52 protein-coding genes and 1 pseudogene (1 of these 53 running past the window's edge) are annotated in these 57,671 nt (G+C 64.6%); 10 read left to right on the forward strand and 43 right to left on the reverse strand.

Annotated features, from left to right (window positions below; all coding sequences use genetic code 11):
- The first annotated feature begins 262 nt into the window (after positions 1-262).
- A complete protein-coding gene (locus EWV37_RS15595) occupies positions 263-451 on the forward strand; it encodes a sialidase family protein (RefSeq protein ID WP_202976211.1) in 189 nt (62 codons plus the stop codon).
- 36 nt (positions 452-487) lie between these two features.
- Here EWV37_RS15595 and EWV37_RS15710 read toward each other — a convergent pair.
- The 7 genes and pseudogenes from EWV37_RS15710 to hisS all read right to left on the reverse strand — a co-directional run bounded on the left by EWV37_RS15710 (position 488) and on the right by hisS (position 9,288).
- A pseudogene (locus EWV37_RS15710) lies at positions 488-1,417 on the reverse strand (DUF4862 family protein).
- Positions 1,418-1,531: 114 nt separating this feature from the next.
- The gene (locus EWV37_RS11075; RefSeq protein ID WP_380097148.1) at positions 1,532-3,016 is read right to left on the reverse strand and encodes a replication-associated recombination protein A; all 1,485 of its coding nucleotides are present in this window, start codon (positions 3,014-3,016) and stop codon (positions 1,532-1,534) included.
- Positions 3,017-3,232: 216 nt separating this feature from the next.
- Positions 3,233-3,685 carry a D-aminoacyl-tRNA deacylase gene (dtd, locus tag EWV37_RS11080; protein WP_129701617.1) on the reverse strand — a complete coding sequence of 151 codons (453 nt, stop codon included), beginning with the start codon at positions 3,683-3,685 and terminating at the stop codon, positions 3,233-3,235.
- A 119-nt stretch (positions 3,686-3,804) separates the two neighbouring features.
- A complete protein-coding gene (locus tag EWV37_RS11085; protein ID WP_165189402.1) occupies positions 3,805-4,686 on the reverse strand; it encodes a class II glutamine amidotransferase in 882 nt (293 codons plus the stop codon).
- Between the two features lie 46 nt (positions 4,687-4,732).
- Positions 4,733-5,926 carry an MFS transporter gene (locus EWV37_RS11090; protein ID WP_274543006.1) on the reverse strand — a complete coding sequence of 398 codons (1,194 nt, stop codon included), beginning with the start codon at positions 5,924-5,926 and terminating at the stop codon, positions 4,733-4,735.
- A gap of 56 nt (positions 5,927-5,982) precedes the next feature.
- Positions 5,983-7,821 (reverse strand): aspartate--tRNA ligase, encoded by a 1,839-nt coding sequence (aspS, locus tag EWV37_RS11095; protein ID WP_129701621.1) that lies wholly within the window; start codon positions 7,819-7,821, stop codon positions 5,983-5,985.
- A 111-nt stretch (positions 7,822-7,932) separates the two neighbouring features.
- Complete coding sequence (hisS, locus tag EWV37_RS11100; protein WP_129701622.1) at positions 7,933-9,288, reverse strand: histidine--tRNA ligase; 1,356 nt, start codon at positions 9,286-9,288, stop codon at positions 7,933-7,935.
- A gap of 218 nt (positions 9,289-9,506) precedes the next feature.
- Between hisS and EWV37_RS11105 the strand changes: the two genes are divergently transcribed.
- Both EWV37_RS11105 and EWV37_RS11110 read left to right on the forward strand, forming a co-directional pair.
- A complete protein-coding gene (locus EWV37_RS11105; RefSeq protein WP_315276627.1) occupies positions 9,507-11,081 on the forward strand; it encodes a DUF349 domain-containing protein in 1,575 nt (524 codons plus the stop codon).
- Positions 11,082-11,183: 102 nt separating this feature from the next.
- Entirely contained in the window at positions 11,184-11,834 is a 651-nt protein-coding gene (locus EWV37_RS11110) for a hypothetical protein (protein ID WP_129701624.1), read from the forward strand.
- On the opposite strand, the gene EWV37_RS11115 is transcribed toward EWV37_RS11110, so the two are convergent.
- The 13 genes from EWV37_RS11115 to EWV37_RS11175 form a co-directional block, all read right to left on the reverse strand.
- Positions 11,813-14,224 (reverse strand): RelA/SpoT family protein, encoded by a 2,412-nt coding sequence (locus EWV37_RS11115; protein WP_095798043.1) that lies wholly within the window; start codon positions 14,222-14,224, stop codon positions 11,813-11,815. The two genes, EWV37_RS11110 and EWV37_RS11115, sit on opposite strands and share 22 nt — an antisense overlap.
- A gap of 133 nt (positions 14,225-14,357) precedes the next feature.
- Positions 14,358-15,404 (reverse strand): protein translocase subunit SecF, encoded by a 1,047-nt coding sequence (secF, locus tag EWV37_RS11120; protein WP_129701626.1) that lies wholly within the window; start codon positions 15,402-15,404, stop codon positions 14,358-14,360.
- Positions 15,401-17,245 carry a protein translocase subunit SecD gene (gene secD, locus EWV37_RS11125; protein ID WP_129701628.1) on the reverse strand — a complete coding sequence of 615 codons (1,845 nt, stop codon included), beginning with the start codon at positions 17,243-17,245 and terminating at the stop codon, positions 15,401-15,403. The genes secF and secD overlap by 4 nt, the downstream gene beginning before the upstream one ends.
- A gap of 106 nt (positions 17,246-17,351) precedes the next feature.
- Complete coding sequence (locus EWV37_RS11130; RefSeq protein WP_238663222.1) at positions 17,352-17,891, reverse strand: preprotein translocase subunit YajC; 540 nt, start codon at positions 17,889-17,891, stop codon at positions 17,352-17,354.
- 228 nt (positions 17,892-18,119) lie between these two features.
- Positions 18,120-19,226, reverse strand: coding sequence for a Holliday junction branch migration DNA helicase RuvB (gene ruvB, locus EWV37_RS11135; protein WP_095798046.1), 1,107 nt, complete (start codon positions 19,224-19,226; stop codon positions 18,120-18,122).
- Complete coding sequence (gene ruvA, locus EWV37_RS11140; RefSeq protein WP_095798047.1) at positions 19,226-19,870, reverse strand: Holliday junction branch migration protein RuvA; 645 nt, start codon at positions 19,868-19,870, stop codon at positions 19,226-19,228. The genes ruvB and ruvA overlap by 1 nt, the downstream gene beginning before the upstream one ends.
- Positions 19,871-20,078: 208 nt before the next feature.
- The gene (gene ruvC / locus EWV37_RS11145; RefSeq protein ID WP_129701630.1) at positions 20,079-20,750 is read right to left on the reverse strand and encodes a crossover junction endodeoxyribonuclease RuvC; all 672 of its coding nucleotides are present in this window, start codon (positions 20,748-20,750) and stop codon (positions 20,079-20,081) included.
- A gap of 7 nt (positions 20,751-20,757) precedes the next feature.
- On the reverse strand, positions 20,758-21,519 hold the full coding sequence (locus EWV37_RS11150) for a YebC/PmpR family DNA-binding transcriptional regulator (RefSeq protein WP_095798049.1): 762 nt from the start codon (positions 21,517-21,519) through the stop codon (positions 20,758-20,760).
- Positions 21,520-21,626: 107 nt separating this feature from the next.
- Positions 21,627-22,358 (reverse strand): type 1 glutamine amidotransferase, encoded by a 732-nt coding sequence (locus EWV37_RS11155; RefSeq protein ID WP_095798050.1) that lies wholly within the window; start codon positions 22,356-22,358, stop codon positions 21,627-21,629.
- Positions 22,359-22,368: 10 nt separating this feature from the next.
- Complete coding sequence (locus EWV37_RS11160) at positions 22,369-23,682, reverse strand: Mur ligase family protein (RefSeq protein WP_095798051.1); 1,314 nt, start codon at positions 23,680-23,682, stop codon at positions 22,369-22,371.
- Positions 23,683-23,744: 62 nt separating this feature from the next.
- Positions 23,745-24,326: an HIT family protein gene (locus EWV37_RS11165; protein ID WP_238663223.1), complete on the reverse strand. Its 582-nt coding sequence runs from the start codon at positions 24,324-24,326 to the stop codon at positions 23,745-23,747.
- The gene (gene thrS, locus EWV37_RS11170) at positions 24,323-26,407 is read right to left on the reverse strand and encodes a threonine--tRNA ligase (protein WP_095798052.1); all 2,085 of its coding nucleotides are present in this window, start codon (positions 26,405-26,407) and stop codon (positions 24,323-24,325) included. The genes EWV37_RS11165 and thrS overlap by 4 nt, the downstream gene beginning before the upstream one ends.
- A 220-nt stretch (positions 26,408-26,627) precedes the next feature.
- A complete protein-coding gene (locus EWV37_RS11175; protein WP_095798053.1) occupies positions 26,628-27,611 on the reverse strand; it encodes a DUF2382 domain-containing protein in 984 nt (327 codons plus the stop codon).
- 348 nt (positions 27,612-27,959) lie between these two features.
- On the opposite strand from EWV37_RS11175, the gene EWV37_RS11180 reads away from it, so the two are divergent.
- The 3 genes from EWV37_RS11180 to EWV37_RS11190 all read left to right on the forward strand — a co-directional run bounded on the left by EWV37_RS11180 (position 27,960) and on the right by EWV37_RS11190 (position 30,055).
- Positions 27,960-28,457: an NfeD family protein gene (locus EWV37_RS11180; protein WP_095798054.1), complete on the forward strand. Its 498-nt coding sequence runs from the start codon at positions 27,960-27,962 to the stop codon at positions 28,455-28,457.
- Between the two features lie 50 nt (positions 28,458-28,507).
- A complete protein-coding gene (locus EWV37_RS11185) occupies positions 28,508-29,614 on the forward strand; it encodes an SPFH domain-containing protein (protein ID WP_129701632.1) in 1,107 nt (368 codons plus the stop codon).
- A gap of 105 nt (positions 29,615-29,719) precedes the next feature.
- Positions 29,720-30,055 (forward strand): RNA polymerase-binding protein RbpA, encoded by a 336-nt coding sequence (locus tag EWV37_RS11190; protein WP_129701634.1) that lies wholly within the window; start codon positions 29,720-29,722, stop codon positions 30,053-30,055.
- 133 nt (positions 30,056-30,188) lie between these two features.
- Here the strand turns inward: EWV37_RS11190 and EWV37_RS11195 are convergent, their stop codons facing one another.
- From EWV37_RS11195 to EWV37_RS11265, 15 genes are all read right to left on the reverse strand, one after another.
- A complete protein-coding gene (locus EWV37_RS11195) occupies positions 30,189-30,929 on the reverse strand; it encodes a polyprenol monophosphomannose synthase (protein WP_129701636.1) in 741 nt (246 codons plus the stop codon).
- Positions 30,930-31,119: 190 nt separating this feature from the next.
- Positions 31,120-32,223, reverse strand: coding sequence for an amidohydrolase family protein (locus tag EWV37_RS11200; RefSeq protein ID WP_238663224.1), 1,104 nt, complete (start codon positions 32,221-32,223; stop codon positions 31,120-31,122).
- A gap of 28 nt (positions 32,224-32,251) precedes the next feature.
- Entirely contained in the window at positions 32,252-35,077 is a 2,826-nt protein-coding gene (locus tag EWV37_RS11205; protein ID WP_129701638.1) for a DEAD/DEAH box helicase, read from the reverse strand.
- 59 nt (positions 35,078-35,136) lie between these two features.
- Entirely contained in the window at positions 35,137-35,931 is a 795-nt protein-coding gene (tatC, locus tag EWV37_RS11210) for a twin-arginine translocase subunit TatC (protein ID WP_380098541.1), read from the reverse strand.
- Positions 35,932-36,130: 199 nt separating this feature from the next.
- A complete protein-coding gene (gene tatA, locus EWV37_RS11215; protein WP_095798060.1) occupies positions 36,131-36,469 on the reverse strand; it encodes a Sec-independent protein translocase subunit TatA in 339 nt (112 codons plus the stop codon).
- Positions 36,453-36,833 (reverse strand): hypothetical protein, encoded by a 381-nt coding sequence (locus EWV37_RS11220; protein ID WP_095798061.1) that lies wholly within the window; start codon positions 36,831-36,833, stop codon positions 36,453-36,455. The genes tatA and EWV37_RS11220 overlap by 17 nt, the downstream gene beginning before the upstream one ends.
- 29 nt (positions 36,834-36,862) lie before the next feature.
- Positions 36,863-38,983: a WYL domain-containing transcriptional regulator gene (locus tag EWV37_RS11225; protein ID WP_095798062.1), complete on the reverse strand. Its 2,121-nt coding sequence runs from the start codon at positions 38,981-38,983 to the stop codon at positions 36,863-36,865.
- Positions 38,984-39,379, reverse strand: a complete 396-nt coding sequence (locus EWV37_RS11230; RefSeq protein ID WP_095798116.1) for an FKBP-type peptidyl-prolyl cis-trans isomerase — start codon at positions 39,377-39,379, stop codon at positions 38,984-38,986.
- Positions 39,380-39,435: 56 nt separating this feature from the next.
- Entirely contained in the window at positions 39,436-40,449 is a 1,014-nt protein-coding gene (locus tag EWV37_RS11235; protein ID WP_129701642.1) for an FKBP-type peptidyl-prolyl cis-trans isomerase, read from the reverse strand.
- Positions 40,450-40,570: 121 nt separating this feature from the next.
- Entirely contained in the window at positions 40,571-41,989 is a 1,419-nt protein-coding gene (pafA, locus tag EWV37_RS11240; RefSeq protein ID WP_129701644.1) for a Pup--protein ligase, read from the reverse strand.
- Between the two features lie 4 nt (positions 41,990-41,993).
- The gene (locus EWV37_RS11245) at positions 41,994-42,203 is read right to left on the reverse strand and encodes a ubiquitin-like protein Pup (RefSeq protein WP_016996385.1); all 210 of its coding nucleotides are present in this window, start codon (positions 42,201-42,203) and stop codon (positions 41,994-41,996) included.
- 40 nt (positions 42,204-42,243) lie between these two features.
- Positions 42,244-43,917 (reverse strand): depupylase/deamidase Dop, encoded by a 1,674-nt coding sequence (gene dop / locus EWV37_RS11250; protein ID WP_165189405.1) that lies wholly within the window; start codon positions 43,915-43,917, stop codon positions 42,244-42,246.
- The gene (gene arc / locus EWV37_RS11255; protein WP_129701646.1) at positions 43,914-45,611 is read right to left on the reverse strand and encodes a proteasome ATPase; all 1,698 of its coding nucleotides are present in this window, start codon (positions 45,609-45,611) and stop codon (positions 43,914-43,916) included. The genes dop and arc overlap by 4 nt, the downstream gene beginning before the upstream one ends.
- A complete protein-coding gene (locus EWV37_RS11260; RefSeq protein ID WP_095798067.1) occupies positions 45,604-46,704 on the reverse strand; it encodes a tRNA (adenine-N1)-methyltransferase in 1,101 nt (366 codons plus the stop codon). Before EWV37_RS11260 ends, arc begins: the two co-directional genes overlap by 8 nt.
- Before the next feature lie 104 nt (positions 46,705-46,808).
- Positions 46,809-47,948 carry a site-2 protease family protein gene (locus EWV37_RS11265; protein WP_095798068.1) on the reverse strand — a complete coding sequence of 380 codons (1,140 nt, stop codon included), beginning with the start codon at positions 47,946-47,948 and terminating at the stop codon, positions 46,809-46,811.
- Positions 47,949-48,084: 136 nt separating this feature from the next.
- Between EWV37_RS11265 and EWV37_RS11270 the strand changes: the two genes are divergently transcribed.
- Positions 48,085-48,981, forward strand: coding sequence for a PAC2 family protein (locus EWV37_RS11270; RefSeq protein ID WP_095798069.1), 897 nt, complete (start codon positions 48,085-48,087; stop codon positions 48,979-48,981).
- A 112-nt stretch (positions 48,982-49,093) separates the two neighbouring features.
- Here the strand turns inward: EWV37_RS11270 and mshC are convergent, their stop codons facing one another.
- From mshC to EWV37_RS11285, 3 genes are all read right to left on the reverse strand, one after another.
- On the reverse strand, positions 49,094-50,401 hold the full coding sequence (mshC, locus tag EWV37_RS11275; protein ID WP_095798070.1) for a cysteine--1-D-myo-inosityl 2-amino-2-deoxy-alpha-D-glucopyranoside ligase: 1,308 nt from the start codon (positions 50,399-50,401) through the stop codon (positions 49,094-49,096).
- 88 nt (positions 50,402-50,489) lie between these two features.
- On the reverse strand, positions 50,490-51,323 hold the full coding sequence (locus EWV37_RS11280; protein WP_095798071.1) for an undecaprenyl-diphosphate phosphatase: 834 nt from the start codon (positions 51,321-51,323) through the stop codon (positions 50,490-50,492).
- A 114-nt stretch (positions 51,324-51,437) separates the two neighbouring features.
- Positions 51,438-51,794 carry a primosomal protein gene (locus EWV37_RS11285; RefSeq protein ID WP_129701648.1) on the reverse strand — a complete coding sequence of 119 codons (357 nt, stop codon included), beginning with the start codon at positions 51,792-51,794 and terminating at the stop codon, positions 51,438-51,440.
- Positions 51,795-51,833: 39 nt separating this feature from the next.
- Here EWV37_RS11285 and EWV37_RS11290 point away from each other — a divergent pair, with 39 nt between their 5' ends.
- Positions 51,834-52,079: a DUF5703 family protein gene (locus tag EWV37_RS11290; protein WP_095798073.1), complete on the forward strand. Its 246-nt coding sequence runs from the start codon at positions 51,834-51,836 to the stop codon at positions 52,077-52,079.
- A gap of 60 nt (positions 52,080-52,139) precedes the next feature.
- Here EWV37_RS11290 and EWV37_RS11295 read toward each other — a convergent pair whose 3' ends face one another.
- Genes EWV37_RS11295 through EWV37_RS11305 form a run of 3 tightly spaced genes read right to left on the reverse strand, consistent with a single transcriptional unit; the run spans position 52,140 to position 55,607 of the window.
- Positions 52,140-53,318: an acyl-CoA dehydrogenase family protein gene (locus EWV37_RS11295; protein ID WP_380097173.1), complete on the reverse strand. Its 1,179-nt coding sequence runs from the start codon at positions 53,316-53,318 to the stop codon at positions 52,140-52,142.
- Between the two features lie 36 nt (positions 53,319-53,354).
- Entirely contained in the window at positions 53,355-54,269 is a 915-nt protein-coding gene (locus tag EWV37_RS11300) for a polysaccharide lyase family protein (RefSeq protein WP_129701650.1), read from the reverse strand.
- Positions 54,270-54,278: 9 nt separating this feature from the next.
- Positions 54,279-55,607, reverse strand: coding sequence for a M20/M25/M40 family metallo-hydrolase (locus tag EWV37_RS11305; protein WP_129701652.1), 1,329 nt, complete (start codon positions 55,605-55,607; stop codon positions 54,279-54,281).
- Positions 55,608-55,848: 241 nt separating this feature from the next.
- Here EWV37_RS11305 and EWV37_RS11310 point away from each other — a divergent pair, with 241 nt between their 5' ends.
- Both EWV37_RS11310 and EWV37_RS11315 read left to right on the forward strand, forming a co-directional pair.
- Positions 55,849-56,154: a hypothetical protein gene (locus tag EWV37_RS11310; protein ID WP_129701654.1), complete on the forward strand. Its 306-nt coding sequence runs from the start codon at positions 55,849-55,851 to the stop codon at positions 56,152-56,154.
- A 96-nt stretch (positions 56,155-56,250) separates the two neighbouring features.
- Positions 56,251-56,757: a GNAT family N-acetyltransferase gene (locus EWV37_RS11315; RefSeq protein ID WP_238663225.1), complete on the forward strand. Its 507-nt coding sequence runs from the start codon at positions 56,251-56,253 to the stop codon at positions 56,755-56,757.
- A gap of 9 nt (positions 56,758-56,766) precedes the next feature.
- On the opposite strand, the gene EWV37_RS11320 is transcribed toward EWV37_RS11315, so the two are convergent.
- Positions 56,767-57,210: a pyridoxamine 5'-phosphate oxidase family protein gene (locus EWV37_RS11320; RefSeq protein ID WP_095798078.1), complete on the reverse strand. Its 444-nt coding sequence runs from the start codon at positions 57,208-57,210 to the stop codon at positions 56,767-56,769.
- A 92-nt stretch (positions 57,211-57,302) separates the two neighbouring features.
- Positions 57,303-57,671, reverse strand: partial view of an SOS response-associated peptidase gene (locus EWV37_RS11325; protein ID WP_129701656.1) — the 3' portion only. 444 nt of this gene lie beyond the right edge of the window; only the last 369 of its 813 coding nucleotides appear in the window; the start codon falls outside the window, past its right edge; its stop codon occupies positions 57,303-57,305.

The raw sequence follows: 57,671 nt of genomic DNA on the forward strand, positions 1-57,671 counted from the left end.
ATCGAGACGATGCGCCGAGTCGCCCGCGGCTTCCGGAACTTCGACAACTACCGCCTACGCGCCCTGCTCGCCGCCGGCGGACACCGGCCGTGGCGCAAGACCCCTACCCATGCTCATCTGTGAAGGGCCGGATTACGTCGCTCAAATAGCCGAAATTTTTTCGCAACCAAATGCGATCCGGGTCTCATACGACGGCCGGGAGGCAGTCGTCTTCGCCAATGCGTCCCAGATGCTGCCGTTTCGGGGCCGCGGAGTCCTCAGAATGTCCTTCGATGACGGCACCACGTGGGCGCACAACCGGGTGCTGAATCCCCGCCACCATGTGTATCAGTCAATGGCCCAGCTTCCCGACGGCCGATTGGCCGTCTTGTGGGAGCGGGAGTGGCAGGGGCTCTTTCTGAGTGTGCTTCCGTTGACGTGGCTCACGAGCTCACGCAGTACGGACGGCTGACACGCACTGGACTCCCATTTCGCGGTGGCCCACCGGTCAAGACTCCAGTAAACGAGTCACGTTCCGGATGATGTCCACACGACGCTGGATCGAGCTGCCGGTTGGCACTTGCACTTTTGCCCCCGTATAGGTGCACGCGCCACCGGCAGCTTCCAGACACTGCTCGACCGCCGACTCATCCATGAGAGACGTGGGTTCGTCACCCGTGAGGGGCAAATGCGCATCGGCCCACGGGGCCCCGTAACCATTACTCTCTCGACCCGCGCCGGAGAACATCAATCCCTCAAGAATTCCTTCCGATACCAATTGTCGGACATGTTCCACCGGACGATCAGAATTTTGAGCTTCAACCGCAGATCGTCCCCAGTTAATTGTCACGCCCATCCCCAATGACGCGGCAACGGGAATTTCATCGCCCAGGGAAAGAAACCGCTTTTCACCTTTGATTGTTGGATCATAGGCGTCACAGTGTTCCAAAACCAGTCGAGTCGACCATTCGTAAGTGTTGGGCTGCTCCGATAAGAGCATCTCAAGTGATCGCCCAAGTTGCGCTGGATCCGCTTTCATGGACGGAGCTTAATGGACGTGGATGACCTCCACTGACTTCTCACCCGTCAGCTGATTGAGTTCCTCGGCGCATTGCCGGGCCGCACGGGTGTAGTCCATTGCGGCGCGGCGCGCATTTTCGTCGGGAGATGCTAGGCCGAAAACACCACTGGCGCCTACCCTCTCCATGGTGCCGGGTATGAGCGTGATGACTGATCGGGTGAAGCGCCTTTTCATCTGCCGGGCCAACCATTCAATTGGGTCCACAAATCCGTCCCGGAACGGAATCTCTAGTGCCGTGGCCTTTCCATGTCGTGCGAGCAGGTCATAAAACATTTCCTGGTTCTTCTGATCCGATGGAATGGCCGCGTAAGCACCCACCACAATGGGGCGAAGGATCTCTTGATTCATGCGAGTCATAAATTAATTGTGCATATAAAATCGACAATTACCAGCCTTTTAAGCTGGGCCTTCAAGTGCCTACCGCTTCTTCCCTGTGCTCAAGGATTCTCTGTATTCATCTGAAGTTGAAGGCTATTCATCACGGACCATGCCGCGCAGGATCTCTACTCGGTGTGCAAGTTGTTTCTCGTGACCGTACGGCGTGGGCCGGTAGTAGTCTCGGCCCACCAGCTCGTCCGGCGGGTACTGCTGCGAGGCCACGGCATTGGGCTGGTCGTGGGCGTACAGGTAGCCGTCCCCGTGTCCCAGGGTGGCCGCACCCTTGTAGTGGCCGTCCCTGAGATGCATCGGAACCGGCCCGGCCTTGCCCGCGCGAACATCCGCGATGGCCTCATTGATGGCCATGTATGAGGCATTGGACTTGGGCGATGTAGCCAAATGCGTGACCGCCTGAGCCAGCGGGATACGCCCTTCGGGCATGCCGATCAGCTGCACCGCTTGTGCCGCTGCGACCGCGGTTTGCAGCGCTGTCGGGTCCGCCATGCCGATGTCCTCGGAAGCAGAAATGATCAGTCGCCGGGCGATGAATCGTGGGTCCTCCCCCGCTTCGATCATGCGCGCCAGGTAGTGCATGGCAGCATCCACATCTGAGCCACGGATGGATTTGATGAACGCGCTGATCACGTCATAGTGCTGATCGCCCTGCTTGTCGTACCGCACGGCAGCGCGATTGAGCGCTTCCTCCGCGTGCTCCAGGGTGATGGTCACGGGGCCGACGGCGCTCGGTCCCGAGTCTTCGTTGGTCACCGCGCCTTCCTTGGCGTCCCCGCTGTCGAGGGGCGCCCCACCGCCATCGGACTCCCCTTCGGCAGCTGCGGCATTTCGGGTGTGAGAGAAGGCCACTCCCGCGGAGGCGTCCAACGATGTCAGTGCCTTGCGAGCGTCACCGCCGGCCATGTCGAGCAGGTGGTTCCTGGCGTCGTCGTCGAGTGTGACCTCACCGTTGAGGCCGCGCCGGTCGGTCACGGCGCGATCGAGCAGTTCGTGGATGTCGGAGCGTTCAAGTGGCTGCAAGGTGAGCATCAACGAGCGGGACAACAGCGGTGAGATCACCGAGAAGGACGGATTCTCCGTAGTCGCGGCCACCAGAATGACCCAGCCGTTCTCGACTCCGGGAAGCAGCGCGTCCTGCTGGGCCTTGGTGAAACGATGGATCTCGTCCAGGAACAGCACGGTGCTGCGCCCGTGCAGATCGCGGTCGGTGAGCGCTTCGTCCATGACTCGGCGGACGTCCTTGACGCCTGCTGTGATCGCCGACAGTTCCACGAACTTGGTCCCGTGGCCGCGCGCAATGACGTGCGCGATGGTGGTTTTTCCGGTTCCCGGCGGTCCCCACAAGATGATGGAGTTCGGACCGGCCGGACCCGCATCAGTTCCGGCCAATACGCGCAACGGTGATCCGGCACGCAAAAGATGTTTCTGTCCAACCACTTCGTCCAGCGTGCGCGGGCGCATCCGCACGGCCAAAGGCGCTCGACCACGGCCACGGGTTGGCGCAGGATCGTCTTCCCGGTCGGGCTCGTCCGGGTCGGGCAGGTCAAACAGCGGATTGCTCACAGCACCGACCCTAACGGGAGGTTCCGACATGCATCCGTACGGAAGGTAGAAGTGTCATGTGAGGAAACTGCAGCGGTACGGCCTGGGGTGAGGAACGTGCACATCCGCGGCTACTTTTACGCTTTTCCCTCCCCCGGGGCCGCCAAGCTTCATTTTCCTCACCTGAGACTGCGCCACACGCCCGCTCCTTCAGAGGCATGCGTGAAGGCTCAGGGTTCACTGCCTCCGCGGGCGGTCCAGCTCGTCGGAGTCGACGATGATGGTGACGGGCCCGTCATTGATCAGCTCGACCTGCATATGAGCGCCGAAGACACCGGTGCCAACGTCCAAACCGGCCCCACGCAAGGATTCCACGAACTGATCGAAGATCGGCTCGCTGACGTCCCCGGGCGCCGCCGCTGACCACGAAGGCCGCCGTCCCTTCCGCACATCCGCGTACAGGGTGAACTGGCTGACGGCCAGCACGGGTGCGGACAGGTCCACACACGACTTCTCCCCCGGAAGGATCCGGAGCGTCGCGATTTTCTCAGCGAGTTTCTTAGCGGTCTCCGGGGTGTCCTCGTGAGTCACACCCACCAGTGCCAGCAGTCCAGGTCCGGTGATCTCCCCGGTCACCGAACCCTCAACCGTGACGGACGCCTTGGACACCGTTTGCAACACAATCCTCATGGGCTCAGTTCATCACACCCGGTAGACCAGCATGGATGCGGAGTCGTGCCACATCCTGGCATCAGTAGGACCCCTCTCGCGAGAGCGCGGCGCGACACGCGAGAGCGATGTCCTCGGCCTCAATCTGCACCCTGCGCCGTTGCCGCGTGACCGAGCTCGTCGTGACCGATCTGGCGCCGCGGCCGGCCCAAGCCCAGGTCGAGCAGCTGGAAGGCGTCACCCGGACCAGCGTGCAGCGCCCAACCCGGTGAGATCATCGCCCATTGAGCATCGTCCGTCATGCGTTCGCTGGCCACTACGGTGACCGTATTGATCGTGGGATCCAGACCGGCCACGGCCCAGTACCTTGAGGTGAAACGTACTGGTGACTGACCCGTCGGCGCCGGGTGTGAACCCGTTCCGGCGGGCCCGCTGAGGTACCACAGCGGATTCGTGTCCGGGTAACGCACCGCCCACACCTCCTGCGGTGTCGCCAGGACACAATTCAGGCAGTACAGCGACACGTTCTGCGCCAACCACGTCAGACATGCACGGAGCGCCTGAACAACATCGCCCGAGAATTCCCGCAAATATGAGGTCAGCAGCGCGAAGTAGCGCTCGCTGTCGGTGGTGCCAAGAACCAAAGAGGTCGCGTCACGCCGGGCCAGCTCCCGATCCAGCACATTGAGAGACCGAATCACCCCGTTGTGCGCGAACATACGCCCTTCCTGTTCGAACGGGTGCGTGTTGGCTACGCTCAGCTCGCCCTCGGTCGCGAATCTCACGTGGGCCACAAAGCTCGTACCGGTCAGGGCCTGCGCGGCTATCGCAAATTCGGGATCGAGGTAGGCGGCGAGTGCTGATCTGACGAGATGCGGCTTGCCGTTCGGATCGAAGGTGCCGATCCCGGCGCCGTCGGGCTGCCGTCGACTCTGCTCGGACAGTGAATCGGAGGCGTTCAACAGCCAGAACGAGCAGGTTTGCGGCTGCGCTCCGGTGTGGAGCCCGAACAGTCTGCACACGGCAACCTCCCCGGAGGTGATTCGCGCGGTGAGCGTGTTCTCGAGCCTACTCCTGCACCGTGCGGTCGGTCGCCACGCCATCCTCCAGAAAACGACGGCGCCCGGTCAGCAGCACACCCGCGGTCAAGGCGATCAGCATGAGCCACAGGTAACTGAACGAGGTCCACCATGAGCCACCCCATGTGAACAGCAGACCGAAGATCAGCGGTCCCACGCACCCGGCCAGGTATCCCACGCCCTGGCCGAATCCCGACAGTGCACCCGCCCCGGCCGTGCTGCGCGTGCGCGCGTTGATGAGCGTCAGGGCCAGCGGGAAGGAGGCCTGCGCCAGTCCGAAGATCGTGATCCACACCCACACGGCATCCAGCGGCCCCCATTGCGTGGTCGGCCACAACAACAGCCCCAGGTAGCCCAGCGCGTACAGAGCCACGGCCGTGAGCCCCAGACCGGTGGTCCGGGAAAGGCGACGCACCAACAGCGGCACCACCAGGCTCACTGGAATCCCCAAAATTGCGTAATAGGCGAGCATGAGCCCAGCCTGATGCTCGGAGAATCCGTAGCTCGTGATCACGCGCGGCAACCAGGTGAACATTGAAAACGTGTTGGACGAGGTTCCCACGAACAGCAGCACCAGCCCCCAGCCGATCGGCGATCGCCACGGCCTCACCGTGGCCTGTGCCGGATCCGGCGCGACCGACGACGCCGCTCGCGCACCCTCCCGACGCACGCTCACCCACATGAGCAACCACGGGATCAAAGCTGCCAGCGAGAAAACCGCCCAGGACCCGACCGAGAAACGCCACCCGGCGGCGTCGGCGAGGGGCACCGCGAAGAACGGGGCGGCCGCGGTGGACAGCCCCAGGAGCATCGAATAGATCGCGGTGAGCGGGGCAATGTGCTCGCGGAAGTACTTCTTGATGATGGGTGGCAGGGTCACGTTGCCGATGCCCAGCCCAATCATAATCAACAGTGAGAAGGCCAGAAAGGGACCGGACGAGGAACTGGCCGCGCGGGCAATCAGCCCCGCGGCCGCGAGTGCGCTGGCAATCGCCAATAACGCCTCCAAGCTGATCCGACGCATGGCGGCCGCAGTCAAGAAACCTGTGAGAGCGAAGCCGAGGGTCGGCAGCATGGCCAGCAAACCGGTGGAGGCCGCGTCCAAGGCAACGTCCTCGCGCACTCGATCCAGCACGGGTGACACCCCTGACACGGCGAGCCGTAAGGAGAAGGCGGACAGCACAATGCCGGCCAGGGCAATCAAACCCCGGCCGGCAAAGTTACTGTGACGCGTGCGTGCTACTTGGAATCGTCCTTTACGCCGGCCTGAGCCTGATCGGTCTCGGCCTTGTCCGCAGCCTTATCGGCCTTCTGGCCCTTGGGCTCGGGCTTGGCGTCCACGCCGGCTTCCTTGCGCTGCTGCGCGGTGATGGGCGCGGGAGCGGCGGTCAGCGGGTCGTAGCCGTTACCGGTCTTGGGGAACGCAATGACGTCGCGAATGGAATCGGTGCCGGCCAGCAGGGCCACCACGCGGTCCCAGCCGAAAGCGATTCCACCGTGCGGGGGCGCGCCGAACTGGAAGGCGTCCAGCAGGAAGCCGAACTTCTCCTGGGCCTCTTCCTGCGACAAACCCATCACGCGGAACACGCGGTCCTGCACGTCGCGGCGGTGGATACGGATGGAACCGCCACCGATCTCGTTGCCGTTGCACACGATGTCGTACGCGTAGGCCAGGGCGTCACCGGGGTTGGTGTCGAAGGTATCGAGGAACTCGGGCTTGGGCGAGGTGAACGCGTGGTGCACCGCGGTCCAGGCGCCGGAGCCCACGGCCACGTCACCGGATTCCACGGCGTCAGCGGCGGGTTCGAACAGCGGGGCGTCCACGATCCAGACGAAGGCCCAGGCCTCGTCGTCGATCAGGCCGGTGCGGTGACCGATCTCGACACGCGCGGCACCGAGCAGTGCGCGGGAGGGCTTGGCCTCGCCGGCGGCGAAGAAGACGCAGTCGCCTTCCTTGGCACCCACGGCCTCGGCCAGTCCGGCCTTCTCCTCGTCGGAGATGTTCTTGGCCACGGGACCGGTGATCTCGCCATCTTCCTTGAACAGCATGTACGCCAGGCCCCGTGCGCCGCGCTGCTTGGCCCATTCCTGCCAGGCATCGAGCTGGCGGCGCGGCTGGGAGGCACCACCGGGCATGACCACGGCACCCACGTAGGGAGCCTGGAAGACGCGGAACGGGGTGTCCTTGAAGTACTCGGTCAGGTCGGTGAGCTTGAGATCGAAGCGCAGGTCCGGCTTGTCCGTGCCGTAGTCGGCCATGGCCTGCGCGTAGGTCATGCGCTGGATGGGCGTGGGGATGTCCACGTCGATCAGCGACCACAGGGCCTTCACGATCGACTCACCCAGGGCGATGATGTCGTCCTCTTCCACGAAGGAAGCCTCGACGTCCAGCTGGGTGAACTCGGGCTGGCGGTCCGCGCGGAAGTCCTCGTCGCGGTAGCAGCGGGCGATCTGGAAGTATTTTTCGATGCCGCCCACCTGCAGCAGCTGCTTGAACAACTGCGGGGACTGCGGCAGCGCGTACCACGAGCCCGGCGAGAGACGGGCCGGAACCACGAAGTCACGGGCACCCTCGGGGGTGGAACGGGTCAGCGTGGGGGTCTCGACCTCCAGGAAACCCTGGTCGTGAAGCAGGTTGCGGGCCACGCGGTTGACCTCGGAGCGCAAGCGCATGATGCGGGCGGGCTCGGGGCGGCGCAGGTCCAGGTAGCGGTACTTGAGGCGCGCTTCCTCACCGACCTCCACGTGCTCGTCGATCTGGAAGGGCAGCGCGGCGGAGGTGTTGAGCACGGTCAGTTCGTCGACCATGACCTCGACCTCACCGGAAGGCAGGTTGGGGTTCTCGTTGCCCTCGGGGCGGCGCTCGACCTTGCCGGTGACCTGTAGGACGAATTCGTTGCGGAGCTGGTGGAACTCTGCTTCGTCGCGCACCACGATCTGTGCCACACCGGAAGCGTCGCGCAGATCCACGAACGCCACGCCACCGTGGTCACGACGGCGGTCGACCCAACCGGCCAGCGTGACCGTTTCGCCGATGTTCTGGGCGCTCAATGATCCGAGTTCGTGCGTTCGCAGCAAGAAATATCCACCTTTTCATGTCTGGGGTGTTGGCTCGACCGGTGCGTTCGCCAGCCGGTGGGCTGGGCGCGGCTCGGTGGCCAGGTCAGTCTGGTTGAAAGTCTACAAGTCTCAGGCGGTCTCGGGCGCCTCGACCGTGGGGTGCAGGTCCTCGTGCGGGGGCTGCCAAGCCGTGGGATCCGCGGTGACCTGCTCGCCGGAGCGGATGTCCTTGACCTCGTGGGTCACGGTGCCGTCCTCCTGAACGGTCGAGAACCACACGAACGGAATGCCGCGGCGTTCGGCGTAGCGGATCTGCTTGCCGAACTTCTGGGGCGACGCCGCCACTTCGGTCGCGATGCCACGGGCACGCAGTTGCCCGGCCACGTCCTGGGCGGCGGACCAGGACTCGTCGTCGTTGAGGGCCACGAGCACGGCGGAGGGCACGGCGCGCGAGGCCTTGGCCATGTTCTGGGACAGAATGCGGGTGACCAGGCGGGTCACGCCGATGGAGAGACCCACACCCGGGAAGTTCTTCTTGCCCGTGGTCGCCAGAGATTCGTAGCGCCCGCCCGAGCACACCGAGCCCAGTTGTTCGTGGCCCACGAGCACGGTTTCGTACACGGTGCCGGTGTAGTAATCGAGGCCTCGGGCGATGGAGAGGTCCGCGTTGACCTTGCCGGGAGCGCGACGGGCGGCCTCGCCCACGACCTCCGCGAGCTCGGTCAAGCCCTCCTCGAGCAGGTCGTTGCTCACGCCCAGTGCGCGCACCTGCTTCACGAAGGACGTGTCCTCGGTGCGGATGCTCGCAAGATCCAGGGCCGACGCCGCCTGCTCGGCGGTTGCTCCCACGTTCGCCTGCAGATTGGCGATCACGGCGTCACGGCCGATCTTCTCGAGCTTGTCGATCTCGCGCAGCACGGCGGGGGCGTCGTCCAGGCCGATGCCGCGGTAGAACCCCTCGGCGAGCTTGCGGTTGTTCACGCGCAGCACGAACGGCGGGATGGGCAGCCGTGACAGTGCTTCGATCATGACCAGGGCCAGTTCCACGTCGTAGCGGAAGGCCAGGGTGCCGTCACCCACCACGTCGATATCGGCCTGGGTGAACTCGCGGGCGCGACCCTCCTGCGGACGCTCACCGCGCCACACCTTCTGGATCTGGTAACGGCGGAACGGGAACGTCAGGTAGCCGTTGTTCTCCACCACGTAGCGGGCGAACGGAACCGTGAGGTCGAAGTGCAGTGCGAGCGCGCCCTCCTTGGGCGACTTCTCGTCCTCGTCCTGCTGCAGCCGGGACACGCCGTAGACCTCTTTGTCGATCTCGCCCTTGCGCAGCAATTGTTCGACCGTCTCTACGGCACGGGTCTCGATGGACGAGAAGCCGTGGAGCTCAAAGGTGCGCCGCAGTTCGTCCAGGACGTGTTGCTCCACGATCCGCTCTTCCGGAAGCCATTCGGGGAAACCGGACAGGGAGGTGGTGCGGGCCATGGGTGAGTTCTCCTTGGTGCGAATGCGGGGTCCCGGCGCGCGATCCTGGACCTGGTCATAGAAAGGCCCCGAGCGGCGTCGTGGTGTGTGCTGCCATTCTAGGACGCCGCGGTCGATAGGATGGCCGTATCGATGACCGATTCCACGCGTCGTGTGACGAATGCCCGCTTTTGTGGGGCTCGTAGCGCGGTCGTGGACGTGGAGAGAGAGTTATAGCGGTGACAGAACGTCCTGAATCCGACGACCGGCCCCAGACCCCCGAGTCGGCCCCCGTGCCAACTCCCCCGGCGAAACCTGCCAAGCCTGCTGCCCCGGCCGCAGCACCCACGCCGACGCCGCCCGCTGCAGCGCCGTCGAAACCCGCCACCCCTGCAACGCCCGCGAACGTCGTCCCCCAGGCCACCGAGGGTGCCGTGCCCGCGCCTGCCGGCCCGGCGCCGTCGGCACCCGTGGTCGCTCCCGCTCAGCCGGCCCAGTCAGCGCCGACCCAGACCGCGCCGGCCCAGGAAGCGGCCAAGCCCGCCCTGGCCACTCCGGAATCCGTGGCGCGTGCCAAGCAGCACGGCCGCGCGGACGAGAACGGCACTGTGTACGTGACCGTGGACGGTGAGGAACACGAGTGCGGCCAGTTCCCGAACGCGACCGAGGACGAGGCGATCGCCTACTTCGCGCGCAAGTTCGACGATGCCGAGGCCCAGGTTGACCTGCTCGAGCAGCGTCTCGCGGCCAAGGCTCCGACCACGGACATGCGCAAAACGGTGGAACACGTGCGTGAGCAGGTCGCCGCCCGCGGAATGGTGGGCGATCTGGCCGGACTTTCCACGCGACTCGATGCCCTAGATGTCGCCATTGGCGAGGCCGAGACCCGTGAAAAGGAAGAGCAGCAGAAGGCCAAGGCCGAGCAGCTGGCTCACCGCACGGCCATCGTGGAGGCCGCGGAAAAGGTTGCCGGTCAGGACCCTGAGAAGACCCAGTGGAAGCACTCGTCGGAGCGCATGGGCGAACTCTTCGATCAGTGGAAGGCGCACCAGCGTTCGGGCGTGCGGCTGTCCAAGTCTGATGAGGAATCCCTGTGGAAGCGCTTCCGCAAGGCCCGCACAACGTTCGACCGGCACCGCAAGGCGTTCTTCTCCAAGCTGGACGAGACCAACGCCAAGGCCAAGCGGGCCAAGGAAGCGCTGATCGCTGAGGCCGAGTCCCTGTCGAATTCGACAGATTGGGGCCCCACCGCCTCCAAGTACCGCGACCTCATGGATCGTTGGAAGGCCTCGCCCCGGGCGTCCCGCAAGGACGACGACGCCCTGTGGTCGCGGTTCCGCGCGGCCCAGGATGTGTTCTTCGACGCCCGCAAGGCCGCCAATGAACAGATCGATCAGGAGTTCGAGGCGAACCTGGTGGTCAAGGAGGAGCTGCTCGCAGAGGCCAAGAAGATCCTTCCCGTCAAGAATTTGGATCAGGCGAAGAAAGAGCTCGCAGCCGTACAGGCTCGTTGGGAGGAAGCCGGTAAGGTCCCGCGTGCCCACATGCGTCGCGTGGAGAACGAACTGCGCGCCGTCGAGGACGCCGTCAAGAAGGCCGAGGACGACCAGTGGCGCCGCACGGATCCCGAGACCAAGGCACGCTCCAACTCCATGTTGACTCAGCTCGAGAACAAGATTGCGGATCAGAAGACCGCCATCGAGGCCGCCCGTGCCTCCGGCAACGAGAAGAAGGCCGCCACCCTCGAGAAGGATCTGGCCACGAGCGAGCAGTGGTTGGCCACGCTGCAGGCTTCGGCTTCAGAGTTGAACTGATGTGAGCTGAGCGCACTGCACAGCGAACGGGGACCGTTCCGGTTGTCCACAACCGGGGCGGTCCCCGTTTTCTTTCCCGCCGGCATCGGTTCAGATGGGGTCATGACACCGCCGCAGCCGCAACCCACCGACTCCGTTCACTCGCTACCGCCCCGAAGCGGTGCGAAGCTGACACCGGTCTTGCGACCCGGGCACCCGTTCAGCGGTCCTGAGCTCTCCGCGATGGTTTCGGACGGGATTCTCAACCGAATCCTGCTCGACGCCCACGTACCCGTGGGAACTGCGCTCACTCGAGTCAGCAAGTTGCATGTCCTACGCGCGGTGATTCCCGCCCATTTGCAACGTCGCGGGGTGCTCGGACGGCTCGGCGCCGCATGGTTCTACGATTGCGCGGAAGTACCTGAACCCCTGCCCATCCTCGTCGCCAAGGACGCGCGAACCACCACGACACTCCCCCGCGGGTTCAGCCTGCATCAGACCGCGTTCAATCCCTTCGACCGGGTCGTTCACGAGGATCTGGCGGTGACCAGTCCGCTGCGCACCGCGGTTGATGTGGCGCTTCACGTGCCCGGTTCCGAGGGCACCGGGGCCCTGCACTGGCTCATGGCCTCCCCGCACCTGCACTGCCCACCCGAATTGGTCCTGGCCGCACTCGAGGCCGTCGGCAAGAAACCGGGCCGCCGCCAGGCTCTGGCCAGGGTGCGGAAAGTGGGCCGAGCCGTGGAACGCGGTTACGAAGCCACCGGACGTTGACCCGAGGTGCGGTAGACGTCGTACACGCCATCGATCCGGCGGACCTGGTTAAGCACGTGGTCCAGGTAGCGGGTGTCTCCCATTTCGAAGGCGAAACGGGAGATCGCCAATCGTGACCGCGAGGTGTGCACCTGCGCGGACAGGATATTCACGTGGTTCTCGGACAGTACGCGGGTCACATCGAGCAACAGGGAGTGTCGGTCGAGGGCCTCCACCTGGATCTCCACGAGGAACAGCGAGGACTGCGTGGGCGCCCAACTGACTTCCTTGACCCGCGGATCATCTGAGGACAGCAGGGACTTCATGTTGTTGCAGTCCTTGCGGTGCACGGAAATGCCGGCACCACGGGTCACGAAGCCCACGATCTCGTCCGGCGGAACCGGGGTGCAGCAACGTGCCAGTTTCACGTACACGTCCGACATGCCCTGGACCACCACACCCGAATCGGACACCGTGGCCCGGGCCGGAGCGGTGACCTTGGTGGTCTCGGCGAAGTCCTCCTCGGTGCCCTCCGCGCCACCGTGGTGCTCGATGAGCTTCTCGACGACCTGCTGAGCGTTGACCGCGTCGTTTCCGAGCGCCTCGTACAGCGCGGCGACGTCAGACCGGTTGAAGTCCTGTGCGACCGATACGAGAGACTCGTGCGTCACCGTGCGCTGCAGCGGCAAGTGGTGCTTGCGCAGCGCCTTGGTGAGCAGGTCCTTCCCGCGCTCAATGGCTTCCTCGCGGCGTTCCTTCGAATGCCACTGGCGGATCTTGGTGCGCGCCCGCGGCGAACCCACGAACTTGAGCCAGTCCTGCGACGGCGATGCCGACTCGGACTTGGACGTCAGGATCTCCACACGATCACCGTGCTGGAGTTTGGAGGACAGCGGCACCAATTTGCCGTTGACCCGGGCGCCGATCGTGTGGTTACCCACCTCAGTGTGCACGGCGTAGGCGAAGTCCACCGGGGTGGACCCGGTGGGCAGCGCCATGACCTCACCCTTGGGCGTAAAGACGTACACCTCGGCCGTGTTGATCTGGTACCGCAACGAATCCAAGAAGTCCGAGGAGTCCTTGGCTTCTTCCTGCCACGAGACCAACGAGCTGAGCCAGTTGAGCTCGCCTTCCTTGGCCTTGGGTGTGGCGGAATTGGCCTGGTTGACCTGGTTCTTGTACTTCCAGTGAGCGGCCACACCGTACTCGGCACGGTGGTGCATCTCGTGGGTGCGGATCTGGATCTCCACCGGCCGCCCGTTGGGACCGATCACCGTGGTGTGCAGCGACTGGTACATGTTGAACTTGGGCATCGCGATGTAGTCCTTGAAGCGGCCCGGCAACGGGCTCCACTTCGCGTGCAGCACACCGAGGGCGGCATAGCACTCACGCACCGAGTTCACGAGCACGCGCGCGGCTTGCAGATCATGGATCTCGTCGAAATCCTTACCCCGCACGATCATCTTCTGGTAAATCGAGTAATAGTGCTTGGGCCGACCGGTGATCGTGGCGTCGATGCCGGACTTGTCCAGCTCCGCCGCGATCAGACCGCGGATCGTGGCTAGGTTGCGTTCGCGCTCCGGCGTGCGCTCCCCCACCATGCGAACGATCTCGTCGTAGACCTTGGGGTACAGCGCGGAGAAGGAGAGATCCTCGAGTTCCCATTTGATGGTGTTCATACCCAGTCGGTGGGCCAACGGGGCGAAAATCTCAAGGGTTTCGCGGGCCTTCTTGGACGACGACGAGGATGAGACGAACCGCCACGTGCGTGCGTTGTGCAGCCGGTCGGCCAACTTGATGACCAGCACACGAATGTCCTTGGCCATGGCCACGATCATCTTGCGAACCGTCTCTGCCTGGGCGTTCTCGCCGTAGTGGATCTTGTCGAGTTTGGTCACTCCGTCCACGAGCGTGGCGACCTCTTCACCGAAGTCCTTAGTGAGCTGTTCGAGCGAGTAGTCGGTGTCCTCCACGGTGTCGTGCAGGAGCCCAGCGACAAGGGTGGCGCCGGTCATGCCCAGCTCCGCGAGAATCGTGGTCACGGCCACCGGGTGGGTGATGTAGGGGTCACCGGACTTGCGCTTCTGCCCTTCGTGGTACGAGTCCGCTACGGCAAAAGCGCGTTGCAGGACGTCCAGATCTTCGTCAGGGTGCGTCGCACTCACCGTGCGTAACAGTGGCACCAGAACGGGCGATCGGGGCACCGATTCACCGGAGAGCACGGACAGTGTCGAGCGGGTGCGTTCGCTGCGACCGGGGAACACCGCGCGTCCGAAGACCGGACGGGAGGCGGGCAACACAAAATGGGTTCCCGCTGTCTCGATTCTCGAATTGGCAGGCAGCGCCGGGGGGTCCTGTGGGTTGGGCGGCACGGAATTCTTTGCACTCTGAGCGTCTGACTCTGTCGTCATGGGTCCACAGCCTCCTCACGGATCACCGCTGGCCGGGACGGGATCTCTGCGCCCGGTGCGCTAAGTAGCCAAGTCTAATAGCACGCCCCCGCACCTTACGGTACGGGGGCGAGTGTAACGGAGGTGCGGCGCGTTATTCGCGCGGCCCGGCCTGGACCGGATCCGCGGTCACCGGAGCGCCGTCGGTCTGGCGGGCGTCCAGAACCTTGCGTTCCTGGTCACGCACGGCCGGTTCGAGTCCGCGCAGCCAGGAGTACAGGGGCGCGGCCACGAACATGGTGGCGATCGTACCCACGATGATGCCCACGAACAGCGACAACGACAGGTCCTTCAGCGTTCCCGCGCCGAGCAGATAGGCACCGATGAACAGAATGGCACCCACGGGCAGGATTCCCACGATGGAGGTGTTGATCGAACGGACCAAGGTCTGGTTGACCGCCAGGTTGATCTGTTCCGAGAACGTCCGTTTGGCCCGCTCTTCCGGTGCCGCGCCGCTCAACAACCCCTTGGTGTTCTCACGCACCTTGTCGAAGACCACCACGGAGTCGTACAGCGAGTAGGACAGCACGGTCAGGAAGCCGATCACGGCGGACGGGGTGACCTCGAAATCAACCAGCGAATACACGCCGGCGGTGATCACGATCGTGGCCATCATCGCGGCAACCGCCGACACGGACATTTTCCACGTGCGGAAGTAGAGCGCCATGAGCACCGTGGCCAGCAGGACGAAGATCAACAGCCCCCACAGGGCCTGTTGGGTCACTCCCTGCCCCCATGTGGGGCCCACGAAGTTCGAGGTCACCTGGTCGTCCGAGGCGCCGTACGCCTCTTGCAGGGAGTCCTTGACGGCCAGAGTCTGGTCGTCGTCGAGCTGTTCGGTCTGCACGCGCACCGTGCCGGGCGCAATGTTGGTCACGGTCACGCCGCTGGCGTCAGAGGATTCCGCCACGGCCTGCTCGCCGGTCTGGACATCCGTGTTCTCGATACCGGACACCGTGAATTCCGAGCCGCCCGTGAAATCAATGCCCAGATTGAAGCCGCCCTTGACCACCGGGATCAGCAGGGACAGCACTACGAGTGCCACGGTCAAAGAGAGCCACAACCGGCGCTTCTCAACGAACGGGTAGGACTTACGACCGCTGTGCAGGTCGTTACCGAAGCGTGCGAGTCGGTTGCTCATCGGGTGCTCCCCTCGGTCTGTTCGGTCTGGTCCACCGCGCTGGAACCGCCGGATACGTCTGCTCCGTCCGCGGCGCCGTCGCCCGGGGTTTCGGCGGCCTTCTGACGACGACGCCGCTCGGCGATCGTGAGTCCGTCGCTGTCCTCGGGGCTACGAACGCGTCCCGCGCCGCGGTAGAACGGCACGGCGTCGAGCGCTTCGGGATCGAGACCCGAGTTCTTGGCACCCCCGCCGAAGTACTTGGTGCGAGTCAGCAGCACCATGACCGGGTGGGTGAACAGGAAGACCACGAGCAAGTCGGCGATCGCCGTCAGGCCCAGGGTGAATGCGAATCCTCGCACGTTGCCCACGGCCACGAAGTACAGCACGACTGCCGCAAGGAGGTTCACGGCCTTGGCGGCGAGCACAGTTTGCCGCGCGCGTTTCCAGCCGTGATCCACCGCGGCGGGGATGCTTCTGCCCGCGCGGATCTCGTCCCTGATGCGTTCGAAGTACACGATGAACGAGTCGGCGGTCTGGCCGATGGCCACGATCAGACCGGCCACACCGGCCAGTGACAGGCGATAGTTGGCGCTCCACCCCAGCAGGGTGATAGCGAAGTAGGTGATCAGGCCCGCCACCAACAGGGACGAGATGGTCACCAGACCCAGCCAGCGGTACTGGAACATCGAGTACACACACACCAGCGCCAGCCCCACCAGGCCCGCGATGATGCCCATGCGCAGCTGGTTGCTACCGAGAGTCGCAGAGATCTGCTGCTCGGACTCGATGCTGAAGCTCACGGGAAGGGCACCGTACTTGAGCTGCTCGGAGAGGAAGCGCGCGTCCTCCTCCGTGAAGGAACCGGTGATCTGGGCGCTGCCGTCGTTGATCACGGCGTTCATGGAGGGCGCCGAAATCACGGTGCCATCCAGGAGGATGGCGAACTGGGACCGGGGGTCGCCCTGCTGTGCCTGACCGATCTGGTACAGGCGCTCGGAGAGTTCCTTGAACGTCTCGGTTCCCTCTGAGTTGAACTGCAGGTTCACGGCGTATTGCCCCGTGGACATGCCCTGCTGATTGTTCGCCATTCCGTAGGAGGCGTCGTCGATGTCCGTACCGGGGATCTCGAGCGGGCCCAGGATGTACTTGGCGTTGTTGGCCGGATCGCAGGCCACGACGGCCTTCTCGGGGTCCTGTGCCTTGCGCTCTTCCTGGGGTCGCTGCGCGGCGCAGTCCAGGGACTCGAACTCCTTGACAAGTTCCGGGGTGACCCAGTTTGGATCCGAGGAGTCGGTGGGCTCTGCATCCGGTTCCGGAATATCTTCGACCGGGGTGCGTTGTTCCTCGGGCGTGGGTGTGCCCTCAGCGGTGGTGATCACGGGGCGGAACGCCATCTGCGCCGAAGTCTGAATCAGATCACGGGTCTCGGAGGAAGGAACACCGGGCATGGACACCACGATGTTCGAACCCGACTGGGTGCTGATCTCGGCCTCCGAGACACCGGTACCGTCCACGCGCTGGCGGATGATCTCCACAGCCTGGTCCAGCTGTTCCTGCGTGATCTCCTGACCGTCCTGGGCCTCCTGGAGCTCCGGGGACAGCACCATTTGCGTGCCGCCCTCTAGATCCAAGGCCAGCTTGGGATCCCACCCGGTCCGATCGGTGGTGACACCGTAAATCAGGATGCCCGCCAGGGCGATGGTCAGCACGGCGAGTGCCACGAGTCCGCGCTTGGCCGTGCTCACGGCCGCCTGGGATCCCGAGCGCACCGTACGAGGCGCACGGGACGCCGCTTTCGAGGGGGATGTTTTCGACTCATCGGCGCCCGAACGGCCCGAGGTGTCCTTGTCTGATGCCATGTCTGTCCTTCAACAACGCACGGTGAGCGCGGCCAGCCAACTCGCCGCACCGGGTCAGGTCATGAGAAACGGGCCGATGCTCTCGGCCCGTGTCTCATGCACTTCTTTAGTTGGTGTCGTTATCGCGGCGGTTGTCACGCCAGGTTCCGCGCGAGGAATCATCACCCGACAGGTTCTCACCGGTTGCCGTGTCACCGGGGACATTGTCACCGGGCAGATCGTGCTCGCGGTCACCGATGGATTCCCGTGCACCACCTGCAGCCGTGGAGCCCTCTCCATCCACTGCACCGTCTTGAGCAATAGCCGCATTCTGGGCGGCGTTCTCGGTGGTGGGTTCATCGAGGATGGTCGTCACGGTCTGAGTGTGCACGGTGACCGAAGTTCCCGGAGCCACTTCCAGCACGGCCTTGTTCTCATCACGGTCGATCGACAGGACGGTTCCGTAGAGACCGAAGCTCGTCATGACGCGGGTACCGGGCTCCATGGTCGCCTGCTTGGCTTTGATCTGAGCCTGGGCCTTCTTCTGGCGGCGCATGGGCAGCCACAGCAGCAACACCATGACCACGAGCATGACGGGCAAGAACCATGCGGTTCCGCCGCCGCCTGACTGCTGGGCCTGTGCAAGAAGTTGGGCGGAGAGAATCACGGAGTTCCGTTCTGTAGACGATGCTGACGTCTGCGGTGACCAGCGCGGCCACGAGTGCACGCGGGAGTCATCACAGGGATCCGCTCAAGTGTAGGGGATGTAGCTGGCCACGCGCTGAACAGCGACGCCGGGGCCATAACGGCACCGTGGCGTACGTCGGATTGACTTGGCCGTTCCTGGCCGGGCACGGCCGGGGACCCCTGTGGCCTTGCTCCCCGGGGCACCCGCTCAAAATGCCGTGGGCTGCTCTTCTTCGGGCGGATCCGTGGCCAACGCGGTCCGCAGTGCGGGGTCCTTGAAGGCCGCGTGATCGGGCACGTTGAGCCCCAGGTGCTCCCACGCCGCGGCCATGGCAATGCGACCGCGAGGGGTGCGTCCCAACAATCCCTCGCGCACGAGGAATGGTTCGGCGACCGTCTCGACCGTCTCGGTTTCCTCGCCCACGGCAATGGCCAAGGTGGAAAGCCCAACCGGGCCCCCGTTGAACTTGGTGACCAGGGCGGAGAGGACATTGCGGTCCAGTCGGTCCAGTCCCCTGACGTCCACTTCGTACATGTCCAGCGCAGCGCCGGCGGTGCGGGCATCGATCCTGTGCACCCCGTGCACCAGGGCCCAGTCCCGGACGCGTCGCAACAGTCGGTTGGCAATTCGTGGAGTACCGCGCGAACGTGAGGCCACTTCGTAGAACCCCTCAGAGGTCATGTTCAGGTCCAACAGACCTGCCGATCGGCGCAGGACGAGTTCGAGCTCGGGAACCGAGTAGAACTCCAGGTGGCCGGTGAAGCCGAAGCGATCACGCAGCGGTCCGGGCAACAGGCCCGCGCGCGTGGTGGCACCCACCAGGGTGAAGGGAGGTAGGTCCAGCGGGATGGACGTGGCACCGGCACCCTTGCCGACCACGATGTCCACGCGGAAGTCCTCCATGGCCATGTAGAGCATTTCCTCGGCCGGGCGGGACATGCGGTGGATCTCGTCCAGGAACAGCACTTCACCATGGGTCAACGAGGACAGAATGGCCGCCAGGTCACCGGCGTGTTGAATCGCAGGACCGGACGAGATCCGCAGGGGTACGTCAAGTTCCTGGGCAATGATCATGGCCAGCGTGGTCTTACCCAGGCCGGGAGGGCCCGAAAGCAGCACGTGGTCCGCGGTGCGTCCGCGCAGTTTGGAGGCTTCCAGGACGAGTGAGAGCTGAGCACGCACCCGCTTCTGCCCCACGAAATCGTCGAGGGTACCCGGGCGCAGACTCGCTTCGAGCTGCTGATCGTCCAGATCGCCCTCGGCGCCGACCAGTCGTTGCTCCCCCTGCACAGAACCGCGTTCTTCGAATGCCATCAGGACCGTCCTCGGCTACGCGCGTGACTCGTGCCCTTGGCCGTACCCAGCCAGGACAACACGGCGCGCAGGACCTCTGCCACGTTGCCGGAATCCGCAAGCTCCGGTTGAGTCTCCAGGGCGTCGTCGATGCCACGGGTGGCGTCCTTTTCGCTCCATCCCAGACCCGTGAGCGCGTCCATGACCTGTTCGCGCCACACCTGCATCTGCGGCTGCGCGGCCGGACTCTCCTTGGGTTCCGGAAGCACGAGCTTGTCGGCCAGTTCCAGCACGATGCGACGGGCGGATTTGGGGCCGATTCCCGGCACGGCGGTGAAGGCCTTGTCGTCTCCGGTGGCAATGGCGCGCCGGGTCTCGTCCGGTCCGAGCACGGAGACCGCGGCCAAAGCGGTGCGCGGTCCCACGCCGGAGACACCGAGCATCACGGTGAAGACTTCCTTCTCGTCCGCCCCTGCGAAGCCGAACAGCAAGGGGGCCTCGTCCTTGCGGGCAATGTAGGCAGTGTGAAGGTGCACCGTGGATCCCGTGCGCAGACCCGCCAGGGTATGCGGGCTGGCCTGGACCTCGATCCCGAATCCCGAGACTTCGACCACCGCCTGGGTGGCACCCACGAAGCGCACCTCACCGGTCACCGATGCAATCACTGGGCGGCTCCCGTCACGCGGGGTGACCCCGCCATAGATTCGAACACGTATACGAACTGCAACACGGCATCACTCTAACAACTCCCCCGGACATGCACAGCGCGCACCCTCCCATGGACGGCGCGCAGCGGTCGACCGGGCGGTGTCACTGGCCGAACGGGCCGTGTCATCGCTCGAACGCTCTGCGCCAACCCTGGAACCGCCAGGTTCAACGGCGCGGCAGTCGGACGGTCCTGGGAGCCTTCGGTTGACGAGAGGCCGCTTCGGCTTGTTTCCACGCCTGCTGCGCGGGAGTGAGCCCGGAGGCTCGCACGGATGAGGGCTGAGAACCAGAGTGTGTAGAGGTCTTGGCCGCCGCGTTCATGCCCGACATGCCGCCGCGCCAGCCGTGGCACACGGCCAAGGCGAGGGCGTCGGCGGCGTCGGCGGGGCGCGGTGGTGCGTCCAGCCGCAGGATCCGGACCACCATGCGGTTGACGGACTCCTTGTCCGCGCCACCGTCTCCCGTGACCGCGGCCTTGACCTCGGACGGGGTGTGCCACGCGACCGGGATCTGCCGCCGTGCGGCCGCCGCAATGACCACGCCGGTCGCTTGGGCGGTTCCCACCACAGTGGGCGCATTGTTCTGGGCGAACACGCGCTCTACCGCCACGACGTCCGGTGAGAACCGGTCCATGAGTGTCTCGGCCGCGTCCATGATGGCCAGCACACGGTGTTCGAGGGCCTCGTGTGCCTTGGTGCCGTTGACCTCCACGTGCACGAACGTTCCGGTGCGATTGGCAGCCATGTCCACGACCGCGAAGCCACAACGGGTCAGCCCCGGGTCCACCGCAAGAATGCGCTGTCCCGGGGCCGGTCCGCCGTCAGAACTGTGTGCCACGGAGTGCTCAGTCCTCGTCCTCGAGTTCCGCCAGCACGGATTCGGGGATGTTCGCGTTCGAGTAGACGTTCTGCACGTCGTCGAGTTCTTCGACGGCGTCCGCAAGCTTGAGGAACTTCTTGGCGCCTTCGGCATCCAGGTCCACCTTCATGGTGGGGCGGAACTGGGGATCGTCGTTGTTGTAGTCCAGTCCGGACTCCTCCAACGCCTTACGGATCTCGGGAAGGTCGGTGGCCTCACTGACGACCTCGAAGACCTCGGACTCCTCGATGACCTCGTCCGCGCCGGCATCGAGTACGGCCATCAGGACGTCATCCTCGGTCAGACCGTCGGTCTTGGTCACCTCGGCCACGCCCTTGCGCTCGAAGAGGTAGGCCACGGAACCGGAGTCCGCCATGGTGCCGCCGTGGCGGGTCACGGCCACACGCACCTCGGAGGCCGCGCGGTTCTTGTTGTCCGTCAGACATTCGATGTACAGCGCGGTGCCCTGGGGGCCGCGGGCTTCGTAGAGGATCTCCGAGTAATCGATGGTTTCGCCGGTCAGGCCGGCGCCACGCTTGATCGCGCGATCGATGTTGTCATTGGGCACGGAGTTCTTCTTGGCCTTGGACACGGCCAGGTCCAGTGCCGGGTTACCGGCGGTGTCCGCGCCACCCATGCGGGCGGCAACCTCAATGCCCTTGATGTACTTGGCGAAAGCTTTGGCGCGCTTGGCGTCGATCGCGGCCTTCTTGTGCTTGGTCGTGGCCCATTTGGAGTGACCTGACATCGAGTTCCTCCTAGAAAGTCTGTGCGCCCGGCCTCACAGCGCCGGGTCTACGATTTGTCAATTATTTTAGCGATTCGTCAGGGCGCCTCGAAGGCTGCCCCGCGTCGCTAACGGGGTCTCGTCTGGGCGACGCCGCGCGCGTGTTCCGCATACGTGTCGTCCAGAGACGCCTCCGGGAAGCGGTCCCCGCGCGTTTCCACCGCGGTCCGCAACAGGAAATCGGCCACGGCAGGGTTCTTGGGCAGCAACGATCCGTGCAGGTAACTGCCCAGCACGTTGTGCGTGCGCGCGCCCTCGGTACCGTCCTCCCCGTTGTTACCGGCCCCGCTGACCACGGTTGCCATCGCTGCCTGGTCCGGTCCCAGCGTGGTCAGTCCGGAGTGGTTCTCGTAGCCGATGATCGTGCCGAATTCCGGGGACTCCGTCACGATATTGCCGATCAAACGCTCCGGTCCACCGACCGTTTCCAGATCGAACATCTCAATGCCCCTCAGGGTCTCTCCCCCGCCGGTTCGGAACTCCCGGCCGAACAACTGGTAGAGCCCGCAGATGACCAACATGGGCGTACCCGCCGACGCCGCCTCGTGCAGTTTGGGAGCCACGCGAGCGAGATCCTCGGCCACTCGGAACTGGCCCGAGTCCTGACCACCGCCACCCACGAAGAGGTCTGCGTAGTCGGGCCACGGGTCACCCGGGTTGTAGTCGTGCACCCGTACCTCGTAGCCGTAGCGCTCGGCCCTGCGTTTGAGGGTCAGCGTGTTGCCCCAGTCCCCGTAGATGTTCATGTCCCGCGGATACAGCTGGACGATGTCCAGGGAACCCACTTTTTCCTGATTCATGATCGGCTCCTCAGATCGTGTCCACGTGGGTCATGCCGCCCAGGATCTTCCGCAGCGACAGCATGGCGGTGTAGGTGCAGAAGATGCGCATGGGCCGGTCCCCCGCCCCTGCAATGAATTGCTTCAGTGCGGACTCGAGGTCCGTGTCCACGGATCCGACCTCCACCAGGTCGTAGTCCAGCCGTAGCGCCATGTCCCACGCACGCACACCCGAGACAATGTCCACGCCTCCGGCACGCAGACTGTCGAAATCGACGTCCCACAACCACGACACGTCCCGACCGTCCGCGTAGGCGTCGTTGATCGCGATCATGGTCGCGTAGTCGTCGGCCGAGGCCGACGCCAGCGACAACCGGAATCCGGCGGGGTTCTTCACGAGCAACAACTGGAGGGGCTTGCCCTCCACCGTCACGGTTTCGCCTCGACCGAAGGCAGGTGTTACACGGGACAGTTCGTCCACCAGCGACGCCACGTCCGCACTGTCGCCGAGCACTTGCAAGGCCAAGGCGAGGGCCGCCGCGGCGTTGTACTGGTTGTACACACCGTAGAGATCGATCGTGGCCGTGTGCTCCTGGCCGTGCACGTCCAGATCCACACTGTTGGCTTTGACGGCGTTGAGCACCACGTCAGCGGCCGGTCGGGCCACGGATGGTTGCGCTGAATCCAGCTCGACATTCTCGGTCTGGCGCAGCACGTCACGCATGTCGTCGTCGGAGGGGAACATGGGCCGCAGCGCGTCCGACAGGCCGAACCATTCAACGGTGGCGTCAGCGGCGACGTCGTCCGCGAGACTGGCGATGCGCGGGTCCTCGCGGTTGAGGACCACGGTACCGGTGGTCGCCTTGGCGACCTGGCTGAGCATGCGGCGGGTCGTGTCGATCTCACCGAAACGGTCGAGCTGATCGCGCATCACGTTGAGTAGTAGCGCGTAGCGGGGCTTGACCTGCTTGACGAAGTGCACGGCGTGCGCCTCATCGAGTTCCAGCACCGCGACGTCCGCGTCGAGGCGGCCGAACGCATTCATCTCGGCCAACAACGACGCCGCGACGCCCCGGACGAAATTCGATCCCGTGCGGTTCGTGAACACGCGCAGCCCCTGCGAACGCAGCAACTGCACGGCCATTTTGGTGGTTGTCGTTTTGCCGTTGGTGCCGCTGATGACCACCACGCCGTGGGGCAGCTTGGCGAGTTCTTCCGCGACGAAGGCCGGGTGCAGCTTTTCCATGACCAGGCCGGGGAAGGCGGACCCGCCCCCACGCAGGCTCGAGGCCCAGCGAACTCCCTGGCCGAGTAGACGTACGAGTGGTCGAGACATGGATTCCATCCTAGTGACAGGTGTACCGCCGCACGCGGCCACTCGAAAGCGACGCTCGCGCGCGGGGAGGTTCAGGAACGGGGCCAGGCAGCGGCGATGTCGTCGCGGTTGGCACCCAGGGTCTGAATCAGGGGCTTGGTCTGGGCAATCACCGGCATGAAATTGGCGTCCCCGTCCCAGCGCGGCACCACGTGCTGGTGCAGGTGCGCGGACAATGAGCCGCCCGCGGCCGAACCCAGATTCAGTCCCACGTTGAACGCGGCCGGCTGAGCCACCTCACGAATGGTGGCGACCGCCGTGCGGGTCAACACGTTCAGCTCCCACAACTCGTCGTCCGTGAGTTCGGTGATGTCCGCGACGTGACGATACGGACACACGAGCAAGTGACCGGGATTGTACGGGAACAGGTTGAGCACCACGAAACAGTGCTCACCGCGGTGCACGATCAATGCGTCATCGTCCGTACGGTCCGGACCGGTGCAGAACGGGCAACCCGGAGTTTCCTTGATCGAGGGGTCCTCACCGCGCACGTACGCGAGCCGGTGGGGTGTCCACAATCGTTGGAAACTATCCGGTACACCGGGCAGCTCGAACTCGTCCTGAGCCACCCAGTGTTGATTCTCGTTCTTGGTCTCCGCGTTGTCGTCCGTCACGACTGCTCCGCAACGATTTCCGTGACCTCCACGTTCGACGGCGCCGAAGGGTCCTCGTTCACGCGGTCGCGCACGTGCCGCACGATCATCTCCACGGCATCGTCCACGGGCACCGCGTTGTACTGCGATCCGTCGCGGTAGCGGAAGGAGACGGCACCGGCGTCGGCGTCGTCGCCGCCGGCGATGACCACGAACGGGATCTTGTCCTTGGAGGCCGTGCGAATCTTCTTGGGGAAGCGGTCCGAAGACGTATCCACCTCCACCCGAATGCCCTGGACCCGCAGCTTGGCCGCGAATTCGTCCAGGTAGTCGTTGAACGCCTCGGCCACCGGAATGGCGCGCACCTGAACCGGGGCCAGCCATGCCGGGAACGCTCCGGCGTAGTGCTCGGTCAGTACGCCCATGAAGCGTTCCACGGAACCGAACAGGGCGCGGTGGATCATCACGGGACGCTGACGCGTGCCGTCCGCGGCCTGGTATTCGAGGTCGAAGCGCTCGGGCAGGTTGAAGTCCAACTGGATGGTGGACATCTGCCACGTACGCCCGATCGCGTCCTTGGCCTGCACGGAAATCTTGGGGCCGTAGAAGGCTGCTCCCCCGGGATCAGGGACCAGCTGCAGACCGGAATCCTCGGCCACCTCCTGCAGCGTGCGGGTGGCCTCGTCCCAGATCTCGTCCGAGCCCACGAACTTCTCGGGGTCCTTGGTGGAGAGTTCCAAGTAGAAGTCGTCCAGGCCGTAGTCCTTGAGCAGGGACAGCACGAAGTTCAGGGTGGCCGTCAGCTCATCCTTCATCTGCTCGCGAGTGCAGTAAATGTGTGCGTCATCCTGGGTCATGCCGCGCACGCGGGTCAGACCGTGGATCACGCCGGACTTCTCGTAGCGGTACACCGCGCCGAACTCGAACAACCGCAGGGGCAGCTCACGGTATGAGCGGCCGCGTGAGCGGTAAATCAAGTTGTGCATGGGGCAGTTCATGGGCTTGAGGTAGTAGTCCTGGCCCGGCTTGGTGAGCTCACCCGTTTCCGGGTTGCGCTCCTCGTCCACGTGCATGGGAGGGAACATGCCGTCCCGGTACCAGTCCAGGTGGCCGGAGACCTCGTACAGGTGGCCCTTGGTGATGTGCGGGGAGTAGACGAACTCGTAGCCGGCCTCGGTGTGGCGCTGGCGCGAGTAGTCCTCCATCTCCTTGCGGATGATGCCGCCCTTGGGGTGGAACACCGGCAGACCGGAACCCAGCTCGTCCGGGAAGGAGAACAGGTCCAGTTCGGAACCCAGCTTGCGGTGATCGCGACGTTCGGCCTCAGCCAAACGCTCCTTGTAGGCCTTGAGCTCGTCCTTCGAGGGCCAAGCCGTTCCGTAGATGCGCTGCAACTGCTTGTTCTTCTCGTTACCGCGCCAGTAGGCAGCCGCCGAACGCATCAGGGCAAACCCGTTGCCGATCAGCTTGGTGTTGGGTACATGGGGACCGCGGCACAGGTCCCGCCACACGATCTCGTGACTCTGTCGGTCCACGTTGTCGTAAATGGTGATCTCCCCGGCGCCCACTTCAACGGAAGCGCCTTCCGCGGATTCTTCCATGGAACCTGAACCCGGGCCGTTGGCCAGGTCGATGAGTTCGAGCTTGTAGGGCTCGTCCGCCATCTCCTGGCGGGCCTCGTCCTCGTCGACCGCGCGCCGCTGGAACAGCTGCGACTTGTTCACGATCTTGAGCATGGACTTCTCGATCTTCTTCAGATCCTCCGGCGTGAACGGCTCGTCGACGTCGAAATCGAAGTAGAAACCGTCCGTGATGTACGGGCCGATGCCCAACTTGGCGTCCGGGCGCAACTGCTGCACGGCCTGGGCCATGACGTGGGCCGTGGAGTGACGCAGCACCTCCAGGCCTTCGGGGTCACTCACGAGCACGCGCTCCACGACATCACCGTCGGAGAGCTCGGTGCTCAGATCCTTGAGCTCACCGTTGATGTGGGCCACCACCACCTCACGCTGATCCGCGTACAGATCAGCCGCCGTGGTTCCTTGGATCTCGGTGCGCGGGGCGCTGTCCACGGTCAGCTGTAATTGAGCGGCATCAGACATGAGTTACTCCTTGAATGTTCGTGTGACGCGCGTCCATACCGGGGACGCGCGGGACCCGCGGACCTTTCGGTGCAACGGGGACGCAGATGATGCTACCGCTCCGACCGGGAGCGGACACAGTTGACGGGCCGGGAAGCGGCCCGAAATCAGCTGCACCCCGGGCCCAAAGGCGCGGGGTGCAGCGATTACCGATTCAACGCCTCAGCGTTGCGGATCAGTTTCAGCGACGGGGAGCGTTGCCGCCCAGGCCGTCACGGCCGTCCAGATCGCGGTCACGGCCATCAAGGTCGCGGTCACGATCGGTCAGGTTGCGATCATTGCCGGTCTCGACATCGACCTGTTCCTTGCGAACATCGGCTTCGACGCGCTGGGTGTCGCGGACGGTCTCCTTGTTCAGGCCGACCTCCTCGACAGCCACGGCTTCCTTCTCGACCACGGGGCGCTCTTCGTGGAGGGAAACCTCGACCTCTTCCTCACCGATGGTGCCGGTGCGGGCCTGGCCATCGCGGATCGGGGTGCGCTCGACGGAGACCTCTTCGCGCTCGACGGGAACGTCAACGGTCTCGTGATCGGTGACCACGTACTTGCGCAGACGTGCACGGCCGGTCTCGCGCTCCTGGGTGCCAACCTTGAGCTGCTCCTCGTGGCGAACCACGGATGCGTCGTCGCGGTCAGTCAGGTCGCGGTCGCGGTCAGCGACGTCGCGGCGGTCCTGGTCCACCAGGCCGCGGTCACGGTCGGTGAGGTCGCGATCACGGTCGCCATCGCGGCCTGCGGCTGCACCTGCAACACCGGCGGTGCCAGCGGTACCGGCAGCAGCGTTACGGTCGCGATCGTTCAAGTCGCGGTCACGGTCGGTGAGGTCGCGATCACGATCTGCGCCACGACCGTTGTCGTAGTTCAGCTCGTAGTAGCGGTAGAGCTCTTCCTCTTCCTGAGGGGAAAGGTGCTGGTCTGCATCGACCTTCGGAGCATCCTTGATGACATCCTTCTGGTAAGGCAGCACAACGCGGTCGCCGTCCTGGCGAGCGTCCTTCACCGGAACGAAGCTCTCCTTCGCTCCGAAGAGACCGGTGTTCACGGTCAGGAACGTGGGCTCACCCGAGTTGTCGTCGAGGAAAACCTGCTCCACCTTGCCGACCTTGTCGCCGTCAGCATCGTAGGCAGTGCTGGAGAGAATCGCATTCACATCGAAAGTGGTCATCGCAAGAACTCCTTCAAGTTTATTGCGTTCGTCAAAGCACGGTTTGTGCCCTGCGAGCCATCACTCTGCACGATGGCATTGTGATCTAGCTTGCCGCCCAGCTTACTGATGTTCAGTTGCCTGACAATAGATTTTCTCTCTCGGGTGAAATGACCGTGGGACACTTCCCCGGCCAAGGTTTATCCATTAGTGACCCGCTAGTACCGAGCGTGGGGCCCGCCTAGGAATGGGCCATTCCGGCCTCGAGGCGTGGGGTAGGGCACAATGGGAAGGGAGCCGACAGGTGGCGGGCTGCGCATCCTGCGGAGGCGGCCACTTCCGACACTTCAATCATGTCTGGAGCCTCACGTGTGGGACGCACTGGTCAATAACCCCTGGATCATTTGGCTGATCATCATGTTGATCTTGGCCGGAATCGAGATGCTCACCCTGGATTTCTTGTTCCTTATGATGTCCGTGGCCGCGCTGTGCGCCGGGGTGGTGAGTTTCTTCACCCATAGCATCCCCTTACAAGTGGTCACATTTGCGGTAGTCGCTGTACTTCTCATTTTCCTCTTGCGGCCGGTGGCCCTCAATCGGATCAACAGGTCCACTCCGAGCACGCGTTCCAACGCCGAACGACTGGTGGGACTGTCCTGCACCGTGCTGGAACCCGTCAGTGAGAACACCGGCCTGGTCCGTCTCGAAGGCGATATCTGGACCGCGCGATCTGCCGAACACGGCACGCTCGAGGTCGGGACCAAGGCCTATGTCTACCGGATCGACGGTGCCACGGCCGTGGTGTCCGGTACCGCCCCGGCAACCACCGACTTCTCCGACTCCCCCGCTTCCCAACCCGGGTACTAGAACATCAGTAGGGCCGTCCGGCCCGCACTCCACCCATGTGAGAGGACCCCATGGAAATCGTCATCACAGTACTGCTCGTAGTGGTGGTGCTGGCAGCGGCAATCGCCTTGATCAAGGCCGTTCGCATCATTCCGCAGTCGCGCGCCGGCATCGTGGAACGACTTGGCAAGTACCAATCCACCCTGAACCCCGGCCTGCACTTTCTGATCCCCTTCGTGGATCGACTTCTCCCCCTCATCGACCTGCGTGAGCAAGTGGTGCCGTTCCCGGCCCAGTCCGTGATCACCGAGGACAACCTGGTGGTTGGCATCGACACCGTGGTCTATTTCCAGGTCACCGACCCCCGCGCCGCGACCTACGAAATCACCAACTACATCCAGGCCGTGGATGAGCTCACGAGTGCGACCCTGCGTAACGTGGTGGGTGGTTTGAATCTTGAAGAGACGCTGACCTCGCGCGACAAGATCAACGCCGAATTGCGCGGTGTCCTGGACTCCACCACCGGACGCTGGGGCATTCGCATTTCCCGCGTGGACATCAAGGAGATCACGCCCCCGCCGTCTATTCAGGACTCCATGGAGAAGCAGATGCGCGCCGAGCGAGACCGTCGTGCAACCATCCTCACGGCTGAGGGTGAGAAGCAGTCCCAGATTCTGACCGCCGAGGGTGAACGGCAGGCCGCCGTGCTCTCCGCGGAAGGTGACGCCAAGGCTGCAATCCTGCGTGCCGACGGTGAGGCCCAAGCCATTGCCAAGGTCTTCGATTCGATTCACCGCGCCAAGCCCACCCAGAAGCTGCTGGCCTACCAGTACATCCAGACCCTACCCAAGGTGGCAGAGGGTTCCGCCAACAAGGTGTGGATGATCCCCGCTGAGCTCAGCACCGCACTGCGCGGAGTCGGCAATTTCCTCGCGACTCCGGGTGGCGGAGGCGAAGGCCCCCACGACTCGTCCTGGGATGATCCGGAAGAAGAGCCCGCGACCACCGGTTACTCGGAACCGATCGTGGAATCGGAGACCGTCAAGGTCACCGAGAAGGATCTCGAGCCGGATTTGACGCTCACCGACCCCAATGATTTCGAGATGCCGGAGCCTCCCTTTGCCGATCCGGCTGCCGGGGACCACGGTTCCACCAGCGCCGGGAATGAATCGCGCTAGTTCGTGGTTGTACCCGGTTGATGCGGATCTCTGCGTCTCGAATATCCAGTTCAGGCCCCGGGATATCGCCCTTTGTACCAGTAGGACTTCAGGAAGGACCGTCCAGTGAGCGATCGCAGCCTGCGTGGAATGCGCTTGGGTTCCCAGTCGATGGAAACCGAGACCGGTGTTGAGCCGGCACCGCGCCAACGCGTGGAGTACCGCACCAAAGGTGGTGAGTCGGTGAGCGTGATGTTTGCGGCGGAGGCGGAGATTCCCCCGGTGTGGACCACCAAGACCGGTCACGAGGCCATCCTGGTCAACGGTGAGAAGCCCGAGAACCCCAATGAGAAGCACGTGCGTACCCACTGGGACATGCTCATGGAGCGTCGCAGCTCGGAAGAGCTCGAAGAGATCCTGCAGCAGCGCCTCGACTTCTACAAGGAGCGCCACGCGCTCTGAGTCCCGCCATTCCCGGCCGCGCGCCCGCGGTCGCGCGGCCGGTGAGTGACCACGGACGAACGCCGACGCCGCGTACCAAGTCTGGTACGCGGCGTCGGTGTTTAAGTAGTGGTCGGGGTTCGCCCCGGAAGGTCTACTTGCGCAGGCCCAGCTTTCCGGCCAGAGTCTGAGCGCGTGCGGTCAGCCCCCACTTCGCCACGTTGGTCGCGGCCTCCACGGTGACATCCTTGCTCATCTTCGACACGCCCTCTTCGCGTTCCACGAAGGTGATGGGAACTTCCGTGATCTTCAGGCCCAGGCGTTCGGTACGCCATGCGAGGTCGATCTGGAAGCAGTAACCGCGCGAGCGCACGGAGGCCAGATCAATGGCCTCGAGAGTGCCGCGCTTGAAGGCGCGGTACCCGCCGGTGATGTCGTGAACGGCGGTGCCCAGCAGAACACGCGAATAAAGATTGCCACCGCGGGAGATCAGCTGGCGGTCCAGGGGCCAGTTCTCCGTGCGGCCACCCGGTACATAGCGGGAGCCGATGGCCAGATCCGCGCCGTTCTCAATGGCGTCCAGGAGCAAGGGCAGCTGCTCGGGCTGGTGGGAGCAATCCGCGTCCATCTCGACCAGCACGTCGTAGCCGTTGTCGAGGCCCCAGCGGAAACCGGCAATGTAGGCCGGGCCGAGACCCTCCTTCTTGGCGCGGTGGAGCACGTGGATGTGATCATCCGCGGCGGACATCTCGTCGGCCATGCGGCCGGTGCCGTCCGGGCTGTTATCGTCCGTGATCAGCACGTGCGCATCGGGAACGGCCGCCCGCAACCGGCTCACCACCGTGGGCAGCGATTCGCGTTCGTTATAGGTGGGGATGATCGTGAGAACTCGCACCGGGCGTCCTTTCAAGCCACTGGGGACGGGGAAAAACGCCCCGAACACACCACAGGGCAGGCCCACCCGCCTTCGGACCAGGCGCGAATTGCTCCGCAGCACTGTTTTCTAAGGACGGATGAACCCACCCGGCAGTAAGAATTCAGTCTAACCGGCAATTCTGGTCAGCACCAAGATGGCCGATTGTCAATCACTCGAAGATCACGTTTCCGCCCACCACAGTGCGTTCGCACACGGGCAGCCGCGGGTCGTCGAGGGCGGGAAGGGCTGGCGTGCGGGCGCGGGGATCCGTGCTCCAGGATGCTCCGGTGCCCTGCGCCTGCTGCACCATGAGCGACTCAGCATCCCACATCGTCAGGCTCGCCTCTGCTCCGGGGGCGAGTTGGCCGGCCAGCGGCTGAGCGTCACGCTGGGCCCGCCACACGCCACGGGTCAGGGCCAGGAACGCCGCACGAGCCGAGGTCCGATGACTCGGTTCCTTCGCCTCAAGGGCGTCCTTGACGGCCTGCCACGGGTTCTCCGCGTCGGTCGTGAGAGTCACGGGCACACCCGCGCGCGCCAGCGCCGTCAGCGGTGCGGCGCCGGGACGCGACGTCACGGACAGAGCGTGGCGGGCGAGCGATTCACTTTGTTCCTCGCTGAGTTCGCCCACGCCCACGAGCCGGTGCCCGCGCGACCTGAACGCACGCTCCCCCACCGTGTCGGTGGCCTGCTGCGCGGCCTCGAGAATCACGTCGATAACGGCCGACGGCGCTCCCTCCACGGTGGCCTCGGGGCGGGCCTCGCACACGATCACGGCCTGGTAGCGGGCCTCGGAGCACGCCACCAAGTGGGCGGTTACGTCCTCCAGCAGAGCGGCGGGGTCCTGGGCGGGGTCGATCTCGATACCGAGGCACGGCCGCGGTGCATCGGCGGAGGCGATGGCCGAAGCCCCCGTCACGGGATGGATCAGGATGGGTAACGGCACGAGACCCGCGTCCGAGGCACGGGTCGCGGCGTCGTTCAAGGTCCGGGCGTTGTCGGAAAGCAATTCAACGGCACCGTAGCCCTGAGCTGCCGAGACGATCTGTGTGCCGTGGGTGACACGCTGGTGCGCCACGAAGGACGGAGTGATCACCGCGCCGTGCACGTCCACCACCGTGGACTGTTCGCCCGCCATGGTGTGAGCTGCGCTGTCGGAACCCAGCCACGCGACCGTTGGCCCGTCCACCAGGATGGCCGTGGCGAACGGATCCACCGGCGAATACACCGAGGCGTTCACATACATCACGGTGGTTTTGGTCTGTGGGCTCACTCTGTCCTCCGGTAAGTCATGCTGCTGGTCACTGTTCAAAGACGCTGTACTCCACCACGCCGCGGCGCACAGCCTTGATGGCGTCGAGGGCGGTATCGCGGATGGCCGGGTCCAGGTGCTCGACCCCTACCAATTGGTCCAGCAGATCAATGGTCTGCTTGGCCCAGCGGACGAAATCCCCGGCCGCCAGATCCGTACCCGACAGGGTCTTGGTCAGGCTGGCGCCTCGGGCCCAGCGGTACATGGCGTCCACCAGGCCCAGCTCAGGTTGAGCCGTTTGCGGCAGCCGGTGCTGGGACTCCACATCGGTCAGCACCGACCAGTTGTGGATCAATGTCTGCACTGCGGCCTCCATGTGGGCCGTGGGCATCTTAGGGCGGGAGCCCTGGTCTTCTCGGCGGGGTTGATATACCAACGCGGTCACGACGCCCGCCAGGCCGGCCACGTCCAGGCCGTCCAGGAAACCGTCACGCAGGGTTAGGGCCAGTAGGAGATCTCGTTCGCCGTAGATCCGACGCAGTTGTTGGCCCGCGGGAGTGGGTTTGAGATTCCCTGACTCGTCCGCGCGCAGGTAGTCGAAGTGCGTGAGCACGGCGCAGACCCTGTCGAACGTTGCGGCGATGCTGCCCGTACGGCCGGCGATCTGCTTGCGCAGACCCTCGGTTTCCTTCTCGAGTTTCCAGGCACGCTCGGCCCACCGTGCGTGGTGCTCGCGGTCGGAACAGCCGTGGCACGGGTGCGACCGAAGGGCGCGGCGCAGGTCCTCGATCTTGCGATCCCTCGCGGACGTGCCCCGATCGAAACGGATGGTGTGCCCACCACTGCGTTCACGTGCGGGCCGGTGTTCGCGCAGGGCCGCACGCACGGTGGATGCCAGGTCTTTGCGTTCCTGCGGGGAACGCCCCGAATAGCGTTTGGGGATCTTGACCTTCGACTCCGGTTCGAGTGAGCCATCCAAGTCGTTCACGCCCACGCGGCGCAGTTTGCCGTCCAGGGTGAGGATGTGAGGCCGCGGATCGAAGGGATGTTCATCGGCCTTCACGACCACCGCGTAACCCGCGTTACGCCCCTGGGGGATGTCGATGACATCGCCGGGAAGCAGATCCTGGAGCGACACCGCGGCGTCGTTGCGTTGCCGGGCGGAGCGGGACTTGGTCGCGGACTTCTCGAGTCCGTTGAGCTCTCTGCGCAGACGCGCGTACTCGGTGAAGTCGCCCAGGTGGCAGGCCATGGCCTCTCGATATGCTTCGAGGGTCTTCTCCTGCGACCGCACCCGTTTGGCGATCCCCACCACGGAACGGTCCGCTTGGAACTGGGCGAATGAGGTCTCGAGAATGGACCGTGACCGCTTGGCACCGTAGCGGGCGATCAGGTTCGTGGACATGTTGTACGTGGGGCTGAAGCTGGAGTTCAGCGGGTACGTCCGTTTGGAGGCCAGACTGGCCACGGTCTGCGGATTCATCCCGTCGCGCCACAGCACCACGGCGTGGCCTTCGACGTCGATCCCGCGTCGGCCGGCACGACCCGTGAGCTGCGTGTACTCACCGGGGGTGATATCAACCCTGGATTCACCGTTGAACTTGTCGAGCCGTTCGAGCACGACGGATCGGGCGGGCATGTTGATACCCAGTGCAAGGGTTTCGGTGGCGAACACGGCTTTCACGAGCCCCTGGGCGAAGAGCTGCTCCACTACTTCCTTGAAGACGGGGAGCATGCCCGCGTGGTGGGCGGAAATGCCGCGCACCAGGCCGTCGTACCAGTCGTGGTAGTTCAACGCGGCGAGATCCGCGGTGGTCATGTGCGAGGTCGCCTCGGCCACGTAGGCGCGAATGGTTTTCTGTTCTTCCGGGGTGGTCAGCCACAGATCCGCGGCCACGCACTGGGCCACGGCTGCGTCGCAACCCGCACGGGAGAAGATGAAGGTAATCGCCGGCAGCAGGGCCTCGGCGTCAAGGCGCCGAAGTAACTGCGGACGGGAAATCCGCTCCTGGCGCGCCACGCGAGGCTCGGAATGGTGTGGCCCGCGGCGGCGTCGGCCGCGGTGGTTGGGACCGCGCCCGCCCCCGCGCCCACCGCGTGGGTGCTGGGCGCGGAACAGGCGGAGCAGCTCGGGATTGACCGCTGGTTCATCCGCGCCCGGTTCGGCCTGCCGTTCGGCGGCTTCCTCAACGGTGTCATCGACGAACAGGTCCAGCAGCTGCGGGCCCACCTGAACGTGCTGCCACAACGGGACCGGACGGTGCTCGGAGACCACCACGTCCGTGTGGCCACGAACCTGATGAAGCCACGCACCGAATTCCTCGGCATTGGACACCGTGGCGGACAGGGACGCGAGCTGCACGTGTTCCGGCAAATGGATGATGACTTCTTCCCAGACCGCCCCACGAAAACGATCCGCGAGGTAGTGCACCTCGTCCATGACCACGAACCCCAGATTGGTCAGCGTGGACGAATCGGCGTAGAGCATGTTGCGCAAGACCTCGGTGGTCATGACCACGATGTCCGCCTCCGAATTGACCGAGGTGTCACCGGTCAGCAGACCCACACGATGGCTCCCCCAACGGCGGGAGAACTCGTGGAACTTCTGGTTGCTCAGCGCCTTGATGGGGGTCGTGTAGAAGGCCTTGCGACCCTGGGAGAGTGCCAGGTGGATCGCGAACTCCCCCACGACCGTTTTACCGGCACCCGTGGGGGCGGCGACCAGAACGCCGTGCCCTTGTTCGAGTGCCCTGCAGCCCTCGATCTGGAAAGGATCGAGTTCGAAATCCAGCAGCTGTTCAAACGCCGCGAGTTCGGTGTTCGCGTGGGCCGCACGGGCCTTGGCGGCCATGAAACGATCGGCGTGAGAAGACATGGCACCAGCCTACGGCGTAGCGCGGACACCGATTAAATCAGTGCGGTGTGGTTCCGCTGCTAGCCCATCTTGCGGAGGTCCTCCGCGGAGGTCGCGCTGTCCGCGGTGACTCCGGTTGCTGCTTCACGCTTGGCAGCCTTCTTGGCGCGGCGGCGGTCCAGGACGAGACACAGTCCCACGGCGACGAAGAACAGCACCAACAGCGGAATGGCCAGGTACAGCATGGTCACCGGGTCCGGCCCGGGAGCAGCCATGGCCGAGATGACCAGCACGATCACGACCACCACGCGCCAGGACTTCAGGATCGTGCGACCGGAAAGGAGCCCCAGCATGTTGAGTCCCACCAGGAACACCGGTATCACGCAAGAAACACCGAAGGTCAGGATCAACTGCAGGAAGAAGCGCAGGTACTGATTGGCCTCCACGAAGTTCGCGCCGCCCTCCGGGGTGAACGCGGTCAACGCGTACACTGCGGCGGGCAAAGCCGTGATGGCCAAGACGCAGCCGCCGATGAACAGCGGAATGGCCGCCACCAGGAATCCCATGGCGTAGCGGCGCTCGTGCTTGTGCAGAGCCGGAGTGATGAACGCCCACAGCTGGTACAGCCACACGGGCGAAGCGAAGATGACACCCAGCACCAAGGCCACCTCGACCATGATGTTGAAGGAACCGCCCACCGACGAGTAGTTGATGGTGGCGGTTCGACCCGAGTCCGCCAGACGCTGCAGCGGTTCGGTGATGTACTGCATGAACGGGTTGTAGACCATGAACCCCGCCACCGCGCCGATCACGGCCGCGATGGCGGACTTGATCAATCGGTTGCGCATTTCACGCAGGTGCTCCTTCAGGGCCATCTGGGCCTGAGGGTTGTTCCTGCGCGAGGTGTTCTTCTTGCGGTTCCGACGCTCCTTACGGCGCGAAGGATCCCGCAGAGACTTGGAATCAGTGGCAGACATACGAACCTATGTGTTGAGAGGGGCTGCACCGGGGTGCTCGTCGGGCCGAACCATGAGGTCCGGCCCGATCGCTGTGTAGTGAGTGGTGCCCCGTGACCTACGCGCTGGGGCGCTGGTTGGGATCAACCTGGTTGTTCGGCTGCGCGGCGGCCTGGCCCGTTGATTGACCGGGAGCGACCGGGCCGTTGTTCACGGTGTTGGTCTGTGTGGGATTCTGCGGCTGCGAAATGGTCTGGCCGTCGGATACCGGCTGGCCGTTCACGGTGACGTTGTCGTCATCGCCGTCCTTCTTCATTTCCTTGACCTCGGACTTGAAGATCCGCATGGACTGGCCCAGGCTGCGGGCCATGCCCGGAAGCTTGGGGGCACCGAACAGCAGCAGGATCACCACGAGGATGAGGATGATGGTGAGGGGGCTGTCAAACAAGCGGCCCATGGTGGATTCCTTTCCGTTCAGCCCGGCGGAGATCGGACAGCCGTTGGGGCTGGCCCTTGGCGTCCTTGCGGTTCATGCGGCGGATGAGCCGGGCTGTATGTCGTTGATCGCGACCGCTTGAATAGGCGGCGCGGGCCGAATTCACCGGGGTGAACACGGCAGGTTCAGCGGGTGTGCGCAGTGGTTGTGTCGCTCCCTGGGCCGCGGCGTTCCACCGCACCGTGAAGTCATCGGCGAAGGCCTCGACCTCACGTAATGCGGGTAAGGCCTTCTTGGTGACCAATCCCCACACCGCGCCCACGATGAACGCGAGACTGACGAGGACCAGGACGGTCCACAGCACAATCCACATCCACCACAGCATGGACCCCAGTATAGGGCCGCGCGAATCCTCTACTGGTGCGTTGTGTCCGTGAAGAGACTGTTATTTATCCACTGTTCAACTGAGTGGACCACCTCGGGCGGTGACGCCACCGCCACGTGACCCGCGTGCCTGGTCACGAGCGAACACAGTGCCTCGACCGTGGGGAAATCCACCTCGGCGGCCACGTACTCGGGCAGCTGTTTGGGGCCCTTGGAGCTCCCCGGTCCGGCAGTCACGGTGATCGGTGGTTCGTCGCTGGCGGGTAGTTCCACCGTGGCGGCACGCTTGGCGTGGTAGTGCTCCACGATCCAACGGCCACGCCGGTCGGTCACGAGCACCGCCTGAACGGGTCGGCGTTTCTCCGGGTACAAACTCGTGCGCATTTCGGAGTCCATGCGCGGATGCGCCTGGGCCTCTCCAATGTCTTCGCAACTGAGGATGCAGTCCGCTCGGAACGTCCTGGGCCCCTTGGCGTTGAGGCACCAACCGCGCACGTACTGGTGTCCGTCCGAGGACACTATGCGCACCGGGTCCACGAGACGTTCGGTGACCTCGTCCCGTGAGGCCACCACGTAGCGGATCTTGATCCGCCGATTGTTCGCAATCGCCTCGCGCACCCGGCTGACCAGTTCGGTGTCCTCGGGGACCGGTTCGGCGGGTTGATCCGGTGCGGCCAGGGCATCCGCGAGTGGCAACGCGTCCGCGGCGGTCGCCACCTTGCGCATGGTCGAGCGCACGACGTCGCTGTTGCCGCCCGGTAGCGCCTGGAGCGTTTGCAGCCCCATCAGCAAGGCGCTGGCCTCGGGTACGGTCAGCCGCACGGGTTCCGAGAGTTCTTGGGCATTACCCAGGTAGATGTGGCCGTCGTCCCAGGACGCATCGATGAGCTGATCGGGCATGTGACCCGGTCGCCCGCACACGAACAGCGTCTGTAGATCCGCGATCAACTCCTGATCGGTGATTCCAAAGTGCCGAGCCGTTTCTTCCAGCTGAGCCCCCTGGTGGGAGTACACGTGGCGCACGATGTGCAAGAGCCGGGCGAGATGTTGTTCCGTACTGGCCTTCGCGGCGCCGCTGCGGCGCTGCTTGCCCCAGGCAACAGCCACGCCACCCACGCGTTCCTGGAATTTCCGAGCCTCGGACAGACGCCGTTCGACCGCCTTGGCCACGGCACGCTGAGTTCCCAGGTCGGCCCCGGCTGCCGTGGCAACCCGAGCATCGGGACCCGCTGCACACACGTGCTCGGCGGCGCCCTCGGTGTCCGGGACGGCCAGCAGCACGGCGTCGAAGCCTTCGGGCAGATGCGGATCCTCGTCCGCGATCGGCGCGGCGATCTGACGCAACAACTGCGCTGCACCCTGACGAACGTAGACGGTTACCCGCACGCGCGTGGGCGGGTACACCATGCGCGCGAGCTGCCCACCCATGGAGAAATCTTCGGGAGGTTGGAAACTGTCCCGGGTGACAGCCACCTCGGAAATGATCCTGGACAGCCGGAAGGTGCGCTCGGCCTGCCGGTCCTCGTCCCAGCCGGCCAGGTACCACGCACCGAAGCGCGAACCCACGCCCCAGGGTTGAACCGTGCGACGGCTGTAGGTACCCGTGCGATCCACGTAGTCGAAGCGCACCGTGCGGTGGCTCAGCACCGCGGACAGCAACGGTTCGAACGCTGGGTCCGCCACGGCCACGGTGGGCTGGACGTCACGGCCGGGTGCTGCCTCATGAGACAGCGCAGGTTCCAGCTTGTCGAGGGCGCGGCGCGCCAAACGATCCTGAGCGGCGTCGTTCCAGGCGTCCGCGGCAACCGCGAGGACGGCCGATTCCTCCGCACTGAACTGGACCTGGGGCAATTGGTACGAGCCGCGGGACACGCGATAACGCGGAGCCAGCTGGGCGTCGGAGGCCCACGGATCGTCGTCGGGGATTTCCTCGACCGGATAGCCGAGGGACCTCAAATGCGATTTGTCGCGCTCGAACATCCGCTCGAACGCGTCGTGGCTGCCGGCCTTGTGGTACCCGGGAACGATCTCCCGCAGCTGATCACGCGTGTAACCGCTCTCGCGATCCAGCAGCGCAATGAGCAGGTTGAGGAGCCGCTCCGCCGACGCTGCGGTGGAGCGGCCCGATACCGAACCTGAAGATGGGGGCATTTAGCGGACGTCGAGCAGATCGACCACGAAGATGAGTGCTTCGTCAGGGCCGATGGCGCCAGGAGCGCCGCGCTTGCCGTAGGCCATCTCTGAAGGGATCTCCAGACGACGGCGACCGCCCACCTTCATGCCCAGCAGACCCTGGTCCCAACCCTGGATGACCTGGCCGATGCCCACGGTGAAGTCCAGGGGCTGGTTGCGGTTCCAGGAGGCGTCGAATTCTTCGCCACCCGAGTAGGTCACGCCCACGTAGTGGCAGGAAATGCTGTCGCCGGCCTTGGCCTCGCGGCCGGTGCCCGGGATCACGTCAGTGATACGCAGTTCGGTGGGAACCGGATCCTGCGGGAAATCGATCTCCGGCTTGGAACGATCCAGGTTGCGCTGTCCAAATGACACGGTCATGGCCTTTCGTAGAAACCGTCCCCACTGGGGGACCTGTCCGATCGACTAGTTTACTTCTCCGACTCGGACGGCGCTGGCTTGGGCGCCTCGGATCCGCCGGCTTCCTCCGAGGGCTGAGGCGCAGCACTCTCCGACGGAGCTGCGGACTCACTGGGTGCGGGTTCGGGAGTGGGGACGGCACCGAGGATGTCCACCACGAACACGAGCGAACCGGACGGGTACTGCGAGTCCTTGCCGAGCTGCTTCTCGGTGCCGTAGGCCTGATCGGTCGGCACGGCGAGCAGCACGCGCGAGCCCACCTTCTGACCCTTAAGGCCTTCCTTCCACCCCTCGATCACGTTGTCGAGCGGGAAGGATGCGGGAGCGTTCTTGTCGTAGGAGGAATCGAAGACCTCCCCGTCTTCCCAGCGCACGCCCACGTAATTGGCGACCACGGTGTCCGTGTCCGAGACTTCTTCACCATCACCCTCGATGAGGACTTCGGTCTGGAGGTCCTTGGGTTCCTTACCCGAAGGCTTCTCAATGGTGGGTTTGCCCTGATCGTCCTGAGTGACGTTGGGCATCTTGTCCGAAGTGTCCTTCATGTCCTCGTTGAGAGGGGCCAGAATCTTCTTGGCCACCTGGTACACCTCGACCGACGTGGATTCGTCCCCCGCCGCGCCGCTGGTGTCCGGGGAGCTGTAGGCGATGATCGCGCCTTCCTGGGCGTCGATCAGGGCGTCGTGCATCTCCGGGATGGCTTCCTTGAGCTGGTCGTCCAGCTTGAGTACCTGACCGGCACCCTGGCTGTACGTATCGCCCAGCGATGAACCATCGGAACCCTTGAACAGCGCGGCCTGCAGGAGGATGTTGTCGCCCTCGTTGAGGTCTTCGCCGTCGCCTTCGCGCAGCACCTTGGTCTCCGCCTCGCTCACCTGGAGTGGAGTTTCGAACGAGACCGACGGCGCGGTGCCCTCGGACGGGTCCTTGGCCAATTCCACCGAATCCATTTCGGCTCCGCCGCACGCGGTCAACATCAGGGACAAGGCCAGGGCGGTGCCCGCGGCCGGAACAATCTTTCGCAAAGGAGGATTCACCTTTCAACACGAATGGGCACTGAGGGAAGTCGCCCACCAATGTATGGGACACGGTTGAGCATCAGCTGATACTTCTCGTGCCACGCCCGTGGGGGTTCCCCGTGAACTTTCAGCGGCCGGACATGGCCTGGACCTCGGCAATGAGCTCGTCCGCGTCCGGTTGGGACGTGGCGAACGGGTCCTTGCACATCACGGTGCGCTGGTTCTGGGAACCGTTGAGTTTGAGGTGCACCCAGTCCACCGTGTAGTTCTCCCCCGCGTCCAGGACGGCCTGGATGAACTTGCCGCGCAGGCTCGCCCGCGTGGCCGGAGGCTGCGTGACGGCGGCACGAGCGGCGTCGTCGGAAATGAAGGACGCCACCGCGCCCCGCCGACTGAGCATGCGGAACAGCCCGTGCGTGGGTGAGGTGTCGTGGTAGGCGAAATCCAACTGCAGCAACCGCGGGTTGGCGTAATCCATGCCGTGGGCGGCGGCGTAGGAGTCCAGTAGCTTCTTCTTGATGGCCCAGTCGAGCTCGGTGTCCACCAGGTCGAAGCGCTGCTCGGCGACCGCGCGCAGACCGCGTTCCCACAGTTCCAGTACCCAGTCCACGCGGTCGTGGTGCGCACCGTGGCGATCCACGAAGTGTGTGACGGCCTGAAGGTACTCGTGCTGCAGGTCCACGGCGGACATCTTTTCGCCCGAGGCCAGCTCCACCAGCGCCCGGCCGGTAAGGTCGTGGGAAATGATGCGCAGCGCGGCCGCGGGATCCGCGAGCATGCGGTCCGGCAGGATCTTGCCCGCCTCGATCATCCTCAGCATGAGATCCGTGGTGCCCATCTTCAGCGCCGTGGTGGTCTGGGACATGGATGAGTCGCCGTTGATGACGTGCAACCGGCGGAAGTGCTCGGCATCAGCGTGGGGCTCGTCGCGCGTGTTGATCATGGGCCGCGAGCGCGTGGTGGCCGAGGAGGAACCTTCCCAAATGTGGTCCGCGCGCTGCGAGAAGGAATAGCTGGGGCCGTGGCTGCCGTCGCCCAGGGTGAGGCCGCCGAATTCTGCGGGACCGTTGGGGTGCACCCGACCGGCGCCGACCAGGATCTGGCGGGTGACCAGGAACGGGATCAGCACCTGCACCAGGCGCGCGTATTCGGTGCGGCGGGAGATCATGTAGTTCTCGTGGGAGCCGTAGGAGTTCCCGGCGGAGTCCACGTTGTTCTTGAACAAGTGCACCGTGCCGCCGGTTCCGACCTGGTCCAGTTCTTGTTGGAGCTGCTGTCGCAGATCGTCCACGATCAGCTCACCGGCTACGTCCTGCGCCACGACATCCTCGAGTGAGGCGGTCTCCGCGCTGGCGTATTCGGGGTGCGAACCCACGTCGAGGTAGAGCCGGCCGCCGTTGGGGAGGAACACGTTGGATGCTCTCCCCCACGCGAGCACGGGCGCGAACAGGCGCCGCGCCGTCTCGTCGGCACCCAGGCTGTGTCCCTGGGACACGCTGTGGGTAATGCCGAACTCGGTTTCGATGCCGTAGATTCTGCGGTCCACGAGGTTACTGGCCGCCCTTCTGGACGAAGCCCTTCACGAAGGCCTCAGCGTTGGTTTCAAGTACGCCGTCGATCTCGGCGAGCAGGTCATCGGTGCCCTGGGTGTCGCGCTGGGCCTGACCCGCGCCCTGCGACGGCGCCGGGGTGCCGTTGTCGGGCAGGTCGGTTTCTTCCTCGCGACGCGAGCCCTGGCCGAAAATGCGTTCCTGTGCCATGTGTCTCTCCTGACCTCTCAGTGGTTCAAGTCTCGGGTACTCAGTTCAGGCCGGTTCCGGTGACCGTGCCGGGGCGCTGTTCCGCTACCCGGTGTACCCACTGTTCAACGTCCGGGGCGTCGAACCATTCCCGCGTTGTCTCGCGGTTGAGATCCAGCGGTTCCGGCATGCCGATGCGCGCGCCCCTTCGGATCCCGGGGAATTCCACGTTCACGCTGTCCCAGCCCACGCTCACCATCGCGGACGGGTAGCGGCGCACGGCGGTGCCGCGGAACCACGCACGGGTGTCCTCGGGGGGCTGGTCCGCAGCGCGTTCGATGGTTTCGGAGTCGACCAGCGTGCGGATCCGCCCGGCCGAGGCCAACCGGTGGTAGAGCCCCTTTTCGGGGCGAATGTCCGCGTACTGCAGGTCGATCGCGATCAGTCGGGGGTCGTTCCACGCCATGCCATCTCGCTGCCGGTACGCGTTGAGCAGGGCGTACTTGGCAGCCCAGTCGAGTCGGTCGGCCAAGCGGGAGGGGTCGTCCGCCAGGTCGGTCAGGACTTCGTCCCAGAGGTCCAGTACCTGTCGGGTGTCCTGGTCCAGCCCGTCCGGCGCCAGTTCGCGTTCCAGCTCCAGCGCGGCGCGGTAATACTCGCGCTGGATGTCGACGGCGCTCAGCTCGCGTCCGTCGCGCAAGGGCACGGTCGCGGTCACGGACGGGTCGTGGCTGACCGTCTGCAGGGCGGCCACGGGATCGGCAAGGTCCAGGGCCGGCACCCGGTCATGTTCGATCAGGTTGAGTACGAGCGAGGTGGTGCCGAACTTCAACACCGTGGCGGTGTGGGACAGGTTGGCGTCACCGATGATCACGTGCAGCCGGCGGTATTTGGTGTCGTCCGCGTGCGGTTCGTCGCGCGTGTTGACGATGGGGCGGTGGATGGTGGTTTCCAGGCCCACGGTGCGCTCGAAGAAGTCCGCGCGCTGGCTCAGTTGGAAGCCCGGTTCGGAACCGTCCACTCCCAGGCCCACGCGGCCGGCACCGCACATGATCTGGCGGGTAGCGAAGAACGGCAGCAGTGCTGAGGTGATCCGATCGAACGGCACCGCGCGGTCCAACATGTAGTTCTCGTGGGCACCGTAAGACACTGATTTGTTATCCGTGTTGTTCTTGTACAGGTTCACGGCCGGAGTCCCGGTCTTCTCCGCGCCCCGCGCCAGTTCCGCAACGGCGCGCGCGGCCACCACGTCCCCCGCGGCATCCCAGGTCAGGGCGTCCAGCGGGGTGGTGACCTCCGGGGAGGAATATTCCGGGTGCGAGTGGTCCACGTACACGCGCGCCCCGTTGGGGATCACGGTGTTCATGATGACCTTTCGCCAGTCCATGTCCTCCGTGTACATCGCGGACTCGGTGATGGCTTCCGCCGCGATTTCTTCGGCGGTGAGCACCGGGGCCTGATCGGTCAACTGCGAGGGGTGGGCCTGTTCTCGGCTCATCGTGTACCCGCGAGCATCGGACAGTGGGGCCTCGGAACCGTAGTCCCAGCCGGTGCCCACGCTCGTTTGCCCGTCCGAACCGTTCCTTCCAGAAGATTCCCGGGACAGTTCCCGCGCTACCCGCAGCGCATAACTGGTCACCACCCGGGTGGAGAGCACGGTGGCATTCGCGTGGGGCTCCCCCACGGCCAACACCCCGAATTCGGTCTCACTGCCCATGACCCTGCGAACGCTCATGACCGCTCTCTTTCGGGGAGTGATCCGGTACCGCGGTGCATCGCCATCCGGACGTCCTGGATCGTGTTGGCCCGGCGACCGGTCAGGCGCGCCCAGTCCTCGGGGTCCGCGGTGTTGGGCAGGTCCTGCTGTTCGTAGAATTCTTCGTCCACGGCATCCACCAGGTGTTCGCGGGTCAGCCCGCGTTCGCCCGTGGTGAGCAGGGTCTTGATGGCCTGCTTCTTGGCGCGGTCCACCACGTTGCGGATCACCGCGCCCGAGGCGTAGTCGGCGAAATACAGGGTTTCCTGGCCGCCGTCGCGGTAGCTGATGGTCAGGAATTCCGTGGCGGGGGTGCGGTCGTACAGGTGCGCGATCGCGGCGTCGATCAGCTGATCGGCGGCGGCCTCCCGGGAACCCGCCGCGGCGACGTCGGCCTCGCGCAACGGCAAGTCCGGGGTGATGTAGAGCTTGAAGATTTCGCGAGCGCCGTCGCGATCCGGGCGGTCGATGCGGATCTTGACGTCCAGGCGGCCGGGGCGCAGCACGGCGGGGTCGATCATGTCCTCGCGGTTGGTCGCGCCGATCACGATCACGTTGTCGAGTTTCTCGACGCCGTCGATCTCGGTGAGCAGCTGCGGCACGATGGTGGTTTCCACGTCCGAGGACAGGCCCGAACCGCGCACGCGGAACAGCGAGTCCATTTCGTCGAAGAACACGACCACGGGCACGCCGCGGGCGGCTTGTTCGCGGGCGTTGGCGAAGATCGAGCGGATCTGGCGCTCGGTCTCACCCACGTACTTGTCGAGCAGCTCGGGGCCCTTGATGTTCAAGAAGTAACCGAGGGCGCGTTCGCGTCCGGCCTTGGCGGCGCTGCGTTCGGCCAGCGAGCGCGCGACGGCCTTGGCGATCAGCGTCTTGCCGTTGCCGGGAGGCCCGTAGAGCAGGATGCCCTTGGGCGGGCGCAGTCCGTGTTCGCGGTACATGTCCGGGTGCACGTAGGGCAGTTCCACGGCGTCGCGGATGGCTTCGATCTGGGCGCCCAGGCCACCGATGTCCGCGTAGCTGACCTCCGGTACCTCCTCCAGGACCAGCTGTTCCACGTCCGTGCGTTCCACGTGCTCCAGGGCGAAGCCGGTGCGGTGGTCCACGGTCACGGCGTCACCGGGTTTGGGGCGATTACGGCGCAGGGCCCCGGAGAGCAGCATGACGCGTTCCTCATCGGAGCGGCCCACGGTCAGTACGCGGTCGTGGTCGATGATTTCCTTGATGGTGGCCACTTCGCCCACGCGGTCGTAGTCGAGGACCGCTGCGACCACGTAGTTCTCGTTGAGGAGCACCCCGATCCCTGGTTCGCAAGAGCTCAACGACACGAGCGGGCTCACGGCCACGCGCATTTTTCGCCCGGACACCAGCACGTCCAGGCTGGCCACGGTGATCACCGGGCCGTCTCCCGTGGCCGTACCCACGGGTTGGTGGCCGGGATTAACTTGCTGCACCACACCGAAACTCATGGGCGGAACAGCCTCAGCGGCGAGCGTCTGCTTGAGCTTGACGATCTCCTGCCGGGAGGCGTCCAGCAGGCGCACGAGTTTCTGGTTCTGCGAACCCACGCTCGCGAGTTGCTTGTCCAGGTTGCGCTTCTGGTCGCGCAGCATGTTGATCTGCCGCTGCGAATTGTCGGTGGCGCGGTTCTCGGGGGTGGAATCACTCATGACTGGTGTCCTCCGTGCTCTGCGGGGTGTTCTCCCGTCGCGAGTCGGGATCGATCTGGGCCGTGGCCTTGGCGGCCTGTTCGGCCAGGTTGGTGGCGTCGCGGCCGGCGCGGCGCAGCTTGCGGTCGGAGACGATCCGCTCGCCCAGGGCCACGGGCGTCCACGCCTGCAGATCCTCTTCCGTGTAATCGCTCTTGGACGCACGACGCTTGGGTGCCAGGCGCACGGCACCTTCGGCGAGCTTGCGGGACTGGATCAGGAATCCGGTGTGCGCGACCATGCGGTGGTCGGGGCGGACCGCCAGTCCCTCCACGTGCCAGCCGCGCACCATGGTCTCGGAGGCTTCGGGTTCGGTGTAGCGGCCGTCCGCGCGCATCGCCTCCGCCACGCGCGACAGCTGGGTCACGGTCGCGACATAGCAGATGACGACGCCGCCCGGGGCCAGTACGTGGGCCACGGCGTCCAGGCATTCCCACGGGGCCAGCATGTCGAGCACCACGCGGTCCACGGAACCGGCTTCTTCGACCCGGGTCAGTTCTTCCGCGAGATCGCCCAACGTCAACTGCCACGCCGGGTGCGGGCCGCCGAACATGGTCTCGATATTGCCGCGAGCGATGTCCGCGAACTCTTCGCGTCGTTCGAAGGAGTGCACCGTGCCTTCATCACCCACCGCACGCAGCAGCGAGATGGAGAGTGCACCGGAACCCACGCCGGCCTCGACCACGCGGGCTCCGGGGAAGATGTCGGCCATGGTCACGATCTGACCGGCATCCTTGGGATACACCACGGCCGCACCGCGGGGCATGGACAGCACGAAGTCCTTGAGCAGCGGGCGCAGTGCCTGGAACTGGATGCCGCCCGAGTTGGTCACCACGGTGCCTTCCGGGGCGCCGATCAGTTCCTGGTGGGCCAGCACGCCACGGTGGGTGTGGTACTCGCCGCCCTCGGCCAGCGTGATGGTGGTGATGCGGCCGCTGTCATCGGTCAGCTGCACGCGTTCGCCCACGCGCAAGGGACCCCTCCGGTTGGCGGCACCGCGGACGGGTACTGCGCTCTGGGTGGTTTCGGGGCGTTCGTGCGACTGCTCGGTCATGTGCTCGCTTTCACGAAAGGTGCGATGTGGTGTTCATCAGGGGCTGGCGCGCGTGGCGCTCCGGTCACTATCTGTCATTGTCTCACCGTGAACCGTGAGAGCCCTCATCGCCCCATGATGTGGCGGGCAAGATCTTGATGGTGCACCACGCCCACCACGGATCGCTCTGGATCGAGCACGATCACCCACGGGAACCCGTTGATCTCCAGGTGTCGCAACAGATCGTCACCGCGCTCGTCGGCTGGCGCGGAAGCCTCCGCGGGGGCCCATTCCATGACGTTTCCCACCGGAGTACTACCGCGTAGATCAGCCGGAACCGTGGCGGCTCGTTGCGGGCTGAGCACCCCCAGGTGACCCGAGGCCGCGTCGCGCGCCACGACGTCGGGAGTCCACCCGCTGTAGCCCTGGCTCGTGGCGGCCAAGACGGAGGTGTCCACCATTGACAGCGGCAGGTCCGGTGAGAATTCGAATGCGGGTCGCGCAATCGATGCTGCGCGCAAGGGGTGGACCCGCCCCAGCACCTTGGCCTGTTTGAGGGCTTGGGAAGCTCCCATGAAGATGAACGCCGCGATCATGAGCATGATGAGCAGGGTGATGGGCGAAGTCCAGAGTCGCTGCCACACAATCCACACCACGATCAGGGCGGCCAGGCCGCGGCCGCTCCACGCCGCCACGGCGGTTCCCTTGCTCTCCGACCCGGTGAGCCGCCAGATGAGCGCCTCAACTACGCGCCCACCGTCCAGTGGCAGCCCGGGCAGCAGGTTGAAGAGTCCCAGGATCCAGTTGGCGAACACCAGTAGTTGCAGCAGCGCCCATCCGGGTCCAGCGTTCTGGGCGGGGGCCAGGAGCATGACGGCGGTGCCGATGCCCGCCAGGATGATGTTGGCCATCGGTCCCACCAAGGACACCAACGCGGTGGATCCCGGTGAGGCACGCACGGCGCCGAACGTGGTGTGGCCACCCATCAGCGTCAGCACGATGCGCCCGACCGGCCAGCCGGCGGCTCGCCCCACGAGCGCGTGGGCTACCTCGTGGACCAGCACGCTGAAGGCCAGTCCCACGGCGAACCCGAAGGCGATGACCAGATTGATCCAGCCCAGCTCTGGGTAGATCCGCCACAGGATGGGCCCGTAGAGCACCACGGTCAGGACGGCGATCACGAACCACGAGCGATCCAGGTGAACGTCCACCCCACCGATGCGGCCCAGACGGAGTCCTCGGCGGGCAGCGGTACCCCCGCTCATCCGAACGCCCGCTCGGTCGGGCGGGCATGGTGTGTGGCGCGTTCGAAGTGCATGCGCCCATGCTAAGCGGGCAGCCGGTGAGGCCGCTGAATCACCGCTCGTGGTACTGCATCCCCGCTCGCCGTACAGTGGAACGGTGAGTACGTTTGACGAGAAGAATTCGCAACCGCAGGTCGGCCCCTTCGGCGTGGTCCGCGACGGCGACGAAACCGAGAAGGTCACCGTGATGATCGCGGCCTTCGAGGGCTGGAACGATGCCGGTGATGCCGCGACCGACGCCCTCAAGTTGATGAGCGAGCACTACGGTGCGCGCGAAGTCTTCGAGGTGTCCCCGGACGATTTCTACGACTACCAGTACTCCCGGCCCGTTGTGCGCCGTGGTCTGAGCGGTGAGCCCAAGCTGCAGTGGCCCACCACCAAACTGTTCAAGGCACCGGTTCCCGGGACCAATCTGGAGTTGGTGTTCCTGCACGGCTGGGAACCGTCCTATAAATGGCGCACCTTCACCGCTGAGCTGATCGAACAGGCGACCACTCTGGACGTGGACTTCGTGGTCATGATCGGCGCGCTACTCGCCGATGTCCCCCACACGCGTCCCATTCCGGTGACGCTGACTTCGGACACCGAAGAGCTGCGCGATGAACTCAATATCGAGGCACCCCAGTACGAAGGCCCCACCGGCATCGTGGGCGTTCTCTCGCACATGGCTGCGCGCGCCGGCTTCCCCACGATCAGCATGTGGGCTGCCGTCCCGCACTACGTCGCACAGTCCCCGTCGCCCAAGGCCGAACTTGCGCTGTTGCGGCAGCTGGAGGAACTGCTGGGCATTTCACTGCCCGTGGAACCGATCGTGGAGGATTCGGAGGCCTGGGAACGCGGCGTCAATGAACTTTCCGAAGAGGACCCGGAGGTGGCCGCCTACGTGCGCCAGTTGGAAGAGGCCAAGGACACCGTGGACCTCCCCGAGGCCACCGGTGACGCGATTGCCCGCGAGTTCGAGCGCTATTTACGACGCCGCGACGACCGCGGGTAGCAACGGTCACCCGCGCTTCGGGTCACGTCCCGGACACGACACAACGGCGGCGGTTCCCTGTCCGGGGAACCGCCGCCGTTGTGTTGTGTCGACGAACGAGTGGATCGGGGGCCTAGAGCACGACTCCCAAGCGGGATTCGATGAGATCCACGGCCAGCTGACGATCCTCCGCGGACGCGTTGGCGCCGCGGGCGGCAGCACCGCCCTTGTTCCGAGCGGCCCAGGCGTCCACGCCAATCAGCGCGGCCGGCGCATTGAGGTCATCGGCGAGGGCGGCGCGGACGGCCTTGAGCAGGTCCTCCGCACCGGCGGTCTCCGGCTTGGCCGCGGCCTCGCGCCACGAGGCCAGACGGCGCTTGGCGTCCGCGAGCAGGTCATCGGTCCAGAACCAGTCCGTGCGGTAATGATTCGCCAGGATTGCCAGGCGGATCGCCGCCGGGTCCACGCCTTGTTCGCGCAGTTTGGAGACCAGCACCAGGTTGCCCTTGGACTTGGACATCTTCTCGCCCTCGAGTCCCACCATGGACGTGTGCACGAAGTGCTCGGCCATGGGCTTGCCCGACAGCGCGTAGGAGTGGCCTGCACCCATGTCGTGGTGCGGGAAGGCAAGGTCCGAACCGCCGCCCTGCACCGTGAACGGAGTGGGCAGGTACTTGAGGGAGATCAGGGAACATTCGATGTGCCACCCGGGGCGACCGGCGCCCAGCGAGGCACCGTCCCATGCGGGTTCACCGGGGCGGTTGACGCGCCACAACAGGGGGTCGAGCACATCGTGCTTACCTTCGCGTTCGGGGTCTCCCCCGCGTTCGGCGAACAGCGGCAGCATTTCTTCGCGGGTCAGACCGCACACATCACCGACCACCCAGGCATCCGGGTCGGTTTCTTTCAGCTCCGCGGCGGCGTTGACGTCGAAGTACACGTCGCCAGCCGGTTGAGCCGCGCCGTCCTCGTCCACGCCCCCGGGTACCCGGTAGGCCAAGCCACGCTCGATGAGTCCCTCCACAGCAGGAACGATCCATTCGACGGATTCGGTGGCGCCCACATAATGCGCCGGCGGAATGACGTTCAGGGCGCTCATGTCCGTACGGAACAATTCGGTCTGTTCTTCGGCGAGGTCCCGCCAGTCGACACCCGTGGCCTCGGCACGTTCCAGCAGGGGGTCATCCACGTCGGTGACGTTCTGGACGTACGTGACGTGCTGAGCGGCGTCGTCCCAGGCGCGGTGCAGCAGGTCGAAGGACACGTAAGTGGCGGCGTGGCCCATGTGGGTCGCGTCGTAGGGCGTGATGCCGCAGACGTACAGTCCCACTTCGGATCCAGCGGGCAGCTGGACCATCCGTTGCTGCCGAGAGTCGTAGACCGAGGGTGTGGGGGCTGTTCCGGGCAATTCGGGAACGGGACGGGCAGACCAGGACTTCATACTCACCTTTTGTTCACGGACATCGGTCACTCAAGAGTTCAACGGGCGCCTCCGGCGCCCTATTCCCCCGGTGGGGTGGAAGCGGCGATCAGGCGCTGATCACACCCGTGCCCAGCAGCACGAAGATTCCGGCGCCGAGCAGGATGCGATACCAGACGAACAGGTTGTAGCTGCGCTCAGAGATGTAGCGCATGAACCAGCCGATGATCACGTAGGCAATCACAAAGGCGATGCCGGTGGCCACGAGCGTCTGGCCCATGGTGTAGATGCCCTCTGGTTCCTGCCCCGTCATCGCCTTGTACAGCTTGTACAGACCGGAGGCGAAGACCGCGGGAATGGCCAGCAGGAAGGCGTAACGGGCGGCGGCCGCGCGGGTGTACCCCATGAGCAGACCGGCCGTGATGGTGCCGCCAGAGCGGGACACCCCGGGGATCAAGGCCAGCGCCTGCGCCAGACCGAAGCCGATGGCGTGCTTGACGGTGAGGTCCTGCAGGACGCGTTCCTGCTTACCCACGTGATCCGCGATGGCCAGGAACAAACCGAAGATCACGAGCATGGACGCGGTGATCCACAGTGATCGGAACTGGCTGTCGATGTAGTCCTCGAGCAGGAGACCGAGGATCGCAATCGGAAACGAACCCAGAATGATGAACCAGCCCATACGGGCATCGGGGTCCTTGCGGGAGACCTTGCCGACCAGTGACAACGACCAGTGCTTGATGATCCGCACGATGTCTCGCCAGAAGAAGATCACCACGGCCGTTTCCGTACCCAGCTGGGTGATCGCCGTGAAGGCGGCACCCGGATCCGCACTGTTGGGCAAGAACTCGCCCACGATGCGCAGATGCGCCGATGAGGATACGGGCAAGAATTCAGTCAGGCCCTGGACAATTCCCAGAATGATTGCTTCGATCCAGTTCACGCGACAACTGTACGGCACCCGGAGCTGAAAAATGGGTGAGGAAAGGGCTCACGTGTTCTACAACACGTGAGCCCTCTTCCGCCCACAGAGTGGGGTATAACCGCCGGCTATGTCCTAGCGGCGAGATGAATTCGACGAACCATTGTCGTCATCATCGTCGTAGTCGTCCTCGTCCACGAGATCTTCGTCCATCATCTCGTTGTCTTCGAGGAGGTCCTCGTCGTAATCGTCGTCGTCATCATCATCATCATCGTCCGAGTCGTCCTCGTCCTCAGCGAACACGGTGAGGGGGGTGACTTCGTCGTAGGCCTCGTAGAGGGCCTCTTCGTAAGCGTCGAAGGCATCGGCAATCGACAGGTACGCCCCGTCCACGGCGGGGTCGTTGTCCGAACGTCGATTTGCGGCGGCGGCCAAGTGTTCTTCGAACGCGTTGACCAGTGTTTGCAGGGCGGCGCGAGGATCATTGCTCATGGGGTAGACGTTAGTCGTTATCGAGGCAGAATGGGAGCAATGAAAGAACAACGATTGTCCGAGATCACGTCCGCGCGCTCGCACCCCGTGGCCAGCAGGGACGACAGGTACGAATACCTCACCCTCACGGTGGCCCCGCGGGAACACGTTGCCGATGCGCGGGCACGAGTCCGGGAGCACGCCGAGTACGGCAAGTGGGAACTCACGCGTTCGGCTGTACTTTACGGCGGTGCTCGCCGTTACGTGATGCGCCGCCGGATCATTCGCGTCGAACGCACGTTCTGATCCTGCTCGACGACGCCGCTCGGTACAGTCCACGCGCAACCTCACCCAAGAGGCACGCGCTCAATCGGTCTGAACCGGCCCGAGTAGCGACTTGGCCGTGGCTGCGTGCACGGATTCGTTGTCCGAAGGGTGATACATCCCGGCGAGCACGTCACGGTAGAGCCGTTCCAGTTCGCTCCCCCGGCGGAACTGCGAACCACCGCTGGAACGCAGCGCCAGATCGACGACCTGCCGTGCGGTTTCGGTGGACCGGTGTTTGAGGCCGGAGAACAGGATGAACCAGCGGGCACCGTGCTGAACCTCGTGGTCGGTGCCCACCGAGTCCATGTCGGAGGTGAGCTGGCGCAGTTGGAGTTCCACACCGTCGCGCAGGATCCCTGCCTCGGCAATGTGCCAGCGAATATCCGGGTCCGTGGCGTAACTGGCCCCGCGCGCGTGCGACCTGCGCTTGTTCACGATCTCCACGGCCACCTCGATGGCCCGATCCGCAATCCCCGTGTACACGGAGGCCAGCAGCAGTTCGAAGCACCCGAAAATTCCCCACACCACCGGATCGGGCGAAGGCCCCACGGGAATTTCGGTGAGCACTCGCCCGGGTGCCAGCACAGCGCCGTCGAGCACCGTGGTGCACGATTGCGAGGCGCGCATGCCCAGCGCGTCCCAATCCTGTTTGATCCCAATGCCCTCGGCGCCGCGCTCGAGGATGCCGAACACGAGGGCGTCAGGGGCGTCGTCGTCGCGATCGGTGCGGCGGGCATGGACGAGGAGCCGCGTCCACGCGGGCGAGAGCGACGTGAAAATTTTGGTGCCGCGCAGGCTCAACCCGTCGGCCACCGGATCGGCGGTCGTGGTCGCGTCGAACAGGACGGAATCGTTGCCGGCCTCCGAGATCCCGAACGCGAACACCTCGCCCGCCACGACCTGGTCGAAGATCGCGCGGGCACGATCGTCCCCGCGCTGCCACAGCGTGCGGGCGATGCCCACGATCACGTGGTGCATGTTGACGCCCAAGGCCGTCGACGGCGCCGCGGCGGCCAAGCGGCGCTGGGCCTGAGCGGCGTCGGCAAGGGAAAAGCCCAAGCCGCCGAATTCTTCGGGAACGAGCAGACGTAAGTAACCAGCGGCGCGAAGATCCTCGAAATCCTCGGTGAAGAATTCGTTGCGCTCGTCGTAGCCGGCCGCGCGGTCACGGAAGGTTGCGAGCATGTCCTCGGGAAGCACGTCCTGGATCGTGGTCAACTGGTCTCCTCCAAGTCGAAAATTGAGTGGTCGTGGTCAGCGCAGTGGATCGGCGGCGTCAAAGCTGCGCGCAATGCGGTGGGTTGCGAAGAAGGCTTCGTAGGGCCTGTTGCCGTACACGCCGATGCGCGAGAACGAGGCCGGTACGGAGGCGTCCCGGTACCAGCCGTCCGTGACATTGGGGCGCATGACGTCCAGCGTGGGTTGGTTCTCACCGTTGATCTGCACCTGCTGCCACTGTCCGCCGGTGTTGATCCACATTTCGACCCAACCGCCGTTGCTCGCGTACGCGTATTTATAGGCCTGAATCACGCCCACCCAGCGTCCGGTGGGCACCCGCACATGATCGCCGAGCAGTTCGGGATCATCGCCCATTCGGAACATGAGACCGCCCTCGGGGTGTCGCACCAACATGAGACCGAGCAGGGACGCACCGTTGGCCGGCGGACCGTAACCGCCGGTGAACAGCGTGATCCACGTGTCCTGATCGAAATCGCCGTCCAGGACGTAGACCGAGAACCCGTTGAAATACACGTCGTTGTCGTTGCCGTGCGCGGCAGCCTTGATGATCGGCTCGGTTTCCACCATGGAGCGCGGAAATTCATTGCCCAGCGTCAACCCGGGAACGGACGTGAAACGCGCCACCTGTCGCCCGCCACCCACTGGGTCCGGAACCAAGTGGTAGCCCAGGCCCTGCCGATTCTCGTCCGGAATCAACTTGGCGTAGCCGCCGAGCCCGCGCCCATTGATGTTGGCGTCGAAGATCCGGTCCGCTGCGAGGCCCTCGTCCGTGGGTTCCTCCTCGAGCCATTCGGGAATCTGGGTCGCGACTCCCACGGCCGTGGCCGCGGCCACCACGCCGGCGGCCGTGATAATTGCCCGGCGCCGGGTCAGGCCACCGCGCCGGCCCTCACCCGTTGTCGGGTTGGTGCTTCCGGAATTCTCCCCCACGAAGTGCTCCTAGTAATTGGTCAGCAAGCGGTGCAGGACACGCGAGCCGAACTCCAATGATGCGACCGGCACGCGCTCGTCCACGCCGTGGAACATACCGGTGAAATCCAATTCGTCCGGCAGCTGCAACGGCACAAAGCCGTAGCCGGTGATACCGAGCTGCGACAGCGACTTGTTGTCCGTTCCGCCGCCGAGCATATAGGGCAGCACCACGGCGTCCGGATCCTCGGCCTTGAGCGAGTCCACCATGGCGTCCACCACGTTGCCAGAGAACGGTACTTCCAGGCCGATGTCCTCGAACTCGGCCTCGAACGTGATGCCCTCGCCGGCCAGCTCTTTGAGCTTCTCCATGACGATATCGCGCTGCTCGGGCAGGTAACGCACGTCGATGGTGCCCTGGGCCGAACCGGGAATCACGTTGGTCTTGTAACCGGCGTCCAACATGGTGGGGTTGGCGGTGGTCTGCAGCGTTGAGCCCACGAACCGCGCCACGTGGCCGAGTTCGTCAAGCAGCCGCTTGGGATTCTCCGGGTCGAATTCCACCCCGGTCAGTTCGGTCACCTCGTCCAGGAACGCCCGGGTGGTCTTGGTCAACTCGATCGGCCACGTGTACTCACCAATATTGGCCATGGCCCGTGACAGTCGGGTGACCGCGTTGTTCTCGTGCAGACCGGACCCGTGGCCGGCCTCGCCCTTGGCGATCAGGTTGAGCCACATCAGGCCCTTCTCAGCGGTCTGCAGCAGATAGGCACGCCGGCCTCCGATGTTGGCGGAATAGCCGCCCACTTCACTGAGCGCGTCGGTCACGCCGTCGAAGAGTTCCGGGTGGTTCTGCGTGACCCATTTGGAGCCGTAGCTCATGCCGGCTTCCTCATCCGCGAAGAATCCGAACACGATGTCGCGCTTGGGTCGGTCTCCGGTGCGGGCCATGTGGCGCATGACAGAGAGCATCATGGCGTCCATGTCCTTCATATCCACGGCACCGCGGCCCCAGATCATGCCGTCCTTGACCTCTCCCGCAAAGGGATCAACGGACCAGTCCTCTGCAAGCGCCGGTACCACGTCCAGATGCCCGTGGACCAGAAGCGCATCCGCAGAGGGGTCGGTGCCCTCGATCCTGGTGAACACATTGGCGCGGCCGGGGGCGGATTCGAAGTACTGCGGTTCCAGGCCGACGTCACTGATCAGTTCTGCCACGTACTCACCGGCGGCTCGCTCGCCCTTGGCGTTACCCCTGGAGTAATTGGTGGTGTCGAATCGAATCAACTTCTGACAAATGTCGGCGGTCTCGAGTTCCGGTGCTGACTGTCCCGCAACTGTGGATTCCGGTGTCGACATGAGGTCTCCTTCTCCTGGGTGTCCTCCGGGAGCTGGACCCCGGATGTCGTGCGCTTACCGTCAACGGTAGTCCCCGCATCAGCCCGTGACCCATAACCATGGCCAGGCTGTGCCGGGGCGGTTCATATCCTGGACACGATTTGACATGAGGAAGACTTATTTCGATTGCTTCCTACTTGGCAGTACTATCAAGCCACGGTTGTTTGAGATTCCCCCCAAATCCCCCAAGGTCTCATGCCTCATGAAATCCCTGCCCCCTGATTGCACCCCCAATTTCCCTCACGACGAGCTGCCCCAAGTCGATATTCGCGCCGTGGCGTTTCATCGCTGGCGCACGCTCAAATGGCTCGTCTCCTTCGTCGAGCCAAATTCTCCATGCGCCCGTGAAGGTCATGCCCGCACGTTCGACGCCGCGTTACAGTTGGCCAAAACGTGGTCCCTGGCCTACTGGGCCAAGCACTACGGGATCAGCGAACTCCTTAACGATGCCCCGCCGCTTCAGCTCAATCACGCGGACGTAGATAAAGATTCTTCAACAATTCAGTGACGACCTTGCGGCAGTGATCCCCGCTACCCGGTTCTCCGATACTCTGGTGTGACGAATGACAGGCCGCACCGGCCCTTGACCCATATGGAGGCCAAGATGAGTGGAACCATCACCCTGATCGCACAAACGTCGGAGACCAGCAGCACTAACCCGGTGCCCAGTCGACAGGTGACCGCCGAGGATATTCCGGCGCTGTCGGAACTATTCTTCCAGGCCTACGATGCATCGTCCGCCGCCACGTCCAAGGATGACGCTCAGAAAATCATCGAGGGCGTGTTCGACGGCGAGTTCGGCCCTTTCCTGCCCGATGCCTCCCCCGTGATCGAAGACGAGGACGGCAAGGTTATCGCTGCGGCCATCGTGTTGGAGCAGCGCAAGGGCGACGATTTACCCAAGGCCCCGTACCTGTTCGAGTTGTTCACGGCGTCGTCGCACCGCCGCCGCGGTTTGGCGGAACAGCTGGTCCGCGAGGCCATGACCAAGCTGTACAACCAGGGCTACGAAGAAGTCAGTCTGCGCATTGCAGAAGACAACTCCGCAGCCCTGGCGCTCTACCTCACGTTGGACTTCAACCGTTGGGTTCCGTACAACGACGATGTCTGAGCCGGCGGGTTAGAGCTGCAGCTCACGCTGCGCGGGAGGAACTTCTCGCGCATCAGTGTGGCTGGCCCAACGAACGGTGACCTCGAGCAGACGCATGTTCTCGGGGTCACTGGTCTCTGCGGAGTCCGGGTGCTGGGCGGAGAGCACCTCTGCAGCGGCGGCAACCTGAGTCTCGTCGAGGACTGCTGCCTCGCCCTCGAGCTGCACTTCCTCGGCGCCGTCATTGACGATCACCAGCGACACGCGGGGATCAGAGGTGATGTTCGTGAACTTGCGGGACAGCGCGTTCGTGCCGAAGATAATGCGGCCGGCGTCACTGGCGGCCACGTGAACGTATGCGGACTCGGGGTAACCGGTCCCGCTGTTACTCGCGATCACGGCAGCTCCCGCGCGGCGTACGAAGTCGACCAGCCAGCGGCTGTCTTCCGAGATGTTCTTGCCCAGTTCCACCATGACGTCTCCTACCGGATTGTGCCTGTACCTGACACTGTCCACTGTAGGCTTCGGGCGCGTTGGGACCCGGGGTGGCGCTCCAGCGAGAGCCTTTAGAGCAGAGTGTTAAGCGGTTCCACCAAATGGGGGCCTTGCACGGCCACCGAACCGACGTCCTTGGTGACCGGATGCATCCGCCATTGGGCGGCCACGTCGTAGGCCTCCGAGATCGCCCGAGCCACCAGGTCACGGGTGCGGTCCTTGTCCAGGGAAATCCACTCCGGAACCAAGTCACTGGTCATGCCCATGGGCAGTCGATTGTGGAGGTTTCCCAGGGCAGCCAAGTGCTCATTGCCGGAGTCCGCGTCCGGTGCCTCGCATGTCAGGATCGAGCACGACAGCAACCACTGGCTTTCGCCCTCTTTGCCGGAGCGAGTCTGGCCCTCGCGGGCACCCTCCAGCTGACCCTCCGGAACCTTCCA

The sequence above is a fragment of the Kocuria carniphila genome, assembly GCF_004136555.1.
Lineage (GTDB): Bacteria > Actinomycetota > Actinomycetes > Actinomycetales > Micrococcaceae > Kocuria > Kocuria carniphila.

What these genes read in the sequence shown, in the direction of transcription:
- EWV37_RS11320 (WP_095798078.1), bottom strand. Translation starts at nt 57,210, where the DNA reads ATGGTGGAACTGGGCAAGAACATCTCGGAAGACAGCCGCTGGCTGGTC.
- EWV37_RS11315 (WP_238663225.1), top strand. Translation starts at nt 56,251, where the DNA reads ATGAGTGGAACCATCACCCTGATCGCACAAACGTCGGAGACCAGCAGC.
- EWV37_RS11220 (WP_095798061.1), bottom strand. Translation starts at nt 36,833, where the DNA reads ATGCTGTGGTGGATGTGGATTGTGCTGTGGACCGTCCTGGTCCTCGTC.
- EWV37_RS11225 (WP_095798062.1), bottom strand. Translation starts at nt 38,983, where the DNA reads ATGCCCCCATCTTCAGGTTCGGTATCGGGCCGCTCCACCGCAGCGTCG.
- EWV37_RS11290 (WP_095798073.1), top strand. Translation starts at nt 51,834, where the DNA reads ATGAAAGAACAACGATTGTCCGAGATCACGTCCGCGCGCTCGCACCCC.
- ruvB (WP_095798046.1), bottom strand. Translation starts at nt 19,226, where the DNA reads ATGGCATTCGAAGAACGCGGTTCTGTGCAGGGGGAGCAACGACTGGTC.
- EWV37_RS11150 (WP_095798049.1), bottom strand. Translation starts at nt 21,519, where the DNA reads ATGTCAGGTCACTCCAAATGGGCCACGACCAAGCACAAGAAGGCCGCG.
- EWV37_RS11110 (WP_129701624.1), top strand. Translation starts at nt 11,184, where the DNA reads ATGACACCGCCGCAGCCGCAACCCACCGACTCCGTTCACTCGCTACCG.
- EWV37_RS11285 (WP_129701648.1), bottom strand. Translation starts at nt 51,794, where the DNA reads ATGAGCAATGATCCTCGCGCCGCCCTGCAAACACTGGTCAACGCGTTC.
- EWV37_RS11115 (WP_095798043.1), bottom strand. Translation starts at nt 14,224, where the DNA reads ATGACGACAGAGTCAGACGCTCAGAGTGCAAAGAATTCCGTGCCGCCC.
- dtd (WP_129701617.1), bottom strand. Translation starts at nt 3,685, where the DNA reads ATGAGGATTGTGTTGCAAACGGTGTCCAAGGCGTCCGTCACGGTTGAG.
- tatA (WP_095798060.1), bottom strand. Translation starts at nt 36,469, where the DNA reads ATGGGCCGCTTGTTTGACAGCCCCCTCACCATCATCCTCATCCTCGTG.
- dop (WP_165189405.1), bottom strand. Translation starts at nt 43,917, where the DNA reads ATGAGCGTTCGCAGGGTCATGGGCAGTGAGACCGAATTCGGGGTGTTG.
- EWV37_RS11305 (WP_129701652.1), bottom strand. Translation starts at nt 55,607, where the DNA reads ATGTCGACACCGGAATCCACAGTTGCGGGACAGTCAGCACCGGAACTC.
- EWV37_RS11175 (WP_095798053.1), bottom strand. Translation starts at nt 27,611, where the DNA reads ATGACCACTTTCGATGTGAATGCGATTCTCTCCAGCACTGCCTACGAT.
- thrS (WP_095798052.1), bottom strand. Translation starts at nt 26,407, where the DNA reads ATGTCTGATGCCGCTCAATTACAGCTGACCGTGGACAGCGCCCCGCGC.
- EWV37_RS11185 (WP_129701632.1), top strand. Translation starts at nt 28,508, where the DNA reads ATGGAAATCGTCATCACAGTACTGCTCGTAGTGGTGGTGCTGGCAGCG.
- EWV37_RS11155 (WP_095798050.1), bottom strand. Translation starts at nt 22,358, where the DNA reads ATGAATCAGGAAAAAGTGGGTTCCCTGGACATCGTCCAGCTGTATCCG.
- EWV37_RS11260 (WP_095798067.1), bottom strand. Translation starts at nt 46,704, where the DNA reads ATGACCGAGCAGTCGCACGAACGCCCCGAAACCACCCAGAGCGCAGTA.
- EWV37_RS11245 (WP_016996385.1), bottom strand. Translation starts at nt 42,203, where the DNA reads ATGGCACAGGAACGCATTTTCGGCCAGGGCTCGCGTCGCGAGGAAGAA.
- mshC (WP_095798070.1), bottom strand. Translation starts at nt 50,401, where the DNA reads ATGAAGTCCTGGTCTGCCCGTCCCGTTCCCGAATTGCCCGGAACAGCC.
- EWV37_RS11160 (WP_095798051.1), bottom strand. Translation starts at nt 23,682, where the DNA reads ATGGAATCCATGTCTCGACCACTCGTACGTCTACTCGGCCAGGGAGTT.
- EWV37_RS11205 (WP_129701638.1), bottom strand. Translation starts at nt 35,077, where the DNA reads ATGTCTTCTCACGCCGATCGTTTCATGGCCGCCAAGGCCCGTGCGGCC.
- secD (WP_129701628.1), bottom strand. Translation starts at nt 17,245, where the DNA reads ATGGCATCAGACAAGGACACCTCGGGCCGTTCGGGCGCCGATGAGTCG.
- EWV37_RS11310 (WP_129701654.1), top strand. Translation starts at nt 55,849, where the DNA reads ATGAAATCCCTGCCCCCTGATTGCACCCCCAATTTCCCTCACGACGAG.
- hisS (WP_129701622.1), bottom strand. Translation starts at nt 9,288, where the DNA reads ATGGCCCGCACCACCTCCCTGTCCGGTTTCCCCGAATGGCTTCCGGAA.
- tatC (WP_380098541.1), bottom strand. Translation starts at nt 35,931, where the DNA reads ATGGCCCTGAAGGAGCACCTGCGTGAAATGCGCAACCGATTGATCAAG.
- secF (WP_129701626.1), bottom strand. Translation starts at nt 15,404, where the DNA reads ATGAGCAACCGACTCGCACGCTTCGGTAACGACCTGCACAGCGGTCGT.
- EWV37_RS11265 (WP_095798068.1), bottom strand. Translation starts at nt 47,948, where the DNA reads ATGAGCGGGGGTACCGCTGCCCGCCGAGGACTCCGTCTGGGCCGCATC.
- EWV37_RS15595 (WP_202976211.1), top strand. Translation starts at nt 263, where the DNA reads ATGTCCTTCGATGACGGCACCACGTGGGCGCACAACCGGGTGCTGAAT.
- arc (WP_129701646.1), bottom strand. Translation starts at nt 45,611, where the DNA reads ATGAGTGATTCCACCCCCGAGAACCGCGCCACCGACAATTCGCAGCGG.